Annotated in this window: 43 protein-coding genes; 21 read left to right on the top strand and 22 right to left on the bottom strand. The window is 48.5% G+C overall.

Annotated elements, in window-relative coordinates:
- Positions 1 to 65 precede the first annotated feature (65 nt).
- From DW947_RS18775 to rodA (DW947_RS18735), 9 genes are all read left to right on the top strand, one after another.
- Entirely contained in the window at positions 66 to 1559 is a 1494-nt protein-coding gene (locus DW947_RS18775; protein ID WP_044468188.1) for an ATP-binding protein, read from the top strand.
- A 104-nt stretch (positions 1560 to 1663) separates the two neighbouring features.
- Positions 1664 to 3625, top strand: coding sequence for a ribosomal protection-like ABC-F family protein (gene abc-f, locus DW947_RS18770; protein WP_035450317.1), 1962 nt, complete (start codon positions 1664 to 1666; stop codon positions 3623 to 3625).
- A gap of 20 nt (positions 3626 to 3645) precedes the next feature.
- Complete coding sequence (locus DW947_RS18765; protein ID WP_009037259.1) at positions 3646 to 5682, top strand: M13 family metallopeptidase; 2037 nt, start codon at positions 3646 to 3648, stop codon at positions 5680 to 5682.
- A gap of 160 nt (positions 5683 to 5842) precedes the next feature.
- Positions 5843 to 7366, top strand: a complete 1524-nt coding sequence (gene purH / locus DW947_RS18760; protein ID WP_009037258.1) for a bifunctional phosphoribosylaminoimidazolecarboxamide formyltransferase/IMP cyclohydrolase — start codon at positions 5843 to 5845, stop codon at positions 7364 to 7366.
- Positions 7367 to 7488: 122 nt separating this feature from the next.
- Entirely contained in the window at positions 7489 to 8511 is a 1023-nt protein-coding gene (locus DW947_RS18755; RefSeq protein ID WP_005828544.1) for a rod shape-determining protein, read from the top strand.
- Positions 8511 to 9356: a rod shape-determining protein MreC gene (gene mreC / locus DW947_RS18750; RefSeq protein WP_117878721.1), complete on the top strand. Its 846-nt coding sequence runs from the start codon at positions 8511 to 8513 to the stop codon at positions 9354 to 9356. Before DW947_RS18755 ends, mreC (DW947_RS18750) begins: the two co-directional genes overlap by 1 nt.
- Before the next feature lie 106 nt (positions 9357 to 9462).
- Positions 9463 to 9966, top strand: coding sequence for a rod shape-determining protein MreD (gene mreD / locus DW947_RS18745; RefSeq protein ID WP_005828540.1), 504 nt, complete (start codon positions 9463 to 9465; stop codon positions 9964 to 9966).
- A 19-nt stretch (positions 9967 to 9985) separates the two neighbouring features.
- Positions 9986 to 11854 (top strand): penicillin-binding protein 2, encoded by a 1869-nt coding sequence (mrdA, locus tag DW947_RS18740; protein ID WP_034523063.1) that lies wholly within the window; start codon positions 9986 to 9988, stop codon positions 11852 to 11854.
- Between the two features lie 84 nt (positions 11855 to 11938).
- Positions 11939 to 13396, top strand: coding sequence for a rod shape-determining protein RodA (rodA, locus tag DW947_RS18735; protein WP_005834947.1), 1458 nt, complete (start codon positions 11939 to 11941; stop codon positions 13394 to 13396).
- A gap of 317 nt (positions 13397 to 13713) precedes the next feature.
- Here the strand turns inward: rodA (DW947_RS18735) and DW947_RS18730 are convergent, their stop codons facing one another.
- From DW947_RS18730 to DW947_RS18710, 5 genes are all read right to left on the bottom strand, one after another.
- Positions 13714 to 14199 carry a gliding motility lipoprotein GldH gene (locus DW947_RS18730; RefSeq protein ID WP_117963526.1) on the bottom strand — a complete coding sequence of 162 codons (486 nt, stop codon included), beginning with the start codon at positions 14197 to 14199 and terminating at the stop codon, positions 13714 to 13716.
- Positions 14177 to 15553: a regulatory iron-sulfur-containing complex subunit RicT gene (gene ricT / locus DW947_RS18725; RefSeq protein WP_171029046.1), complete on the bottom strand. Its 1377-nt coding sequence runs from the start codon at positions 15551 to 15553 to the stop codon at positions 14177 to 14179. Before ricT (DW947_RS18725) ends, DW947_RS18730 begins: the two co-directional genes overlap by 23 nt.
- 73 nt (positions 15554 to 15626) lie before the next feature.
- A complete protein-coding gene (holB, locus tag DW947_RS18720) occupies positions 15627 to 16754 on the bottom strand; it encodes a DNA polymerase III subunit delta' (protein WP_117963524.1) in 1128 nt (375 codons plus the stop codon).
- Positions 16755 to 16826: 72 nt separating this feature from the next.
- The gene (metF, locus tag DW947_RS18715; protein ID WP_016274213.1) at positions 16827 to 17780 is read right to left on the bottom strand and encodes a methylenetetrahydrofolate reductase [NAD(P)H]; all 954 of its coding nucleotides are present in this window, start codon (positions 17778 to 17780) and stop codon (positions 16827 to 16829) included.
- Between the two features lie 91 nt (positions 17781 to 17871).
- Positions 17872 to 19779 carry a fimbrillin family protein gene (locus DW947_RS18710; RefSeq protein WP_117963523.1) on the bottom strand — a complete coding sequence of 636 codons (1908 nt, stop codon included), beginning with the start codon at positions 19777 to 19779 and terminating at the stop codon, positions 17872 to 17874.
- Between the two features lie 340 nt (positions 19780 to 20119).
- On the opposite strand from DW947_RS18710, the gene metA (DW947_RS18705) reads away from it, so the two are divergent.
- The 5 genes from metA (DW947_RS18705) (at position 20120) to DW947_RS18685 (ending at position 24782) form a co-directional block, all read left to right on the top strand.
- Positions 20120 to 21037 carry a homoserine O-succinyltransferase gene (gene metA / locus DW947_RS18705; protein ID WP_005828529.1) on the top strand — a complete coding sequence of 306 codons (918 nt, stop codon included), beginning with the start codon at positions 20120 to 20122 and terminating at the stop codon, positions 21035 to 21037.
- An 18-nt stretch (positions 21038 to 21055) separates the two neighbouring features.
- A complete protein-coding gene (locus tag DW947_RS18700; protein WP_118931137.1) occupies positions 21056 to 22921 on the top strand; it encodes a peptidase U32 family protein in 1866 nt (621 codons plus the stop codon).
- A 41-nt stretch (positions 22922 to 22962) separates the two neighbouring features.
- Positions 22963 to 24018 carry a hypothetical protein gene (locus DW947_RS18695; protein ID WP_005828525.1) on the top strand — a complete coding sequence of 352 codons (1056 nt, stop codon included), beginning with the start codon at positions 22963 to 22965 and terminating at the stop codon, positions 24016 to 24018.
- A 76-nt stretch (positions 24019 to 24094) separates the two neighbouring features.
- Entirely contained in the window at positions 24095 to 24382 is a 288-nt protein-coding gene (locus DW947_RS18690; RefSeq protein ID WP_005828523.1) for a hypothetical protein, read from the top strand.
- A 37-nt stretch (positions 24383 to 24419) separates the two neighbouring features.
- Entirely contained in the window at positions 24420 to 24782 is a 363-nt protein-coding gene (locus DW947_RS18685; protein WP_044468412.1) for a type II toxin-antitoxin system VapC family toxin, read from the top strand.
- Positions 24783 to 24894: 112 nt separating this feature from the next.
- On the opposite strand, the gene DW947_RS18680 is transcribed toward DW947_RS18685, so the two are convergent.
- Positions 24895 to 27351: a TonB-dependent receptor gene (locus DW947_RS18680; protein WP_117963742.1), complete on the bottom strand. Its 2457-nt coding sequence runs from the start codon at positions 27349 to 27351 to the stop codon at positions 24895 to 24897.
- Between the two features lie 302 nt (positions 27352 to 27653).
- On the opposite strand from DW947_RS18680, the gene DW947_RS18675 reads away from it, so the two are divergent.
- Positions 27654 to 30110, top strand: coding sequence for a TonB-dependent receptor (locus tag DW947_RS18675; RefSeq protein ID WP_117963742.1), 2457 nt, complete (start codon positions 27654 to 27656; stop codon positions 30108 to 30110).
- Positions 30111 to 30222: 112 nt separating this feature from the next.
- Here DW947_RS18675 and DW947_RS18670 read toward each other — a convergent pair whose 3' ends face one another.
- The 5 genes from DW947_RS18670 to metA (DW947_RS18650) all read right to left on the bottom strand — a co-directional run bounded on the left by DW947_RS18670 (position 30223) and on the right by metA (DW947_RS18650) (position 34885).
- Entirely contained in the window at positions 30223 to 30585 is a 363-nt protein-coding gene (locus DW947_RS18670; protein ID WP_044468412.1) for a type II toxin-antitoxin system VapC family toxin, read from the bottom strand.
- Positions 30586 to 30622: 37 nt separating this feature from the next.
- Positions 30623 to 30910, bottom strand: coding sequence for a hypothetical protein (locus tag DW947_RS18665; protein WP_005828523.1), 288 nt, complete (start codon positions 30908 to 30910; stop codon positions 30623 to 30625).
- A 76-nt stretch (positions 30911 to 30986) separates the two neighbouring features.
- On the bottom strand, positions 30987 to 32042 hold the full coding sequence (locus DW947_RS18660) for a hypothetical protein (RefSeq protein ID WP_005828525.1): 1056 nt from the start codon (positions 32040 to 32042) through the stop codon (positions 30987 to 30989).
- Positions 32043 to 32083: 41 nt separating this feature from the next.
- Positions 32084 to 33949 carry a peptidase U32 family protein gene (locus tag DW947_RS18655; RefSeq protein ID WP_118931137.1) on the bottom strand — a complete coding sequence of 622 codons (1866 nt, stop codon included), beginning with the start codon at positions 33947 to 33949 and terminating at the stop codon, positions 32084 to 32086.
- An 18-nt stretch (positions 33950 to 33967) separates the two neighbouring features.
- Entirely contained in the window at positions 33968 to 34885 is a 918-nt protein-coding gene (gene metA / locus DW947_RS18650; RefSeq protein ID WP_005828529.1) for a homoserine O-succinyltransferase, read from the bottom strand.
- A gap of 340 nt (positions 34886 to 35225) precedes the next feature.
- On the opposite strand from metA (DW947_RS18650), the gene DW947_RS18645 reads away from it, so the two are divergent.
- The 5 genes from DW947_RS18645 to DW947_RS18625 all read left to right on the top strand — a co-directional run bounded on the left by DW947_RS18645 (position 35226) and on the right by DW947_RS18625 (position 41291).
- Complete coding sequence (locus tag DW947_RS18645; protein ID WP_117963523.1) at positions 35226 to 37133, top strand: fimbrillin family protein; 1908 nt, start codon at positions 35226 to 35228, stop codon at positions 37131 to 37133.
- 91 nt (positions 37134 to 37224) lie between these two features.
- Positions 37225 to 38178, top strand: a complete 954-nt coding sequence (gene metF / locus DW947_RS18640; protein WP_016274213.1) for a methylenetetrahydrofolate reductase [NAD(P)H] — start codon at positions 37225 to 37227, stop codon at positions 38176 to 38178.
- A 72-nt stretch (positions 38179 to 38250) separates the two neighbouring features.
- Positions 38251 to 39378 carry a DNA polymerase III subunit delta' gene (gene holB / locus DW947_RS18635; protein ID WP_117963524.1) on the top strand — a complete coding sequence of 376 codons (1128 nt, stop codon included), beginning with the start codon at positions 38251 to 38253 and terminating at the stop codon, positions 39376 to 39378.
- A gap of 73 nt (positions 39379 to 39451) precedes the next feature.
- Positions 39452 to 40828 carry a regulatory iron-sulfur-containing complex subunit RicT gene (gene ricT, locus DW947_RS18630; RefSeq protein WP_171029046.1) on the top strand — a complete coding sequence of 459 codons (1377 nt, stop codon included), beginning with the start codon at positions 39452 to 39454 and terminating at the stop codon, positions 40826 to 40828.
- Complete coding sequence (locus DW947_RS18625) at positions 40806 to 41291, top strand: gliding motility lipoprotein GldH (RefSeq protein ID WP_117963526.1); 486 nt, start codon at positions 40806 to 40808, stop codon at positions 41289 to 41291. Before ricT (DW947_RS18630) ends, DW947_RS18625 begins: the two co-directional genes overlap by 23 nt.
- 317 nt (positions 41292 to 41608) lie before the next feature.
- On the opposite strand, the gene rodA (DW947_RS18620) is transcribed toward DW947_RS18625, so the two are convergent.
- The 9 genes from rodA (DW947_RS18620) to DW947_RS18580 all read right to left on the bottom strand — a co-directional run bounded on the left by rodA (DW947_RS18620) (position 41609) and on the right by DW947_RS18580 (position 54939).
- On the bottom strand, positions 41609 to 43066 hold the full coding sequence (gene rodA, locus DW947_RS18620; RefSeq protein ID WP_005834947.1) for a rod shape-determining protein RodA: 1458 nt from the start codon (positions 43064 to 43066) through the stop codon (positions 41609 to 41611).
- Positions 43067 to 43150: 84 nt separating this feature from the next.
- Positions 43151 to 45019 carry a penicillin-binding protein 2 gene (gene mrdA, locus DW947_RS18615; RefSeq protein WP_034523063.1) on the bottom strand — a complete coding sequence of 623 codons (1869 nt, stop codon included), beginning with the start codon at positions 45017 to 45019 and terminating at the stop codon, positions 43151 to 43153.
- 19 nt (positions 45020 to 45038) lie between these two features.
- Positions 45039 to 45542 (bottom strand): rod shape-determining protein MreD, encoded by a 504-nt coding sequence (gene mreD, locus DW947_RS18610; RefSeq protein WP_005828540.1) that lies wholly within the window; start codon positions 45540 to 45542, stop codon positions 45039 to 45041.
- A gap of 106 nt (positions 45543 to 45648) precedes the next feature.
- Complete coding sequence (gene mreC / locus DW947_RS18605) at positions 45649 to 46494, bottom strand: rod shape-determining protein MreC (protein ID WP_117878721.1); 846 nt, start codon at positions 46492 to 46494, stop codon at positions 45649 to 45651.
- Positions 46494 to 47516 carry a rod shape-determining protein gene (locus DW947_RS18600; RefSeq protein ID WP_005828544.1) on the bottom strand — a complete coding sequence of 341 codons (1023 nt, stop codon included), beginning with the start codon at positions 47514 to 47516 and terminating at the stop codon, positions 46494 to 46496. The genes mreC (DW947_RS18605) and DW947_RS18600 overlap by 1 nt, the downstream gene beginning before the upstream one ends.
- A 122-nt stretch (positions 47517 to 47638) precedes the next feature.
- Positions 47639 to 49162: a bifunctional phosphoribosylaminoimidazolecarboxamide formyltransferase/IMP cyclohydrolase gene (purH, locus tag DW947_RS18595; protein WP_009037258.1), complete on the bottom strand. Its 1524-nt coding sequence runs from the start codon at positions 49160 to 49162 to the stop codon at positions 47639 to 47641.
- Positions 49163 to 49322: 160 nt separating this feature from the next.
- Positions 49323 to 51359, bottom strand: coding sequence for a M13 family metallopeptidase (locus tag DW947_RS18590; RefSeq protein ID WP_009037259.1), 2037 nt, complete (start codon positions 51357 to 51359; stop codon positions 49323 to 49325).
- A 20-nt stretch (positions 51360 to 51379) separates the two neighbouring features.
- Positions 51380 to 53341: a ribosomal protection-like ABC-F family protein gene (gene abc-f, locus DW947_RS18585; protein WP_035450317.1), complete on the bottom strand. Its 1962-nt coding sequence runs from the start codon at positions 53339 to 53341 to the stop codon at positions 51380 to 51382.
- A gap of 104 nt (positions 53342 to 53445) precedes the next feature.
- The gene (locus tag DW947_RS18580) at positions 53446 to 54939 is read right to left on the bottom strand and encodes an ATP-binding protein (protein WP_044468188.1); all 1494 of its coding nucleotides are present in this window, start codon (positions 54937 to 54939) and stop codon (positions 53446 to 53448) included.
- A 220-nt stretch (positions 54940 to 55159) separates the two neighbouring features.
- On the opposite strand from DW947_RS18580, the gene DW947_RS18575 reads away from it, so the two are divergent.
- A complete protein-coding gene (locus tag DW947_RS18575) occupies positions 55160 to 56008 on the top strand; it encodes a helix-turn-helix domain-containing protein (RefSeq protein WP_117963527.1) in 849 nt (282 codons plus the stop codon).
- Positions 56009 to 56082: 74 nt separating this feature from the next.
- Here the strand turns inward: DW947_RS18575 and DW947_RS18570 are convergent, their stop codons facing one another.
- Both DW947_RS18570 and DW947_RS18565 read right to left on the bottom strand, forming a co-directional pair.
- Positions 56083 to 56859, bottom strand: a complete 777-nt coding sequence (locus DW947_RS18570; RefSeq protein ID WP_165859478.1) for a class I SAM-dependent methyltransferase — start codon at positions 56857 to 56859, stop codon at positions 56083 to 56085.
- Positions 56860 to 57092: 233 nt separating this feature from the next.
- Positions 57093 to 57425, bottom strand: a complete 333-nt coding sequence (locus DW947_RS18565) for a DUF3795 domain-containing protein (protein ID WP_117963528.1) — start codon at positions 57423 to 57425, stop codon at positions 57093 to 57095.
- Positions 57426 to 57671: the final 246 nt, after the last annotated feature.

The following is a 57671-nucleotide window of genomic DNA, read 5'->3' as shown; positions in this document are numbered from 1 at the left end:
AGGGTTTGTTTGTGGCATAAGCATTTTAGCCCGAACTTTGCTCCTTGTATGATAAACCAATTCTGATGAATCCGAATGTTCCTCAAGAAGTACGTATAATAAATGCCATCTCCGAGCAGTTGTTCAACTCATGGCCCGTCAGCATTATTATGATTGATTTGGAAGATTGTATCTGGCGTCTGAATCAGCAGGTGATGAATGAACTCCAATTGAATGAGCATGTGATAGGGCGGCATATCACTGACTTATTGGAAGTGGTATGTGATAAAAAGAATGTGTTGGAAGCCCTTTTGCTGCAACTTCGGGAGAGGGATGTACGGATTATTCCCTTGGATACCAATTGCTTTATACGTGAATTAAAGAGTGGTATCAGTTTTCTGATACAAGGTGCTATGGTGGGAATTCATGAAGATGGACAATTGGTGAGGATTGTACTCTATTTTAGGAATGTGTTGGAAGAACGGACACAGAAGCATTTGCTGAATATTGCGCTGAGCCGCACCCAGATATTTCAATGGTCTTTCGACATGGAACATAATCTGATGATTATAGAACCGCGTTATTTTGAATATTTGGGGATTCCTACGCGTGACTATACGCTGACGCCTGAGGAATTCGCATTTCTGATTCATCCGGACGACCGGAAGGGAGTGTTTGATGCTTTGGCTTTACAGTTGCGTGGTAATTTGTACGAACGCCCAGTGGAATACCGTCTACGGAGGGGAGACGGCAAGTGGGAGTGGTTTGAGGCGCAATCTACCTATGTGGGACAATTGACGGATTTGCCGTTCCGTATCATCGGTATTTGCATGAGTACGCAGAAATACAAGGATACGGAGAATAAATTGAACGAGGCTTTGCAGAAAGCGCAACGTAGCGATGAGTTGAAGAGCGTATTTCTTGCTAATATGAGCCACGAGATACGTACGCCACTAAATGCCATTGTGGGCTTCTCTACACTACTGGCTTGTGGGGATGCCGACTTGTCGCGGCAGGAGATTATGGAATTTACGTCTTTGATTGAAAAGAACAGCCAGTTGTTAATGGTGTTGATTTCAGATATTCTGGATTTGTCCAAGATAGAATCGAACACGATGGAATTCCATTTTGAGAAGGTTTCTTTAAATGGCATATTGGAAAGCATTTACAGTGCGCAGAAGATGAATCTTCGGAAAGGAGTGGAGCTACTGCTAGACCTTCCGGACCGGGCGGCAGTTATCTATACAGATCCTACGCGTTTGGGGCAAGTTGTCAACAATCTTATCAATAATGCGGTGAAGTTCACTGCTGAAGGACGCATAACCATAGGGTATAGGCTGAAGGACTTTGCTACATTGGAAGTCTTTGTGGAAGATACGGGAACTGGCATGTCGGAAGAAGTTCTGGCGCACATTTTTGAACGTTTCTATAAGGGAGATGCTTTTGTGCAGGGCACGGGATTGGGATTGGCCATTTGCAGGACTATCGTTGAAAGGTTTCATGGAAAAATAGAAGTGGCTTCAACTCTTGGCAAGGGGAGCCGCTTTGCAATTGTCCTTCCGCAGGAAATGCGGGAGTAGTGTTCTCTTTCTTGGATATTTGATGTAATTATGTGAGCGTATGATATTGTATAACGTTGAAAATCGCTACCTTTGCAGTCTTGAACGATAAATTCATTGACACTATGATATCTGTAGAAGGACTGAAGGTAGAATTTAATGCCACTCCTCTGTTCGAAGACGTCTCTTATGTTATCAATAAGAAAGACCGTATAGCTCTTGTCGGCAAGAATGGTGCCGGTAAGTCCACCATGCTCAAGATATTGGCTGGCATTCAGCAGCCCACTGCCGGCATTGTTGCCGTTCCTCGCGAATGTACTATCGGGTATTTGCCCCAAGTGATGATACTCAGTGACAAGCGCACCGTAATGCAGGAGGCTGAACTTGCCTTCGAGCATATTTTTGAGATGCAGGCGGGCATCGAACGCATGAATCGGCAACTTGCCGAACGTACCGATTACGACAGCGAGGATTACCAGAAACTGATTGACCGCTTCACTCACGAAAACGAACGTTTTCTGATGATGGGCGGCACCAACTACCGTGCCGAAATAGAGCGCACGCTCCAAGGGCTGGGCTTCAGCCGCGAGGACTTTGACCGCTCTACAAGCGAGTTTTCCGGTGGTTGGCGTATGCGTATAGAGCTTGCCAAGCTGTTGCTTCGCCGTCCGGATGTGTTGCTGCTCGACGAGCCTACCAACCACCTTGACATCGAGAGTATCCAGTGGTTGGAGAACTTCCTTTCCACCCGTGCCAATGCGGTGGTGCTTGTCAGCCACGACCGCGCCTTTTTGAACAATGTCACTACGCGTACCATCGAAATAACTTGTGGACGCATTTACGACTATAAAGTGAAATACGATGAGTTTGTGGTGCTTCGCAAGGAGCGCCGGGAGCAGCAACTACGTGCTTACGAGAATCAGCAGAAGCAGATACAAGATACGGAAGATTTCATCGAACGTTTCCGGTACAAAGCTACCAAGGCTGTGCAAGTGCAGAGCCGCATCAAGCAGCTCGAAAAGATAGAGCGCATCGAAGTGGATGAGGAAGACAACTCCTCTTTGCGCCTGAAGTTTGTTTGCAGTAGCCGTAGCGGTAATTATCCCGTTATCTGCGAGGATATGGAGAAATCCTACGGTGGGCACGTTGTTTTCCACGATGTAAATTTGACTATCAACCGAGGAGAGAAGGTTGCTTTTGTCGGTAAGAACGGCGAAGGTAAGTCTACGCTTGTAAAGTGTATTATGGGTGAGATTACGGATTATACCGGTAAGCTTACACTGGGACATAATGTGCAGATTGGATATTTTGCCCAGAACCAGGCACAGCTTTTGGATGAGAGCCTGACTGTATTCGATACGATTGACCGCGTGGCCGTAGGGGATATCCGCCTCAAAATCCGTGATATTCTAGGTGCTTTCATGTTCGGCGGTGAGGCTTCGGATAAAAAGGTGAAGGTGCTCAGCGGTGGAGAGCGTACCCGGCTTGCCATGATAAAACTGCTGTTGGAGCCGGTGAATTTCCTGATTCTCGACGAACCTACGAATCATCTTGACATGCGTTCCAAAGATGTGTTGAAGGAGGCTATCCGCGATTTTGACGGAACGGTGATAATAGTCAGCCATGACCGTGATTTTCTGGACGGACTTGCGACTAAAGTGTACGAGTTTGGTGGCGGACTGGTGAAGGAACATCTGGGAGGAATTTATGATTTCCTGCAAAAGAAGCAGATAGAGAGCCTGAATGAGTTACAGAAATCCCCTTCACTTTCCGCTTCGCCCACTGCCGGTAAGGCGGCATCGGGAAATGCTGGTGCAGAACCGGTTCAACCCTCGGCAGCCAAACTCTCTTATGAGGAGCAGAAGGAGCTTAATAAGAAGCTCAAGAAACTGGAACGTCGCGTTGCCGATTGTGAAGCGGAGATAGAGCAGACGGAGGCTGCCATTGCCATTCTTGAGGCCAGGATGGCCACACCGGAAGGTGCTTCGGACATGTCGCTTTATGAGCAGCACCAAAAACTGAAAGAGCAGCTTGACCGCGTGATGGAAGAGTGGGACGCGGCTACTGTAGAGTTGGAGAATCACTAACTATTATATTTTATATGTTTATGAAAGCAAATCATTTGTTACCCATTGCAGCATTCTGTCTGATGACGGCTTCCTGCAACACCGGCAAGCAGCAGGCTGAACTTACAGCAGGCATCCAGCTCGCCAATCTTGACACAACGGCTCTACCCGGAACTGACTTTTACCAATACGCATGTGGCGGTTGGATGAAGAACAATCCGATTCCTGCTGAATACTCACAGTACGGTTCTTTTACTATCCTTGCAGAAAACAACCGCAAGCAGATTCAAGGACTGATTGAAGAACTTGCCGCTACCCAGCACGAAGCCGGCAGCGTGGCACAAAAAATCGGTGACTTGTACAAAATCGTAATGGACAGCGTGAAGCTGAACAAAGATGGTGTAGCTCCCATCAAGGCTGAACTCGACCAGCTGGCTGCTTTGAAGGACAAGAAAGAGCTTTATGCCTTGCTGGGCGATATGCAGAAGAAAGGCATCATCGCCTACAACGTGCTGTATGTTGGCGCTGACGAAATGAACAGTAGCATGAATGCTGTACAGACCTATCAGACCGGGCTGAGCATGGGCGAACGTGAATACTATCTGGAGAATGATGAGGCTACTGCCAAAATTCGTGATGCTTTCCGTACACATGTACAGAAGATGTATCAGTTGGCTGGTTTCGACGAGGCTACTGCCAAGAAAGGTATGGAGGTGGTGATGGATGTGGAAACACGTCTTGCCAAGGCTTTCCGCTCTCGTACGGAGTTGCGTGACCCGCATGCCAATTATAACAAGATGAGCATGGAAGAGTTGAAGAAGAATTATCCTACTTTCGATTGGGATGCTTATTTGTCTGCCATGGGCTTGAAGGATGTGAAGGAAATCATCGTAGGCCAGCCCGCTTCACTGAAAGCTGCTGCCGATATTCTGGATACGCTGCCCATTGAACAGCAGAGCCTTTATCTGCAATGGAAATTGATTGATTCTGCCGCAAGCTTGTTGAACGATGCTATGGCAGAACAGAACTTCGACTTCTACAGCCGCACCATGAGCGGTACACAAGAAATGCAGCCTCGCTGGAAGAGAGCGGTAAGCACTGTAAGCGGCGCGCTGGGCGAAGCTGTAGGTCAGATGTACGTGGAAAAATATTTTCCTGCTGCTGCCAAGGAGCGTATGGTGACTTTGGTGAAGAACTTGCAGGAAAGCCTGGGCGAACGTATCCAGAATCTTGCCTGGATGGGTGATTCCACTAAGGTGAAAGCTCTGGAGAAACTGGCTACCTTCCATGTGAAGATTGGTTATCCTGACACTTGGAAAGACTACTCCACACTGGAAATCAAAAACGACTCTTACTGGGCAAACATGGAACGTGCCAACGAGTGGAGCCATGCCGAAATGATAGCCAAGGCCGGCAAGCCGGTGGATAAGGACGAATGGCTGATGACTCCGCAGACCGTCAACGCTTACTATAACCCGACTACGAACGAAATCTGTTTCCCCGCCGGTATCCTGCAATATCCTTTCTTCGATATGAATGCGGATGATGCCTTCAACTATGGTGCCATCGGTGTGGTAATCGGTCATGAGATGACTCACGGATTCGACGACCAGGGTCGCCAGTACGACAAGGACGGTAACCTGAAAGACTGGTGGACTGCTGAAGATGCCAAGAACTTTGACGAGCGTGCTCAGGTGATGGTGAACTTCTTCGATAGCATCGAGGTTGCTCCGGGCGTATATGCCAACGGACGCATGACATTGGGTGAGAATATTGCCGACCACGGTGGTCTGCAGGTTTCTTATCAGGCATTCAAGAAAGCTACGGCTGCCAATCCGCTGCCGGTGCTGGATGGTCTTACTCCCGAACAACGTTTCTTCCTGGCATACGCAGGTGTATGGGCCAATGATATCCGTCCCGAAGAAGTGTTGAACCGCACGAAGAGTGATGTGCACTCATTGGGCGAATGGCGCGTAAACGGTGCATTGCCGCAAATCGGTGCTTGGTATGAGGCATTCAACGTGACAGAAAAAGACCCGATGTTCTTGCCGGTAGAAAAACGTGTATCTATTTGGTAAACCAACAAAATAACCTTTAAAAAAAGGCGGCAGACTGGAAACAGATGCCGCCTTTTTTAATTATACCTAATTTATTGTGTATGAATGTATGTATGAATAAACAAAATTTGTAACTTTGCGCATCAAATACTAATATACGCATACTTTAATACGCAAATCCATGTCTGAAACAAAAAGAATCAAAACAGCTCTGGTATCTGTTTACCATAAGGAAGGTTTGGACGAAATCATTACCAAACTGCATGAAGAAGGTGTAGAGTTCCTCTCAACCGGTGGAACCCGTCAGTTTATAGAATCCCTGGGTTATCCCTGCAAGGCAGTGGAAGACCTCACTACATACCCTTCCATCCTGGGCGGACGCGTGAAGACTTTGCATCCGAAGGTTTTTGGAGGTATTCTTTGCCGCCGCGGATTGGAGCAAGACATGCAACAGATTGAAAAATATGAAATCCCCGAAATAGACCTCGTCATTGTTGACCTCTATCCGTTTGAGGCTACCGTTGCCAGTGGTGCCGAAGAACCTGCCATCATCGAAAAGATTGACATAGGCGGTATCTCTCTGATTCGTGCCGCAGCCAAGAACTATAACGACGTGGTTATCATCGCTTCGCAAGCACAATATCAGCCGTTCCGCGACATGCTGATGGAACACGGAGCCACTACTACCATCGAAGAACGCCGTTGGTTTGCCAAAGAGGCGTTCGGAGTGTCTTCACACTATGATTCTGCCATCTTCAACTATTTCGATGGCGAGGAAGGTTCCGCTTTCCGTTGCTCTGCCAACAGCCAGAAGACTTTACGCTATGGCGAGAATCCGCATCAGAAAGGTTATTTCTATGGCAATATTGATGCTATGTTCGACCAGATTCACGGTAAGGAAATCTCTTATAACAACCTGCTCGACATCAATGCTGCCGTTGACTTGATTGACGAATTCAAGGATACGACTTTCGCTATCCTGAAGCATAATAATGCTTGTGGACTGGCTTCACGTCCCACTGTGCTCGAAGCATGGAACGATGCGCTTGCCGGTGACCCGGTATCCGCTTTTGGTGGTGTGCTCATCACTAATGCCGTGATTGACAAGGCTGCTGCCGAAGAAATCAATAAAATTTTCTTTGAGGTGATTATCGCTCCCGATTATGATGTGGATGCGTTGGAAATCCTCGGTCAGAAGAAGAACCGTATTATCCTGGTCCGCAAGCCGGCAGCTCTGCCTAAGAAGCAGTTCCGTTCTTTGCTGAATGGCGTATTGGTTCAGGACCGCGACCTTAAGGTGGAAACTCCTGAAGAATTGAAGACTGTAACTACGAAGGCTCCCACTGCACAGGAAATTGAGGATATGCTCTTTGCAAACAAGATTGTGAAGAACAGTAAGTCGAATGCCATTGTGCTGGCAAAAGGAAAGCAGTTGTTGGCAAGTGGTGTAGGTCAGACCAGCCGTGTGGATGCTTTGAAGCAGGCTATCGAGAAAGCCAAAAACTTCGGTTTCGACTTGAATGGCGCTGTAATGGCAAGTGACGCATTCTTCCCTTTCCCCGACTGCGTGGAAATTGCCGGCAATGAAGGCGTAACAGCCGTCATCCAGCCGGGTGGAAGTATCAAGGATGAACTCTCGTTTGAATATTGCAACGAGCATGGCATTGCCATGGTAACTACTGGGTTCCGTCACTTTAAACACTAATTCGGATTTACGATTTGACGATTTACGATTTACGATTGAAGTTACATCGTAAGTCTGAATCTCAAATTGTAAACAAGAGGAATATCAATCGTAAATCGTAAATAGTTAAATCGTAAATATTAATGGGATTATTCTCCTTTACACAAGAAATAGCGATGGACCTTGGCACAGCCAATACCATCATCACCACGAATGGCAAGATTGTGGTGGATGAGCCTTCGGTGGTGGCTTTGGACCGTCGTACCGATAAGATGATTGCCGTGGGTGACAAGGCAAAGATGATGCACGAAAAGACCCACGAAAACATACGAACCATCCGTCCGTTGCGCGATGGTGTGATTGCCGACTTCTATGCCTGCGAGCAGATGATACGCGGACTTATCAAGATGGTGAACAACCGTAACCGTCTTTTCTCTCCGTCACTCCGCATGGTGATTGGTGTTCCTTCGGGCAGTACCGAAGTGGAGCTGCGTGCCGTGCGCGACTCTGCCGAGCATGCCGGCGGGCGCGACGTTTATCTGATTTTCGAGCCGATGGCTGCTGCCATCGGTATCGGTATCGATGTAGAGGCTCCCGAAGGCAACATGATTGTTGACATAGGTGGTGGTTCTACGGAAATTGCCGTTATCTCTTTGGGAGGTATCGTAAGCAACAACTCCATCCGTATTGCCGGTGACGACCTGACTGCCGATATTCAGGAATATATGAGCCGCCAGCACAACGTGAAGGTCAGCGAGCGTATGGCTGAGCGTATTAAGATTAATGTGGGTGCTGCCTTGACGGAACTTGGTGAGGATGCTCCCGAAGATTATATCGTTCATGGTCCGAACCGCATTACGGCATTGCCTATGGAAGTGCCGGTATGCTATCAAGAAGTGGCGCACTGTCTGGAGAAGTCTATCTCTAAGATTGAGACAGCCATCTTGAGCGCATTGGAAAATACGCCTCCCGAATTGTATGCCGACATCGTTCACAACGGTATCTACCTTGCCGGTGGCGGTGCATTGCTTCGTGGACTGGATAAGCGTCTGACTGATAAAATAAACATACCGTTCCACATTGCGGAAGACCCCTTGCATGCCGTTGCCAAAGGTACGGGCGTGGCATTGAAGAACGTTGACCGCTTCTCATTCTTGATGCGGTAATGCGGAATTTATTAAACTTTCTCATTAAATATAATTACTGGTTCCTCTTTCTTCTGTTAGAGGTTGCCAGTTTTATTTTATTATTTCGCTTTAATCATTACCAGCAGAGTGTGTATTTCACCTCTGCCAATGGCGTGGCGGGGAAGGTTTATGAAATATCGGGTGGCATCACTTCTTATTTCCATCTGAAGACGGCCAATGAGGACCTGCTCGACCGTAATATGTGGTTGGAGCAGCGGCTTTCCTTTCTGGAAAATGTCTTGAAGGAGAAAGGATTGGACTCCGCCAGGTTGTACAGCATGGAACGGCTTGCTCCTACGGAGTATCAGATATTCAAGGCGAATGTCATAAAGAACAGCTTGAACAAGGCTGACAATTATATCACTTTAGACCGTGGAACAACAGAAGGTATCCGTCCTGAGATGGGAGTTGTAGATGCCAATGGCGTGGTGGGTATTGTGTATAAGACCTCTCCCCATTACTCGTTGGTCATTCCGTTGCTGAACAGCAAGTCAAGCATCAGCTGTAAGATTGTGGGCAGTGATTATTTCGGTTATCTGAAGTGGGAGGGAGGTGACTCCCGTTTTGCCTATCTGAAGGATTTGCCCCGGCATGCCGAATTCAATCTGGGAGATACAGTAGTGACCAGCGGCTATTCCACCGTGTTTCCCGAAGGTGTCATGGTGGGGACAGTGGATGACATGTCTGACTCGCACGACGGACTTTCGTATCTGTTGAAGATAAAGCTGGCTACGGACTTTGGAAAGGTGAGCAATGTGCGCGTCATTTCCCGCAACGGGCAGGATGAACAAAAGGCATTGGAGTCGAGGGCGGACGAGAAGTGACTAAGAAATTAGGGATTAGGGGTTAAGGATTAGGGATTAATCATCTTTATATCTTATAACTTATACACTCAATAACTTGTAACTCGTAACTTATAACTCATTAGCGTTGTTAATTAATTATCTGCATAAAATAGGATGGTTCATAGGCTTGGTACTGTTGCAGGTGCTGATATTGAACAATGTGCATATTGCAGGATATGCCACTCCATTTCTGTATATCTACTTGATACTGAAGTTTGAGTCGGACACTCCCCGCAATGCGTTGATGTTGTGGGCATTCTTTTTAGGGCTGGCTGTCGACGTCTTTTCCGACACACCGGGGATGAACGCTGCCGCTACGGTGTTGCTGGCTTTCTTGCGCCCCACTTTCCTGCGGCTGTTCGTGCCTCGTGACACGCTGGATACACTGGTTCCGGCCATCCGTACAATGGGGATTCTTCCTTTCCTGAAATATCTGGTTGTGAGTGTGCTGATACATCACGGCTTGTTGCTTACCCTCGAATTCTTCTCTTTTGCCCATATTGGTACGCTGTTGTTGAGAATTGCGGCAAGTACCCTGCTTACTGTGACCTGCATTATGGCTGTTGAGGGAATAAGAAAGAAAGGATAAAGGGATTAAGGATTAGGAATTGATGAAAGACTATACACTGGAAAAGCGGAAATATGTAATTGGAGCGGCGGCTATTGTCATCGTTCTTATTTACGTGTTCCGGCTGTTCGACCTGCAAATCATGACTGATGACTACAAGAAGAACGCGGACAGTAACGCTTTTCTGAACAAGATACAATATCCATCACGGGGGGCTATCTACGACCGTAACGGTAAGTTGCTCGTGTTTAACCAGCCTGCCTATGATATTACGTTTGTGCCTCGGGAGGTGACGCAGCTGGATACACTCGACCTTTGCAGCGCCTTGAACATTACCCGTGAACAGTTTGACAAACGGATGAAGGACGTCAAGAACCGCTGGATGAACCCCGGTTATTCCAAATACACCCATCAGGTGTTCATGACGCAGCTTTCTGCCGAAGAGTGCGGTGTGTTTCAGGAGAAGCTGTTCAAATTTCCAGGTTTCTATATTCAGCGGCGTACTATCCGCCAATATACCTATAACTCTGCCGGCCATTTGCTGGGAGACATCGGCGAAGTGTCCAAGAAAGACATTGAGAACGATGACTATTATATTCGCGGAGACTATATAGGCAAGCAAGGCATCGAGAAATCCTATGAAAAGTATCTGCGTGGAGAGAAGGGGGTGGAGATTCTGCTTCGTGACGCTCACGGGCGTATCCAGGGACACTACATGGACGGACAGTTGGACCGTTCCTCCGTACCCGGCAAGAACCTGACGTTGGGCATCGACATTGACCTTCAGATGTTGGGAGAACGACTGCTTCAACACAAAATCGGTGCCATTGTGGCCATCGAACCGGCTACGGGTGAGATTCTATGTATGGTTTCCTCGCCTACCTTTGACCCTCATCTGATGATAGGGCGCCAGCGGGGAAAGAACCACCGCCTGTTGCAGATGGACAAGCGGAAGCCTTTGTTGAACCGTGCCATCATGGGAGCTTATCCGCCGGGCTCCACCTTCAAGACGGCGCAGGCACTGACTTTCCTTCAAGAAGAGATTATCCACGAAGATTATCCGACTTTCCCTTGTGCGCATGGTTTCAATCATAAAGGCCTTCATGTGGGATGTCACGGACATGGTTCGCCTCTGTCGCTGATTCCTGCCATCGCGACCTCTTGTAATTCCTATTTCTGTTGGGGATTGTATCGCATGTTCGGTGATAAAAAATACGGTTCGCCGCAGAATGCCATTACCGTATGGAAAGACCACATGGTATCGCAGGGCTTCGGCTATCGGCTCGGTACCGACCTCCCCGGCGAACAGCGTGGACTGATACCGAATGCCAAGTTCTACGACAAGCCCTATCGGGGTTCGTGGAATGGTCTGACGGTGATTAGTATCTCCATCGGGCAGGGAGAGATTCTTGCCACCCCGTTGCAGATAGCCAATCTGGGTGCCACCATTGCCAACCGGGGGCATTTCATTACTCCGCACATCGTGAAGGAGATAGAAGACAATGAACTGGACAGCATCTATCGCAATCCCCGTTATCCCACCATCGACCGCGAATATTATGAAATGGTGGTGAAAGGTATGCGTGCCGCCGTAGACGGAAGTACGGGTAGCGCCACTTGCCGCATGGCGGGAGCCATCCTGCCGGGTGTGGAGGTCTGCGGAAAGACGGGCACGGCACAGAACCGCGGCAAGGACCATTCTGTCTTTATGGGCTTTGCTCCGATGGACAACCCTAAGATAGCCATTGCCGTCTATGTGGAGAACGGTGGTTTCGGTGCCACGTATGGCGTACCTATCGGTGCCATGATGATGGACCAGTACCTGCATGGAAAGCTGTCGCCCGAGAATGAGATACGGGCGGAAGAATTCAGTAACCGGGTGATACTTTACGGAGATGAGGAGAGATGATGATTAGGGATTAAGGATTAGGGGTTAGGGATGAACGGTGAGTGACTTCAATAGTAAATAGTAAATCGTAAAATCGTAAATAAATTGGTGACAAGGAGAGATAGCATATGGAAATCATTGGACTGGGTGACGATTGTCGTTTACCTGCTGCTGATTGTATTCGGCTGGTTCAGTGTCTGTGGGGCGAGTTATGATTATGGTGACCGTGACTTTCTGGACTTCTCTACGCGTGCCGGCAAGCAGTTTGTCTGGATTATATGTTCCTTCGGGCTGGGGTTTGTGCTGCTGATGCTGGACGATTCCCTCTATGACATGTTCTCCTACCTTATATATATAGGGCTGATGCTGTTGCTGATTGTCACGATATTCATTGCGCCCGACACAAAAGGGTCGCGGTCGTGGCTCATTCTGGGGCCGGTCAGTTTGCAGCCGGCGGAGTTTGCCAAGTTTGCCACGGCGCTGGCGCTTGCCAAGTATATGAGCGCCTACTCGTTTACGATGAAGAATTGGAAAAGCTCCCTTATGCTGGCTTTCTTGATTCTTTTCCCCATGTTGCTGATTATCCTACAGCGGGAGACGGGTTCGGCATTGGTGTACTCTGCATTTTTCCTGATGCTTTATCGGGAGGGAATGCCGGGCGTGGTACTGTTCTCGGGTATATGTGCAGTGGCCTACTTTGTGGTGGGCATCCGTTTTGATGCGGTGATGATTGCCGATACACCGACGCCTATCGGAGAATTTGCCGTGCTGCTGATGGTACTGCTCTTTGCCGGAGGCATGGTGTGGGTCTATAAAAAGCGCTGGGAGCCCACGCGGAATATTATCGGCGGTTCGCTGGGAGTGCTGCTCGTGGCTTATCTGATTTCGGAATACGTAGTACCCTTCAACTTGGTGTGGGTGCAGTGGGGGCTTTGTGCACTTGTTATCGGGTATCTTGTCTTTCTTTCTTTAAGCGAGCGCCATTTATCTTATTTTCTGATTGGGCTGTTTGCTTTGGGTTCGATAGGTTTCCTCTACTCCAGCGACTACTTCTTCAATAAAGTGCTGGAGCCCCATCAACAGATACGTATCAAGGTGGTGCTCGGTATGGAAGAGGACCTTGCTGGTGCCGGCTATAACGTGAACCAGTCGAAGATAGCCATCGGCTCCGGGGGGCTGACCGGCAAAGGTTTCTTGAATGGTACGCAGACAAAGCTGAAGTATGTGCCGGAGCAAGATACGGACTTCATTTTTTGCACCGTGGGTGAGGAGGAAGGATTCGTAGGGTCTACGGCTGTACTGTTACTGTTCCTTATTCTTATTTTACGGCTGATTGTCGTGGCCGAGCGGCAGCAATCTCCCTTTGGCCGGGTGTATGGTTATTCTGTGCTTAGTATATTCTTGTTCCATCTATTCATCAATATAGGCATGGTGCTGGGGCTGACCCCCGTCATCGGTATCCCGTTGCCTTTCTTCAGTTACGGAGGTTCTTCTCTCTGGGGATTCACAATCTTGCTGTTTATCTTTCTGCGGATTGATGCGGGACGTAATCGTCGAATTTAGTTATGACCGTTTCCTTGTGGGACATACGAATGGACTTGATTATCATTACATTGCATTTACACATTGTTTACATCGTAATGTAACGGCCATTACACCGCATTGTAACGTCCTTTACGCTGTATCGTAACGACTTTTACGCTATATTGTAACGCCCTTTACATGCTGGTGTAACGGTCGTTACATCCTGGCGTAAAAGACGTAACGCTACGAGGTAAGAGGGCAAGTTATGATACCCCGCCCGTTTCCGCTTCAAGGAGACGTGAGTGGGAGACTGAGGTGGTTGTTAGAAGAAGGTGATAAAGAACAATAGGGAGTTCCTATCTCTTCAGTTTGATGCCGATGTCATTGATTCCTTGCAGCCTTTCGTCCGGTAGCGTATAGGCCACTTTAAAGAGGTAGGTGCCGGGTTTGCCGATTCGAACGCTTCCTGCGGAGACGGCAGTCTGATAGAGACCTCCCCAGCCGTCACCTTTCCAGATTCCTTCTTTGTCCGCCAGGATTAGCTGTATGGTGTCTGCGGGTGAAGGGATGGAATCTGCGGTGGTGTAGCAGATGGATAGAGGTAGATTCTGATAGGGGTAGTTGCTTCGGTTACGAACTTCCAAAGACAGTTTGTAGTAGGTCAGTGAGTCGGTGACCTTCACGTCGAAAGAGAGCGTGTCTTCGCGCAGCCAGCCTTCGGTGGGAAGGGATTGGAAGGAATGGTATACAGTCTGTTTGTCGCAAGCGCTCAGCAGGCTTGCGACAAACAGTAGTATGATACCTTTCAGGCAGAGATTCCTATTCTTGAGCCGGTTTGTCATTTTGGGCAGGTCTTTCACCTTGAGGTTTGGGCTTATTGTTACGGGGCGGACGACGGTTGTTATTGTTCCGTTGTTGACGTTCGCCTTGTTGCTGTTCACCTTGTTTGGGTGCTTGCCGGTCTTGTTTCTGTCTCGGTTGCCGGTCTTGCCTGGATTGTTCTCTCTGGTTGTTGGATTGCGGAGCACCCTGCTGCTCACCTCCTTGCGGACGACCGTTTCCACTCTTTTTCTTTCTCTTGTTACGGCTGTTGTTGCTGTTCTCGCCACCGTTGCCGTCACTGCCACTCTTGCCTTTCCGGCTGCGGTCAAAGCGGGTGAGGCTCTCTTGTTCCAGCAAGTCCACCGGCTTTTTGGGTTCGGAACGATGGGTTTCTTCTATCAGGCTGTCGGGCTTGATGCCACGTCTGTTCAAACCGATAATCTCGAAGGCGCGTCTGCCGCTGATGGTCACCAGGTTGGCAGGGATGTTCTTGTCGCTCGAGTAGGTTATCTGGTTGCTCAGAATGTCGGCTTTGAAGAAGAAGAACTCGCCGTCTTTGGTTTCCAGGGTAATCTCGCGCGAGGGCAGGCGTTTCTGTGCTTCCACGTAGCAGTCCACTTCGTAGTTGAGGCAGCACTTCAGCTTGGCGCATTGTCCGGCAAGTTTCTGCGGATTCAGTGATATGTCCTGGAAGCGTGCAGCGCTGGTAGATACCGACACGAAGGAGGTCATCCAGGTGGCGCAGCAGAGTTCGCGTCCGCAGGGACCGATGCCACCGATGCGTCCGGCTTCCTGGCGGGCGCCAATCTGTTTCATCTCGATGCGCACGCGGAAGGCGTCGGCAAGGACCTTGATGAGCTGGCGGAAGTCCACACGCTCGTCGGCGATGTAGTAGAAGATGGCTTTGTTGCCGTCTCCCTGGTATTCCACGTCACCAATCTTCATGTTGAGGTTGAGGTCCAGGGCAATCTGGCGCGAGCGTATCATGGTGGCGTGCTCGCGGGCTTTTGCTTCGTTGTACTTCTCCATATCTACGGGCTTCGCCTTGCGGTAGATGCGTTTGATGTCTGCCTCGGACTTGATATTGGCTTTCTTCATTTGCAGCGGCACGAGGCGTCCGGTTAGGGTCACCACGCCGATGTCATGTCCGGGGGTGGCTTCTACGGCTACGATGTCGCCTTTCTCCAGGGGTATCTTGTTGCTGTTGCGGAAATATCCCTTGCGGGTGTTCTTGAACTGAACTTCCACCAGCTCGCTCTCATCGGCATTGCCCGGTATGTCGGCCAGCCAGTCGTAGGTGTTCAGTTGCTTGTCCTGCCTGCCGCAACTCTTGCAGCACAGGCCTCCGCTTCCATTATGTAGTTTAAATTCCATCATCTGTTTATTTACGATTTGACTATTTACTATTTACGATTTGATACTTTGCATTTCATTGTCTTGCCACTTTTCATTGTTTCAATAAAACAATCATTTTGAGGGAGAAGTCGAAGAACACCATGCGGGCGTTCACGTTCTGCTCGATGTGGCGCTGCGCTTCACTCAGTTCGTCCATGATACCCACGACGTTACGCTCGTTGACAAAGGGGGCGAAGCGGGTGGCGAAGTTCTGTTCGGGCAGCGTCATGTAGTTCATCTCCTTGCGGTACAAGTTGTAGATGAAGTTCTCGCGGGTCATACGCTGGCAGTAGTCCAGGAAGTTCTTCTGCCGTTCGCGTCCCATGGCGGCAAGCTGCTCGCTCCATTGTTTCATTTCCCGTATCTTGCGCTGGTAGGAGAGTCGCATCAGGCTGACAAAGAGGTTGAAGAACAGTTCGTTCTCTTCGTTCAGATGGATGGTCTCCAATGCTTTGATAAAGTCTCCGTTTGCCAGGTGGGCTATGGTCTCGCTGTCGCGGGGCTGCACTCCGTACTTCTGCTGCAGGGCTTCGGCTATGTCGGCTTCTTCAATCTTAGGAATGTTGAAGCGCTGCGTGCGGCTGAGGATGGTGGGCAGTATCATTTCCGGAGCTTCGGAGATGAGGAGGAATATCGTTTTCTCGGGTGGCTCTTCCAGCAGTTTCAGCAGCTTGTTGGCGCATACTTCATGCAGCTTTTCGGGTAGCCATACGATGGTGACTTTGTAACCTCCTTCACTGGATTTCAGACTCAGCTTGCGGGTTATCTCGTCGCTTTCTTTGGCATAGATAATAGCTTGTCCGTTTTCGGCATCCATCTCGTTCAGCCAGTGGTTCAGCCCGAAGTAGGGGCTGTTCAGCAACAGGTGCCGCCAGTTGGCGATATAGTCGTCGCAGACTTCCTTTTTCCCTTTGGCGCTCTTGACGATAGGGTATACGAAGTGTACGTCCGGGTGCACCAGCTTATTCCATTTTACGCAGGAGGGACAAGTACCGCAGGCATCGGTTTCCGTCCGGTTGGGACAGCAGATGTAGCGGGCATAGGCAAGTGCCAATGGGAGTTTTCCTACTCCGGCAGGGCCACAGAAGAGTTGTGCGTGGGGGATACGTCCTTCCTGCACTTCTTGTATCAGCCTTTGCTTGGCTGCCTCTTGGCCTATTATGTCCTTGAAACTGAACACGGGTTAATTAGTTATAAGTTATTACTTGTGACACTGCCTATTGTCAATTGTCAACTGTTGATTGTCCATTGTTTAGTAGATTTGTTTGGCTACTTCCTTGATGCTGTCTGTAGCTCCTACCGAGTAGAAGTGGAGGCTTGGGACGCCATGGGCTATCAGCTCTTTGCACTGCTGCACGCACCATTCGATACCCACTTGCTGAGCTTCCGCATCGGTGTTGCACTTCAGAACCTCTTGGGTCAGTTCCTCGGGCAAATCTACTTTGAACGTCTTGGGTATCATGCTGAGTTGTGACAACTTCTTGAAGGGCTTGATGCCCGGGATAATCGGGATGGTGACACCGGCTTGACGGGCACGTTCCACGAAGTCGAAATATTTCCGGTTGTCGTAGAAGAGCTGGGTCACGGCATACTCTGCACCCATTTCCATTTTCTTCTTTAGCCAGTAGATGTCTGTATCCATGTTGGGGGCTTCTTCATGCTTTTCCGGATAGCACGCCACACCGTATGAAAACGGGGTATTGGTAACTTTCATCTCGGAGCCGTCCACAAAAATACCTTTATTGAAGTTGTTGATTTGCTCTTGTAGTTCGACGGCGTGGTGGTAACCGTTGCCCACGGGGATAAAAGAGGATTCGTGCTTTGCCTTGTCGCCACGAAGCACCAGCAGGTCGGTGATGCCGAGGAATTGCAGGTCGAGCAGCACGTACTCCGTCTCTTCGCGGGTGAAGCCGCTGCAAAGGATGTGCGGCACCATGGTGATGTTGTACTTGTTCTGGATGGCAGCAGCTACGGCTACGGTGCCGGGGCGGCGGCGCAGGCGGTTTCGCTGGAACAATCCGTTACCGAGGTCTTTGTACACGTACTCGCTGCGGTGCGTGGTGATGTTGATGTATTTGGGGTCGAATTCCCGTAACGTATCTATGGTTTGATACAGCTTTTCGATGCCCGTACCTTTCAGTGGTGGCAATATTTCAAAGGAAAAAGCTGTTTTTTCGTTACTGTTTATCAAGTCGATTACTCTCATTTCTCTTTCGTTATCTTTGTCCGATTGGCAAAAATCTTGCACATTGGGAACAAAAATACAAAAAAGAAATGAGAAATGTCGAAATTGCCGGCTATTCTTTTATACAACGGATGGAAAGAGCTTTATAGTAGGGCTTGCCGGTGACATGGGCGGCGCTTGATACAAACTCGTCGCTTTCGCCGAGAAAATAAATGGTGCTTTCCGAAAGGGTATGCTTTGTGTAGTCCCAACTCCAGAAGGCGGTCATTTTGTTTGGGCTGTTGTGCCCCTTGTTGTACCACATTCCTACGGGAAAAGCATTGAACCGGGTATAGTTGTTCACGGGAGATACTTCACCGGATACCATTGTCTGCCATTCTCCGGCTTTTAGTATGGAGCTGTCGTTGCCGGTATAACTTTTCAGCTGTTCCCAGTCTGCATCCGATGGTATTTTCCAGCCTTCGGGTGCCAGCTCTCCTGCCAGTATGGCTTCTCCATTGTAAAAATAAATATCATACTTATCCGGCTTGTAATATCCGGCTTTGTCTGTTCCCAAATCAATCTGTTTTTTCAAGGGAGTTCCGTTGCGGTAGGTGGTGGCATGGAGCTCTCCACCCATCCAGTATTGGGCTCCAATCTTGACAATGGGGTATTCGGTAGACACTCCTTTTCTGATGTCTCGAAGGGTGTAGCATGCTACATTCACTTTGATGGCGTTTTCCGGTTTATCCAGAAGTAGCTTATGGTTATTGTCTATATAGAGCTTGTCTATGCCGGTATATTCCCCTTTAGTGTAGGTAAATCCATAGTCGTCTGTATTCCAGCTTATTCTTCCTCCGCAGATGGTGTCTTTACGGTCTGCAAGCTGTAGGATGACTCCATTGCTCAGGTCGGTCTTTTCATTTTCGCCTATGGGATAGGCTATAACGGCTCTGGAAGTCAATGACGCTGATTTGAGATATTCCTTGCAGACTTCTGCAATGGGTATCCCTTCGTGATAAATTCTGTACACATTTGAAAGAGAAAAGGAGAGAGCGGAGATATGTATGGCAGTGTAATCTTCCATATTGTCGGTGTCGATGGGAGGGAGGCTGCTCCATTCCTTGATTTTTCCGGCAAAACTGCTCAGTACGTTGCTGTTGCTCTGCATGGCTGATATGTTAATGATACATTGCGTGCTGCTACTCATTTCCACTTCGGGTATTGCACAACTGTATATACGTCCGCTCCACTCCATAATGAAGGATTGCTTGCCATCATTTATCGTTTGGGGTATGATGATGAATTCCTTGCCGGTAAGTTTGTTGTCTTTGACGCTCCATTCGCCGGAGGCTATGATGTCTTGTGTCCCCGTAAGATTACTGAAAGTCCCGTCTTCCAGATTATAATCGGCCGAGGTCTTGAGCCCGGTTGCGATGATACGCGGATTGGCTTTCAGCAAATCATTGGCAGAGTTGCTTGCGTCGGGTGTCAGAGAGATTGCCAGTTTGGACAGCTTGTGTTGGAACTCCAGGGTTACAGATTTGGTTTTACTGGTGATTCCTTGCGCTTTAGCTACCAAGAAGTCACTTTGTGCGCGGTTTTTCTCATTGCTCTGGTCTATCTGCACAGATACGGGAAGAACGGGTGTACCGGCAGCTACCCCTTCGGTTTGGTAAGGGTGGTAACTGATAAAGTCCAGTGACACATCTCCTTCCGGATAGAATACTGTCTTTTTGGGAACCAGTGTGGAGCCTTCCGTATATTCCAGGGCCAGATTGTCAATATACCGTTTTCCCTTGATGGAGCCGGAGGAAGTGGTTGCAAACAAGCCCATTCTGTCTCCTTTTTCAAAGGCGGTGTTTGTGACCTTGGTACTGGCTTTTTCCATTTTGATAGAGAACGTGATAGGTGTCGTCCCTTCCTCGATTTCCGCTTCTGATTCTTCGTCAATCCGGTTCACACAAGCTGTATTCCCTAAGGACATGCAGCAGAATAAAGAGGCAGCCAAGACTCCTCTTGCAAGAATAAGTTTCTTCATTGTATTATTATTGTGGGGCAACGGTTTTTCCGCTTTCCCAATTATACTCAATGAACCTTGTCTTAAAAATATGGATTTAGCAGAGCTATAACCGGTATGGAAAAGTCTTTTACGCTTTTGGATGCTAATTATCAGTATCACGCTTGATGCCGCAGTGCTTTTTAATCTTATTTTTTAATAACTTTTAATAGGTTTCGGGTACAAATGTAATTAAACGTGTTAAATGAAGAGGGATAAATCGATAAAACTTTTATAATTTATTTATCACACTCTGATTTTTTGCCTAACTTTACACGCTAAAATCGTAGACAGTAATAAGTTAAACCATAGATATAAACTCATGCCTTTAAATTTACCCGATAAACTACCCGCTATCGAGTTGCTGAAAGAGGAGAATATATTTGTCATTGACAATTCCCGGGCAACCCAGCAGGATATCCGTCCGCTGCGTATCGTGATTCTGAACTTGATGCCGCTAAAGATTACAACGGAAACGGACCTGGTGCGTCTGCTTTCCAATACTCCGCTTCAGGTGGAAATCTCGTTCATGAAGATAAAAAGCCATACTTCCAAGAACACTCCGATAGAACACATGAAAACATTTTATACGGATTTCGACAAGATGCGCGGTGAAAAGTACGATGGCATGATTATCACCGGTGCTCCGGTAGAGCAGATGGATTTTGAGGAGGTGACTTATTGGGATGAGATTACTGAAATCTTCGACTGGGCGCGTACGCATGTCACCTCTACGCTCTACATCTGCTGGGCGGCGCAGGCAGGGCTCTATCATCATTATGGAGTGCCGAAGTATGCACTGGATAAGAAGATGTTCGGTATCTTTGAACATCGTACCTTGCAACCGTTGCATCCCATTTTCCGTGGATTTGATGATATGTTCTATGTGCCGCATAGCCGCCACACGGAAGTGCGCCGGGAAGATATACAGAAGGTTCCGGAATTGACGCTGCTTTCCGAGTCGGAGGATGCTGGTGTATATATGGCGGTGGCCCGTGGAGGGCGTGAGTTCTTCGTGACCGGCCATTCGGAATACTCCCCGCTGACATTGGATACAGAGTATCGCCGTGACTTGAATAAGGGCCTGCCCATTGAGATACCCCGTAACTACTATGTGGACGATGACCCGGACAAAGGAGTGCTGGTGCGTTGGCGTGCCCATGCCAATCTGTTGTTCTCCAATTGGCTGAATTATTTTGTATATCAGGAGACGCCGTATAATATTAATGAAATAGGGTGAGTTACTCGTAACTAAACGATGATAAAGCAACGTAAAATAGAGCTGCTGGCTCCTGCCAAGAATTTGGAGTGTGGCATAGAAGCAGTGAATCATGGGGCAGATGCGGTATACATCGGTGCACCCAAGTTCGGTGCGCGTGCGGCTGCTGTCAACTCTTTGGAGGATATTGCCGCTTTGGTGGAGCATGCCCATCTGTATAATGCCCGTATCTATGTGACGGTCAATACCATTCTGAAAGAAGAAGAGCTGAAAGAGACGGAGAGGATGATTTGGGAGCTGTACCGCATCGGTGTGGATGCACTGATTGTACAGGATATGGGGATTACGCGGTTGAATTTGCCGCCCATTCCGTTGCATGGCAGTACGCAGATGGATAACCGTACGCCGGAGAAAGTACGTTTCCTTGCCGATGCCGGTTTCCGTCAGGTGGTGTTGGCACGCGAACTTTCTTTGCAGGAGATACGCGGTATCCATGAGGCGTGTCCCGACGTGCCGCTCGAAGTCTTTGTACACGGGGCTCTTTGCGTCAGTTATAGCGGGCAGTGCTATGTCAGCCAGGCTTGTTTCGGACGGAGTGCCAACCGGGGGGAATGTGCGCAATTCTGCCGTTTACCCTTCAGTCTGGTAGATGCCGATGGCAAGACCATTGTGCGTAATAAGCATCTGCTTTCTTTGAAGGACCTCAACCAAAGCGAGGTGTTGGAAGAACTGCTGGATGCCGGAGCCACTTCGCTGAAGATAGAAGGCCGCTTGAAGGATGTGAACTATGTGAAGAATGTGACGGCGGCTTACCGTAGGAAGCTCGATGCCATTTTTGCCCGTCGCAAGGAATATGCCCGTGCTTCTTCGGGCACCTGCCGTTTCGATTTCCAGCCACAGTTGGACAAGAGTTTCAGCCGCGGTTTCACCCATTATTTCCTGCAAGGAAGGGGAGGGGAGATCACTTCGTTCGATACGCCCAAATCTTTGGGAGAGGAGATGGGCACTTTGAAGGAACAGCGCGGGGGATATCTCACGGTGGCAGGCGTAAAGCCTTTCCACAACGGAGACGGTGTCTGTTTTCTTGATGAGCAGGGACGTTTGCAAGGTTTCCGCATCAACCGGGTGGATGGTAACAAACTCTATCCGGCAGGGGAAGTGCCTCGTATCAAACCCCGTACCCGACTTTATCGTAACTTCGACCAGGAGTTTGAACGTATTCTTACCCGCAAATCCTCCGAACGTAAAATCGGTGTTTGTTGGGAGTTGTCAGATACTTCTTTCGGGTTTAGCCTGACGGCTGCGGACGAGGATGATAACCGCGTGACGCTCTCTTTCCCTTATCCGAAAGAGTTGGCACGTACACCGCAGGTGGATAATCTGCGTAATCAGCTGGGTAAGTTGGGGAATACTCCTTTTGAGATAGCAGGATATTTGTCTGAAGATGCTTCGGGCATCAGGCTCAATCTTTCTGCTAACTGGTTCCTTCCTGCTTCTGCGGTGGCGGACTGGCGCCGGCAGGTGATAGATAAGCTGATTGCGGCTCGGCGTGTTACTTATCGTCGTGAGCTGGCTGTTTGGAAACCGACCAGCCATGCTTTCCCGGCTACTTCGCTGACCTATCTGGGTAATGTGATGAACGGTGCTGCCCGGAGTTTCTACCGTGAGCACGGGTTGTCGTCCATAGCACCTGCTTACGAGGCACAAGCGGTTCCGGATGCTGTACTCATGTTCTGCAAACATTGCCTGCGTTTCAGTATGGGATGGTGTCCCACCTATCAGAAAGGACATTCTCCTTATAGGGAACCTTATTATTTGGTTGGGACGGACGGCAAGCGTTTCCGCTTGTCTTTTGATTGCAAGAATTGCCAGATGAAAGTCATTGCTCATGAAGAGCCGCTTTAATGAAGGATGAAGAATGAGGAATTACTAATAAAGACTTGAAAATGAGGAGTGAGGAACGGGCACATAATGAAAGGCTGGCAAATGACCGGTACCGGGAAGCGGGCAGGGACAAACATCCTTTGCGTTCACTGCGTTCCCTCCTATTCTGCATTCTTTATTTTTCATGCTTCATTGCTTTAGTTTCCTGCCATTATTCCCGTCCTAATCTTGAAGATGAACATCTGTCTAAGGAGACGCGTGATTCGCTGGCCTATCTTTTTGAGCGGCATTATACTTGGAATACCAATCTGGAAGTGCTGGCAGATTCTGTGAATTTGGCTTGTCTGCCCGTGAAGGACTGCTATAATATGCTTTATCGGGGAGACCGCGTGGTGGTTGCCGAGTTCGCCATCCATCCTGCCGACAGTGTGGATAGTGTATGGGTGAAGCTTGCCCATTCGCAGGAAGTGCAGGGTTGGTTGCGGGAGTCCGAAATGATGCATGCCTTTGTTCCTACAGACAGCATTTCGCAGGCCATCTACTTGTTCAGTGATACCCATGCCTCTTATTTTATCATTATTTTTGCCTTGTTTGTGGCAGTCTGGCTGTTCCGGGCTTTTCGACGCAAGCAGTTGAGGATGGTGTACTTTAATGATATAGACAGTCTCTATCCGTTGTTGCTATGTCTGCTGATGGCGTTCTGTGCCACTATTTACGAATCTATACAAGTGTTTGCACCGGAGACGTGGCAACACTTCTATTTTAATCCTACCTTGTCGCCGTTCAAGGTACCGCTTGTGCTTTCTGCTTTTCTGATGGGTATCTGGCTGTTTATAGTGGTGTTGCTGGCGGTACTCGACGATTTGTTTCGCCAGTTAAGTCCGGCGGCGGCCGTATTCTATCTGTTGGGGCTGGCCTCCTGCTGCATCTTCTGTTATTTCTTCTTTATCCTGACTACATCTATCTACGTCGGATACTTGTTTTTGACCGCTTTTGTATGGGTATTCCTCAAAAGGCTTCGCATTTCGCTGCTGGCTTCACGCTATCGTTGCGGCAGATGCGGGCAGAAACTGAGGGAGAAGGGAGTCTGCCCACATTGCGGAGCTATCAATGAATAAAAAAGCTTTGTAACTTTTCCATATTCAGTAGGAAAATGTAACTTTGTAGTTGAACTTTTAAAAGGAGGAATTGATTATGAGTAGTTTGGAGTTGGAAGCCGGAAAATTGGAGTTGATTCGTGAGATAGTCAATATCAATAGCAGTACTGCATTGGAGAGCCTCAGAAAATATATGAAGGAGGTTTTGAATAAGAATAGTCATTCCATTCCGACAGCGGCAGATAGCAAATTGCTGACTAAGCGTATGCTTGCAAAGTATGCCGGTAGTTGGAAGGACAATCGTGATTCTGATGAAATCAATGATGATATATATGCATCACGCCTTTCTCGAAAAGAAGAAAACTTTAGCCCCTTTGACGAATGAAACGATATTTGCTTGATCTAATATTTGTGTTCACTTCATGCGTCAGAAATTTGGAGTAGACGAACATATTGAAAAGGTGGGCTGGGAACATTGTTGCATTTCGGAGGTTACGGTAGCAGAGTTGTTGTTCGGTGCAGAGCGAAGTAATAATGTGGAGAGAAACTTGCAGCTTGTTACTGATTTCTGCCAAGATATCAAGGTAATACCTTTGTCCTCGGCTTTATGTTGTTATGCCCGGAGTAAGGCTGCCTTATATAGTCAAGAAACTCCCATTGAGGATTTGGACTTATTTATAGGATGTACAGCGGTGGCTAACCAAATGATAATGGTTACTGAAAACAAGAAACATCTGGAAAGAATACCTAATATTGAAATTGAAAACTGGGTACATAGAGGATAACTTCTCCTCTGTCAGATAGAAACATAGAAACGGTCGTTCGGGTATGCAATGTGTAAGTACCCGAACGACCGTTTCTATTTTCCTTTACTTTCGGAGGGACAAAGCTCTCCAATCAGAACCTGCACCTCAACTCTATTCCCGCCTGCACAGGCCGTCCTTTCTGCATAAATCCGTTCCCCATACTCTCAAAATAGAACGAAGCATACTCTTTGTCCAGTGCATTGCGCACCCAGAAATCAATCTGTCCATGTCCTTTCTGGAAGCTGATACGTCCGTTCAGCGTGCCGTAGAAGGCTTGGCTCACGGTATTCTTCTCGGTCCAGTAGATGCGCCCGGCACCGGTGTAGTTAGCGTTCAGCTGGATGCGGTCCAGCCAGTGCCCCGGACGGATGCGGAAGATGTACTGACCGCCCACGTTCATGGTATGCTTGGGAACAAAGGGTACGTACTTGCCGTTGTAGCTGATTTCCTGAAGCTCCCCATTCACTTTCTCGTTGGTGATGTAATCCTTAAAGGTGGCATAGGTATAACCATAACTTGCATTCAGCGTGAAGTCCGTAGCAACGGCAGCCGTTAAGGCAACCTCTGCCCCCTGGCTGCGGCTTTTGCCGGCATTTGCCGTTTCGCGTCCCAGTCCGCTTGGGGCGAAGCGTGAAATCTGCTGGTCGCGGGTTTCCAGCCAGAAGATGGCGGCGTCGGCATGCAGACGTCCGTCCAGCAGATTCAAGTGTGTTCCTATTTCGTAGTTCCAGGTCTGTTCGGGCTTGTAGACGGTGGCGGATTTTGCATCCGGATTCTCTCCCGCATCGGGGAAGTATTTGCCCACCAGCTCTTTGTAGGCATCCGGCACGTTGGGCATAATCGCCTCTTTGCTTTGCCGCATCATGTCATTCTTCAAACTGGATTGCAGCAAGTCGGAGAACATCTGCACGTTGTAGCCTCCCGAACGGTAACCTTTGCTGACCGTAGCGTAAACATTTCCTCTGTTTCGCGCAAAGTCATACTGCAAAGCAAACTTGGGCAACAGCTGAAGATAATCCTTATCAATGTTTCCTTGGTAGCGCGACTCTACGGTCAGTGCCGTCTCCGGCATCATCTCCATTTCGCGGATGACGACGTCGCCCCGCTTCATTTCTCCCTTGATGCCCACCTTGTAGTCCAGGCTGGTGCCGGAGTTGTAATCCATCTTCATACGCTCATAATCCAGGCGTAACCCGGCAGTGAACGACACTCCTTTCAGCCCGAATAAATCTCTGAAGGTGGATTGATGAAAGAGTGCCCCATTCAGCAGCGGAGTGTCGAAACTGCCCCCGATGGGCATGGTCTGGCTGCTGATGCCCAGTGAGGGCAGGATATTCATGCTCATGGATGGTCCCATCTCTACTTGTATTTGCGATGGGATGACACTGCCCAACATCTGGTTCAGCATCCCCATTCCGGCTTCCCTGAAAGTGACGGGAGCTTCCGTATTCAGCCATTGGTAGAAGCCGAAGGCGCCGGTGGTCCATTGCCAGCGGCTGCCGCTTTTACTCTTCAAGATGATTTCCTCGCTCAGTGCGTGGGAGCGTTGTTTCTGTTGCAGGGTATAGATGTCGTTGGCGGTGAAGTCCTGGTCTATGTCCATGCAGTCCTTTAGAAACTGGTAGCCGGTGACCATGCTCAACGTGAAGTGCTGTGCCTGGTATTCCAGGTTCAGACCCGTGTTCAGCAGGTTGCGGTAGTAGTTGCTACGGGCGTTATTGGAGATTTTTCCGATGTAGGGCTTCAGCGGCTCGCTCTGTGCTTCGGGAGCCAGGCTGCCTTGATAGAAGTATGGGTAGCCACCCTGGTCGCTGTATTCGTAGTTGATGTTTAGGTCCACCTTCCAGTTGTCCGAGGGGAGGTAGATGGCGCGGATGCGTCCGCCTGCCGATTGCCCCTTGTCCGCTTTCTCGTCCCTCACCGTGTTGCGGAAGAATCCTCCTTGATAATCGTAAAAACCTCCGGTGGAAAAGGCGAACCGTTCCGAAAGGCGGTGATAGTGGGTCAGCGAGGTATTATAGGCATTGTACGTACCTGCCCCCATGCGGAAGTCCGTCCCCTGGTAGGAGAAGGGCGATTTGGTGTGCACCTTAATCAATCCGCCCATGGCATTGCGCCCGTAGAGCGTGCCCTGCGGACCGCGTAGCACGTCGATGCGCTCTACGTCGGCATAGCTGAAGTCGAAGGCTGACTTGTCTATATAAGGTATATTGTCTACATAAAGTCCTACGGAGGGAGTGTTGATGCGCGAGCCGATGCCGCGGATATAGACTGCCGAAGTCAGTCGCGAGCCGTAGTCGGGGATAAACATATTGGGCACTACGGATGTCAGATTCTTGATGGAGTTCACCTGTGCGTTCTGCATGTCCTGCTGCGAAAGCAGGGTGACGGCGGCGGGCTGCTCGCGCAGTTTCCGGTTTTCTTTGGGGGCGGCGATGACGGTTATTTCCTCTACATCCACCACTTTCAAGGTGTCTGCCTCTTCGGCAAGTACGTTGCCGGTTGCCAGGAGGCAGAAGATACCGGCTAAGATTCTATATCTGTTCATAAACTGTTTTTTTAAGCACCTGCAAAGTAAAGGGATTCTTGCGGAAGGGACAATCCTCATTTATTAGGATTTCGTTCCTGGAGTGCTAATCTTAAATCGTTCCATCATGCGAAAAATATCGTTCCTCCGTGGGGTAAAAATCGTTCCACCATGGTGGAACGATTTTTACCCCACGGAGGAACGATATTTTTCGCATGATGGAACGATTTAAGATTAGCACTCCAGGAACGAAATCCTAATAAATGAGGATTGTCCCTTCCGCAAGAATCCCTTTACTTTGCAGGTGCTTAAAAAAACAGTTTATGAACAGATATAGAATCTTAGCCGGTATCTTCTGCCTCCTGGCAACCGGCAACGTACTTGCCGAAGAGGCAGACACCTTGAAAGTGGTGGATGTAGAGGAAATAACCGTCATCGCCGCCCCCAAAGAAAACCGGAAACTGCGCGAGCAGCCCGCCGCCGTCACCCTGCTTTCGCAGCAGGACATGCAGAACGCACAGGTGAACTCCATCAAGAATCTGACATCCGTAGTGCCCAATATGTTTATCCCCGACTACGGCTCGCGACTGACTTCGGCAGTCTATATCCGCGGCATCGGCTCGCGCATCAACACTCCCTCCGTAGGACTTTATGTAGACAATATACCTTATATAGACAAGTCAGCCTTCGACTTCAGCTATGCCGACGTAGAGCGCATCGACGTGCTACGCGGTCCGCAGGGCACGCTCTACGGGCGCAATGCCATGGGCGGATTGATTAAGGTGCACACCAAATCGCCCTTCTCCTACCAGGGGACGGACTTCCGCATGGGGGCAGGTACGTACAATGCCTATAATACCTCGCTGACCCACTATCACCGCCTTTCGGAACGGTTCGCCTTTTCCACCGGAGGTTTTTACGATTATCAAGGAGGATTCTTCCGCAACACGGTGAGGGACGAGAAAGCGGACAAGGGGCAATCGGCAGGCGGACGCATCCGCGCCATCTACCTCCCCTCGGACAACTGGAAGGTGGACCTAAACATCAACTACGAATACAGCGACCAGGGTGGCTACCCATACTTCTATCAAGGCAGCCTGGCTCCCGAAGCACAGAGCGAGCCGCTGAAGCCCTACATCGGAAAAATCTCCAATAACGCCCGTAGCAACTACTACCGCAACCTGCTGAACACGGGTCTGAACCTGGAATACCAGGCACAGCACTTCACGTTGAGCATGGTCACCGGCTACCAGTTTCTAAAGGACTGCATGGACATAGACCAGGACTTCACCGCCAACGACATCTATACCCTGCAACAGAAACAACGCTCCCACGCACTGAGCGAGGAAATCATCTTGAAGAGTAAAAGCGGCAGCCGCTGGCAATGGACCACCGGCGCCTTCGGCTTCTACCAATGGCTGAATACGGAAGCTCCCGTCACTTTCAGGGAAGCCGGAATGGGGATGCTGAACCAGATGTTGGGCAGTGTCATCCCATCGCAAATACAAGTAGAGATGGGACCATCCATGAGCATGAATATCCTGCCCTCACTGGGCATCAGCAGCCAGACCATGCCCATCGGGGGCAGTTTCGACACTCCGCTGCTGAATGGGGCACTCTTTCATCAATCCACCTTCAGAGATTTATTCGGGCTGAAAGGAGTGTCGTTCACTGCCGGGTTACGCCTGGATTATGAGCGTATGAAGATGGATTACAACTCCGGCACCAGCCTGGACTACAAGGTGGGCATCAAGGGAGAAATGAAGCGGGGCGACGTCGTCATCCGCGAAATGGAGATGATGCCGGAGACGGCACTGACCGTAGAGTCGCGCTACCAAGGAAACATTGATAAGGATTATCTTCAGCTGTTGCCCAAGTTTGCTTTGCAGTATGACTTTGCGCGAAACAGAGGAAATGTTTACGCTACGGTCAGCAAAGGTTACCGTTCGGGAGGCTACAACGTGCAGATGTTCTCCGACTTGCTGCAATCCAGTTTGAAGAATGACATGATGCGGCAAAGCAAAGAGGCGATTATGCCCAACGTGCCGGATGCCTACAAAGAGCTGGTGGGCAAATACTTCCCCGATGCGGGAGAGAATCCGGATGCAAAATCCGCCACCGTCTACAAGCCCGAACAGACCTGGAACTACGAAATAGGAACACACTTGAATCTGCTGGACGGACGTCTGCATGCCGACGCCGCCATCTTCTGGCTGGAAACCCGCGACCAGCAGATTTCACGCTTCGCCCCAAGCGGACTGGGACGCGAAACGGCAAATGCCGGCAAAAGCCGCAGCCAGGGGGCAGAGGTTGCCTTAACGGCTGCCGTTGCTACGGACTTCACGCTGAATGCAAGTTATGGTTATACCTATGCCACCTTTAAGGATTACATCACCAACGAGAAAGTGAATGGGGAGCTTCAGGAAATCAGCTACAACGGCAAGTACGTACCCTTTGTTCCCAAGCATACCATGAACGTGGGCGGTCAGTACATCTTCCGCATCCGTCCGGGGCACTGGCTGGACCGCATCCAGCTGAACGCTAACTACACCGGTGCCGGGCGCATCTACTGGACCGAGAAGAATACCGTGAGCCAAGCCTTCTACGGCACGCTGAACGGACGTATCAGCTTCCAGAAAGGACATGGACAGATTGATTTCTGGGTGCGCAATGCACTGGACAAAGAGTATGCTTCGTTCTATTTTGAGAGTATGGGGAACGGATTTATGCAGAAAGGACGGCCTGTGCAGGCGGGAATAGAGTTGAGGTGCAGGTTCTGATTGGAGAGCTTTGTCCCTCCGAAAGTAAAGGAAAATAGAAACGGTCGTTCGGGTACTTACACATTGCATACCCGAACGACCGTTTCTATGTTTCTATCTGACAGAGGAGAAGTTATCCTCTATGTACCCAGTTTTCAATTTCAATATTAGGTATTCTTTCCAGATGTTTCTTGTTTTCAGTAACCATTATCATTTGGTTAGCCACCGCTGTACATCCTATAAATAAGTCCAAATCCTCAATGGGAGTTTCTTGACTATATAAGGCAGCCTTACTCCGGGCATAACAACATAAAGCCGAGGACAAAGGTATTACCTTGATATCTTGGCAGAAATCAGTAACAAGCTGCAAGTTTCTCTCCACATTATTACTTCGCTCTGCACCGAACAACAACTCTGCTACCGTAACCTCCGAAATGCAACAATGTTCCCAGCCCACCTTTTCAATATGTTCGTCTACTCCAAATTTCTGACGCATGAAGTGAACACAAATATTAGATCAAGCAAATATCGTTTCATTCGTCAAAGGGGCTAAAGTTTTCTTCTTTTCGAGAAAGGCGTGATGCATATATATCATCATTGATTTCATCAGAATCACGATTGTCCTTCCAACTACCGGCATACTTTGCAAGCATACGCTTAGTCAGCAATTTGCTATCTGCCGCTGTCGGAATGGAATGACTATTCTTATTCAAAACCTCCTTCATATATTTTCTGAGGCTCTCCAATGCAGTACTGCTATTGATATTGACTATCTCACGAATCAACTCCAATTTTCCGGCTTCCAACTCCAAACTACTCATAATCAATTCCTCCTTTTAAAAGTTCAACTACAAAGTTACATTTTCCTACTGAATATGGAAAAGTTACAAAGCTTTTTTATTCATTGATAGCTCCGCAATGTGGGCAGACTCCCTTCTCCCTCAGTTTCTGCCCGCATCTGCCGCAACGATAGCGTGAAGCCAGCAGCGAAATGCGAAGCCTTTTGAGGAATACCCATACAAAAGCGGTCAAAAACAAGTATCCGACGTAGATAGATGTAGTCAGGATAAAGAAGAAATAACAGAAGATGCAGCAGGAGGCCAGCCCCAACAGATAGAATACGGCCGCCGCCGGACTTAACTGGCGAAACAAATCGTCGAGTACCGCCAGCAACACCACTATAAACAGCCAGATACCCATCAGAAAAGCAGAAAGCACAAGCGGTACCTTGAACGGCGACAAGGTAGGATTAAAATAGAAGTGTTGCCACGTCTCCGGTGCAAACACTTGTATAGATTCGTAAATAGTGGCACAGAACGCCATCAGCAGACATAGCAACAACGGATAGAGACTGTCTATATCATTAAAGTACACCATCCTCAACTGCTTGCGTCGAAAAGCCCGGAACAGCCAGACTGCCACAAACAAGGCAAAAATAATGATAAAATAAGAGGCATGGGTATCACTGAACAAGTAGATGGCCTGCGAAATGCTGTCTGTAGGAACAAAGGCATGCATCATTTCGGACTCCCGCAACCAACCCTGCACTTCCTGCGAATGGGCAAGCTTCACCCATACACTATCCACACTGTCGGCAGGATGGATGGCGAACTCGGCAACCACCACGCGGTCTCCCCGATAAAGCATATTATAGCAGTCCTTCACGGGCAGACAAGCCAAATTCACAGAATCTGCCAGCACTTCCAGATTGGTATTCCAAGTATAATGCCGCTCAAAAAGATAGGCCAGCGAATCACGCGTCTCCTTAGACAGATGTTCATCTTCAAGATTAGGACGGGAATAATGGCAGGAAACTAAAGCAATGAAGCATGAAAAATAAAGAATGCAGAATAGGAGGGAACGCAGTGAACGCAAAGGATGTTTGTCCCTGCCCGCTTCCCGGTACCGGTCATTTGCCAGCCTTTCATTATGTGCCCGTTCCTCACTCCTCATTTTCAAGTCTTTATTAGTAATTCCTCATTCTTCATCCTTCATTAAAGCGGCTCTTCATGAGCAATGACTTTCATCTGGCAATTCTTGCAATCAAAAGACAAGCGGAAACGCTTGCCGTCCGTCCCAACCAAATAATAAGGTTCCCTATAAGGAGAATGTCCTTTCTGATAGGTGGGACACCATCCCATACTGAAACGCAGGCAATGTTTGCAGAACATGAGTACAGCATCCGGAACCGCTTGTGCCTCGTAAGCAGGTGCTATGGACGACAACCCGTGCTCACGGTAGAAACTCCGGGCAGCACCGTTCATCACATTACCCAGATAGGTCAGCGAAGTAGCCGGGAAAGCATGGCTGGTCGGTTTCCAAACAGCCAGCTCACGACGATAAGTAACACGCCGAGCCGCAATCAGCTTATCTATCACCTGCCGGCGCCAGTCCGCCACCGCAGAAGCAGGAAGGAACCAGTTAGCAGAAAGATTGAGCCTGATGCCCGAAGCATCTTCAGACAAATATCCTGCTATCTCAAAAGGAGTATTCCCCAACTTACCCAGCTGATTACGCAGATTATCCACCTGCGGTGTACGTGCCAACTCTTTCGGATAAGGGAAAGAGAGCGTCACGCGGTTATCATCCTCGTCCGCAGCCGTCAGGCTAAACCCGAAAGAAGTATCTGACAACTCCCAACAAACACCGATTTTACGTTCGGAGGATTTGCGGGTAAGAATACGTTCAAACTCCTGGTCGAAGTTACGATAAAGTCGGGTACGGGGTTTGATACGAGGCACTTCCCCTGCCGGATAGAGTTTGTTACCATCCACCCGGTTGATGCGGAAACCTTGCAAACGTCCCTGCTCATCAAGAAAACAGACACCGTCTCCGTTGTGGAAAGGCTTTACGCCTGCCACCGTGAGATATCCCCCGCGCTGTTCCTTCAAAGTGCCCATCTCCTCTCCCAAAGATTTGGGCGTATCGAACGAAGTGATCTCCCCTCCCCTTCCTTGCAGGAAATAATGGGTGAAACCGCGGCTGAAACTCTTGTCCAACTGTGGCTGGAAATCGAAACGGCAGGTGCCCGAAGAAGCACGGGCATATTCCTTGCGACGGGCAAAAATGGCATCGAGCTTCCTACGGTAAGCCGCCGTCACATTCTTCACATAGTTCACATCCTTCAAGCGGCCTTCTATCTTCAGCGAAGTGGCTCCGGCATCCAGCAGTTCTTCCAACACCTCGCTTTGGTTGAGGTCCTTCAAAGAAAGCAGATGCTTATTACGCACAATGGTCTTGCCATCGGCATCTACCAGACTGAAGGGTAAACGGCAGAATTGCGCACATTCCCCCCGGTTGGCACTCCGTCCGAAACAAGCCTGGCTGACATAGCACTGCCCGCTATAACTGACGCAAAGAGCCCCGTGTACAAAGACTTCGAGCGGCACGTCGGGACACGCCTCATGGATACCGCGTATCTCCTGCAAAGAAAGTTCGCGTGCCAACACCACCTGACGGAAACCGGCATCGGCAAGGAAACGTACTTTCTCCGGCGTACGGTTATCCATCTGCGTACTGCCATGCAACGGAATGGGCGGCAAATTCAACCGCGTAATCCCCATATCCTGTACAATCAGTGCATCCACACCGATGCGGTACAGCTCCCAAATCATCCTCTCCGTCTCTTTCAGCTCTTCTTCTTTCAGAATGGTATTGACCGTCACATAGATACGGGCATTATACAGATGGGCATGCTCCACCAAAGCGGCAATATCCTCCAAAGAGTTGACAGCAGCCGCACGCGCACCGAACTTGGGTGCACCGATGTATACCGCATCTGCCCCATGATTCACTGCTTCTATGCCACACTCCAAATTCTTGGCAGGAGCCAGCAGCTCTATTTTACGTTGCTTTATCATCGTTTAGTTACGAGTAACTCACCCTATTTCATTAATATTATACGGCGTCTCCTGATATACAAAATAATTCAGCCAATTGGAGAACAACAGATTGGCATGGGCACGCCAACGCACCAGCACTCCTTTGTCCGGGTCATCGTCCACATAGTAGTTACGGGGTATCTCAATGGGCAGGCCCTTATTCAAGTCACGGCGATACTCTGTATCCAATGTCAGCGGGGAGTATTCCGAATGGCCGGTCACGAAGAACTCACGCCCTCCACGGGCCACCGCCATATATACACCAGCATCCTCCGACTCGGAAAGCAGCGTCAATTCCGGAACCTTCTGTATATCTTCCCGGCGCACTTCCGTGTGGCGGCTATGCGGCACATAGAACATATCATCAAATCCACGGAAAATGGGATGCAACGGTTGCAAGGTACGATGTTCAAAGATACCGAACATCTTCTTATCCAGTGCATACTTCGGCACTCCATAATGATGATAGAGCCCTGCCTGCGCCGCCCAGCAGATGTAGAGCGTAGAGGTGACATGCGTACGCGCCCAGTCGAAGATTTCAGTAATCTCATCCCAATAAGTCACCTCCTCAAAATCCATCTGCTCTACCGGAGCACCGGTGATAATCATGCCATCGTACTTTTCACCGCGCATCTTGTCGAAATCCGTATAAAATGTTTTCATGTGTTCTATCGGAGTGTTCTTGGAAGTATGGCTTTTTATCTTCATGAACGAGATTTCCACCTGAAGCGGAGTATTGGAAAGCAGACGCACCAGGTCCGTTTCCGTTGTAATCTTTAGCGGCATCAAGTTCAGAATCACGATACGCAGCGGACGGATATCCTGCTGGGTTGCCCGGGAATTGTCAATGACAAATATATTCTCCTCTTTCAGCAACTCGATAGCGGGTAGTTTATCGGGTAAATTTAAAGGCATGAGTTTATATCTATGGTTTAACTTATTACTGTCTACGATTTTAGCGTGTAAAGTTAGGCAAAAAATCAGAGTGTGATAAATAAATTATAAAAGTTTTATCGATTTATCCCTCTTCATTTAACACGTTTAATTACATTTGTACCCGAAACCTATTAAAAGTTATTAAAAAATAAGATTAAAAAGCACTGCGGCATCAAGCGTGATACTGATAATTAGCATCCAAAAGCGTAAAAGACTTTTCCATACCGGTTATAGCTCTGCTAAATCCATATTTTTAAGACAAGGTTCATTGAGTATAATTGGGAAAGCGGAAAAACCGTTGCCCCACAATAATAATACAATGAAGAAACTTATTCTTGCAAGAGGAGTCTTGGCTGCCTCTTTATTCTGCTGCATGTCCTTAGGGAATACAGCTTGTGTGAACCGGATTGACGAAGAATCAGAAGCGGAAATCGAGGAAGGGACGACACCTATCACGTTCTCTATCAAAATGGAAAAAGCCAGTACCAAGGTCACAAACACCGCCTTTGAAAAAGGAGACAGAATGGGCTTGTTTGCAACCACTTCCTCCGGCTCCATCAAGGGAAAACGGTATATTGACAATCTGGCCCTGGAATATACGGAAGGCTCCACACTGGTTCCCAAAAAGACAGTATTCTATCCGGAAGGAGATGTGTCACTGGACTTTATCAGTTACCACCCTTACCAAACCGAAGGGGTAGCTGCCGGTACACCCGTTCTTCCCGTATCTGTGCAGATAGACCAGAGCAATGAGAAAAACCGCGCACAAAGTGACTTCTTGGTAGCTAAAGCGCAAGGAATCACCAGTAAAACCAAATCTGTAACCCTGGAGTTCCAACACAAGCTGTCCAAACTGGCAATCTCTCTGACACCCGACGCAAGCAACTCTGCCAATGATTTGCTGAAAGCCAATCCGCGTATCATCGCAACCGGGCTCAAGACCTCGGCCGATTATAATCTGGAAGACGGGACTTTCAGTAATCTTACGGGGACACAAGACATCATAGCCTCCGGCGAATGGAGCGTCAAAGACAACAAACTTACCGGCAAGGAATTCATCATCATACCCCAAACGATAAATGATGGCAAGCAATCCTTCATTATGGAGTGGAGCGGACGTATATACAGTTGTGCAATACCCGAAGTGGAAATGAGTAGCAGCACGCAATGTATCATTAACATATCAGCCATGCAGAGCAACAGCAACGTACTGAGCAGTTTTGCCGGAAAAATCAAGGAATGGAGCAGCCTCCCTCCCATCGACACCGACAATATGGAAGATTACACTGCCATACATATCTCCGCTCTCTCCTTTTCTCTTTCAAATGTGTACAGAATTTATCACGAAGGGATACCCATTGCAGAAGTCTGCAAGGAATATCTCAAATCAGCGTCATTGACTTCCAGAGCCGTTATAGCCTATCCCATAGGCGAAAATGAAAAGACCGACCTGAGCAATGGAGTCATCCTACAGCTTGCAGACCGTAAAGACACCATCTGCGGAGGAAGAATAAGCTGGAATACAGACGACTATGGATTTACCTACACTAAAGGGGAATATACCGGCATAGACAAGCTCTATATAGACAATAACCATAAGCTACTTCTGGATAAACCGGAAAACGCCATCAAAGTGAATGTAGCATGCTACACCCTTCGAGACATCAGAAAAGGAGTGTCTACCGAATACCCCATTGTCAAGATTGGAGCCCAATACTGGATGGGTGGAGAGCTCCATGCCACCACCTACCGCAACGGAACTCCCTTGAAAAAACAGATTGATTTGGGAACAGACAAAGCCGGATATTACAAGCCGGATAAGTATGATATTTATTTTTACAATGGAGAAGCCATACTGGCAGGAGAGCTGGCACCCGAAGGCTGGAAAATACCATCGGATGCAGACTGGGAACAGCTGAAAAGTTATACCGGCAACGACAGCTCCATACTAAAAGCCGGAGAATGGCAGACAATGGTATCCGGTGAAGTATCTCCCGTGAACAACTATACCCGGTTCAATGCTTTTCCCGTAGGAATGTGGTACAACAAGGGGCACAACAGCCCAAACAAAATGACCGCCTTCTGGAGTTGGGACTACACAAAGCATACCCTTTCGGAAAGCACCATTTATTTTCTCGGCGAAAGCGACGAGTTTGTATCAAGCGCCGCCCATGTCACCGGCAAGCCCTACTATAAAGCTCTTTCCATCCGTTGTATAAAAGAATAGCCGGCAATTTCGACATTTCTCATTTCTTTTTTGTATTTTTGTTCCCAATGTGCAAGATTTTTGCCAATCGGACAAAGATAACGAAAGAGAAATGAGAGTAATCGACTTGATAAACAGTAACGAAAAAACAGCTTTTTCCTTTGAAATATTGCCACCACTGAAAGGTACGGGCATCGAAAAGCTGTATCAAACCATAGATACGTTACGGGAATTCGACCCCAAATACATCAACATCACCACGCACCGCAGCGAGTACGTGTACAAAGACCTCGGTAACGGATTGTTCCAGCGAAACCGCCTGCGCCGCCGCCCCGGCACCGTAGCCGTAGCTGCTGCCATCCAGAACAAGTACAACATCACCATGGTGCCGCACATCCTTTGCAGCGGCTTCACCCGCGAAGAGACGGAGTACGTGCTGCTCGACCTGCAATTCCTCGGCATCACCGACCTGCTGGTGCTTCGTGGCGACAAGGCAAAGCACGAATCCTCTTTTATCCCCGTGGGCAACGGTTACCACCACGCCGTCGAACTACAAGAGCAAATCAACAACTTCAATAAAGGTATTTTTGTGGACGGCTCCGAGATGAAAGTTACCAATACCCCGTTTTCATACGGTGTGGCGTGCTATCCGGAAAAGCATGAAGAAGCCCCCAACATGGATACAGACATCTACTGGCTAAAGAAGAAAATGGAAATGGGTGCAGAGTATGCCGTGACCCAGCTCTTCTACGACAACCGGAAATATTTCGACTTCGTGGAACGTGCCCGTCAAGCCGGTGTCACCATCCCGATTATCCCGGGCATCAAGCCCTTCAAGAAGTTGTCACAACTCAGCATGATACCCAAGACGTTCAAAGTAGATTTGCCCGAGGAACTGACCCAAGAGGTTCTGAAGTGCAACACCGATGCGGAAGCTCAGCAAGTGGGTATCGAATGGTGCGTGCAGCAGTGCAAAGAGCTGATAGCCCATGGCGTCCCAAGCCTCCACTTCTACTCGGTAGGAGCTACAGACAGCATCAAGGAAGTAGCCAAACAAATCTACTAAACAATGGACAATCAACAGTTGACAATTGACAATAGGCAGTGTCACAAGTAATAACTTATAACTAATTAACCCGTGTTCAGTTTCAAGGACATAATAGGCCAAGAGGCAGCCAAGCAAAGGCTGATACAAGAAGTGCAGGAAGGACGTATCCCCCACGCACAACTCTTCTGTGGCCCTGCCGGAGTAGGAAAACTCCCATTGGCACTTGCCTATGCCCGCTACATCTGCTGTCCCAACCGGACGGAAACCGATGCCTGCGGTACTTGTCCCTCCTGCGTAAAATGGAATAAGCTGGTGCACCCGGACGTACACTTCGTATACCCTATCGTCAAGAGCGCCAAAGGGAAAAAGGAAGTCTGCGACGACTATATCGCCAACTGGCGGCACCTGTTGCTGAACAGCCCCTACTTCGGGCTGAACCACTGGCTGAACGAGATGGATGCCGAAAACGGACAAGCTATTATCTATGCCAAAGAAAGCGACGAGATAACCCGCAAGCTGAGTCTGAAATCCAGTGAAGGAGGTTACAAAGTCACCATCGTATGGCTACCCGAAAAGCTGCATGAAGTATGCGCCAACAAGCTGCTGAAACTGCTGGAAGAGCCACCCGAGAAAACGATATTCCTCCTCATCTCCGAAGCTCCGGAAATGATACTGCCCACCATCCTCAGCCGCACGCAGCGCTTCAACATTCCTAAGATTGAAGAAGCCGACATAGCCGAAGCCCTGCAGCAGAAGTACGGAGTGCAGCCCCGCGACAGCGAGACCATAGCCCACCTGGCAAACGGAGACTTTATCAAAGCATTGGAGACCATCCATCTGAACGAAGAGAACGAACTGTTCTTCAACCTCTTTGTCAGCCTGATGCGACTCTCCTACCAGCGCAAGATACGGGAAATGAAACAATGGAGCGAGCAGCTTGCCGCCATGGGACGCGAACGGCAGAAGAACTTCCTGGACTACTGCCAGCGTATGACCCGCGAGAACTTCATCTACAACTTGTACCGCAAGGAGATGAACTACATGACGCTGCCCGAACAGAACTTCGCCACCCGCTTCGCCCCCTTTGTCAACGAGCGTAACGTCGTGGGTATCATGGACGAACTGAGTGAAGCGCAGCGCCACATCGAGCAGAACGTGAACGCCCGCATGGTGTTCTTCGACTTCTCCCTCAAAATGATTGTTTTATTGAAACAATGAAAAGTGGCAAGACAATGAAATGCAAAGTATCAAATCGTAAATAGTAAATAGTCAAATCGTAAATAAACAGATGATGGAATTTAAACTACATAATGGAAGCGGAGGCCTGTGCTGCAAGAGTTGCGGCAGGCAGGACAAGCAACTGAACACCTACGACTGGCTGGCCGACATACCGGGCAATGCCGATGAGAGCGAGCTGGTGGAAGTTCAGTTCAAGAACACCCGCAAGGGATATTTCCGCAACAGCAACAAGATACCCCTGGAGAAAGGCGACATCGTAGCCGTAGAAGCCACCCCCGGACATGACATCGGCGTGGTGACCCTAACCGGACGCCTCGTGCCGCTGCAAATGAAGAAAGCCAATATCAAGTCCGAGGCAGACATCAAACGCATCTACCGCAAGGCGAAGCCCGTAGATATGGAGAAGTACAACGAAGCAAAAGCCCGCGAGCACGCCACCATGATACGCTCGCGCCAGATTGCCCTGGACCTCAACCTCAACATGAAGATTGGTGACGTGGAATACCAGGGAGACGGCAACAAAGCCATCTTCTACTACATCGCCGACGAGCGTGTGGACTTCCGCCAGCTCATCAAGGTCCTTGCCGACGCCTTCCGCGTGCGCATCGAGATGAAACAGATTGGCGCCCGCCAGGAAGCCGGACGCATCGGTGGCATCGGTCCCTGCGGACGCGAACTCTGCTGCGCCACCTGGATGACCTCCTTCGTGTCGGTATCTACCAGCGCTGCACGCTTCCAGGACATATCACTGAATCCGCAGAAACTTGCCGGACAATGCGCCAAGCTGAAGTGCTGCCTCAACTACGAAGTGGACTGCTACGTGGAAGCACAGAAACGCCTGCCCTCGCGCGAGATTACCCTGGAAACCAAAGACGGCGAGTTCTTCTTCTTCAAAGCCGACATTCTGAGCAACCAGATAACCTACTCGAGCGACAAGAACATCCCTGCCAACCTGGTGACCATCAGCGGCAGACGCGCCTTCGAGATTATCGGTTTGAACAGACGTGGCATCAAGCCCGACAGCCTGATAGAAGAAACCCATCGTTCCGAACCCAAAAAGCCGGTGGACTTGCTGGAACAAGAGAGCCTCACCCGCTTTGACCGCAGCCGGAAAGGCAAGAGTGGCAGTGACGGCAACGGTGGCGAGAACAGCAACAACAGCCGTAACAAGAGAAAGAAAAAGAGTGGAAACGGTCGTCCGCAAGGAGGTGAGCAGCAGGGTGCTCCGCAATCCAACAACCAGAGAGAACAATCCAGGCAAGACCGGCAACCGAGACAGAAACAAGACCGGCAAGCACCCAAACAAGGTGAACAGCAACAAGGCGAACGTCAACAACGGAACAATAACAACCGTCGTCCGCCCCGTAACAATAAGCCCAAACCTCAAGGTGAAAGACCTGCCCAAAATGACAAACCGGCTCAAGAATAGGAATCTCTGCCTGAAAGGTATCATACTACTGTTTGTCGCAAGCCTGCTGAGCGCTTGCGACAAACAGACTGTATACCATTCCTTCCAATCCCTTCCCACCGAAGGCTGGCTGCGCGAAGACACGCTCTCTTTCGACGTGAAGGTCACCGACTCACTGACCTACTACAAACTGTCTTTGGAAGTTCGTAACCGAAGCAACTACCCCTATCAGAATCTACCTCTATCCATCTGCTACACCACCGCAGATTCCATCCCTTCACCCGCAGACACCATACAGCTAATCCTGGCGGACAAAGAAGGAATCTGGAAAGGTGACGGCTGGGGAGGTCTCTATCAGACTGCCGTCTCCGCAGGAAGCGTTCGAATCGGCAAACCCGGCACCTACCTCTTTAAAGTGGCCTATACGCTACCGGACGAAAGGCTGCAAGGAATCAATGACATCGGCATCAAACTGAAGAGATAGGAACTCCCTATTGTTCTTTATCACCTTCTTCTAACAACCACCTCAGTCTCCCACTCACGTCTCCTTGAAGCGGAAACGGGCGGGGTATCATAACTTGCCCTCTTACCTCGTAGCGTTACGTCTTTTACGCCAGGATGTAACGACCGTTACACCAGCATGTAAAGGGCGTTACAATATAGCGTAAAAGTCGTTACGATACAGCGTAAAGGACGTTACAATGCGGTGTAATGGCCGTTACATTACGATGTAAACAATGTGTAAATGCAATGTAATGATAATCAAGTCCATTCGTATGTCCCACAAGGAAACGGTCATAACTAAATTCGACGATTACGTCCCGCATCAATCCGCAGAAAGATAAACAGCAAGATTGTGAATCCCCAGAGAGAAGAACCTCCGTAACTGAAGAAAGGCAACGGGATACCGATGACGGGGGTCAGCCCCAGCACCATGCCTATATTGATGAATAGATGGAACAAGAATATACTAAGCACAGAATAACCATACACCCGGCCAAAGGGAGATTGCTGCCGCTCGGCCACGACAATCAGCCGTAAAATAAGAATAAGGAACAGTAACAGTACAGCCGTAGACCCTACGAATCCTTCCTCCTCACCCACGGTGCAAAAAATGAAGTCCGTATCTTGCTCCGGCACATACTTCAGCTTTGTCTGCGTACCATTCAAGAAACCTTTGCCGGTCAGCCCCCCGGAGCCGATGGCTATCTTCGACTGGTTCACGTTATAGCCGGCACCAGCAAGGTCCTCTTCCATACCGAGCACCACCTTGATACGTATCTGTTGATGGGGCTCCAGCACTTTATTGAAGAAGTAGTCGCTGGAGTAGAGGAAACCTATCGAACCCAAAGCAAACAGCCCAATCAGAAAATAAGATAAATGGCGCTCGCTTAAAGAAAGAAAGACAAGATACCCGATAACAAGTGCACAAAGCCCCCACTGCACCCACACCAAGTTGAAGGGTACTACGTATTCCGAAATCAGATAAGCCACGAGCAGCACTCCCAGCGAACCGCCGATAATATTCCGCGTGGGCTCCCAGCGCTTTTTATAGACCCACACCATGCCTCCGGCAAAGAGCAGTACCATCAGCAGCACGGCAAATTCTCCGATAGGCGTCGGTGTATCGGCAATCATCACCGCATCAAAACGGATGCCCACCACAAAGTAGGCCACTGCACATATACCCGAGAACAGTACCACGCCCGGCATTCCCTCCCGATAAAGCATCAGGAAAAATGCAGAGTACACCAATGCCGAACCCGTCTCCCGCTGTAGGATAATCAGCAACATGGGGAAAAGAATCAAGAAAGCCAGCATAAGGGAGCTTTTCCAATTCTTCATCGTAAACGAGTAGGCGCTCATATACTTGGCAAGCGCCAGCGCCGTGGCAAACTTGGCAAACTCCGCCGGCTGCAAACTGACCGGCCCCAGAATGAGCCACGACCGCGACCCTTTTGTGTCGGGCGCAATGAATATCGTGACAATCAGCAACAGCATCAGCCCTATATATATAAGGTAGGAGAACATGTCATAGAGGGAATCGTCCAGCATCAGCAGCACAAACCCCAGCCCGAAGGAACATATAATCCAGACAAACTGCTTGCCGGCACGCGTAGAGAAGTCCAGAAAGTCACGGTCACCATAATCATAACTCGCCCCACAGACACTGAACCAGCCGAATACAATCAGCAGCAGGTAAACGACAATCGTCACCCAGTCCAATGATTTCCATATGCTATCTCTCCTTGTCACCAATTTATTTACGATTTTACGATTTACTATTTACTATTGAAGTCACTCACCGTTCATCCCTAACCCCTAATCCTTAATCCCTAATCATCATCTCTCCTCATCTCCGTAAAGTATCACCCGGTTACTGAATTCTTCCGCCCGTATCTCATTCTCGGGCGACAGCTTTCCATGCAGGTACTGGTCCATCATCATGGCACCGATAGGTACGCCATACGTGGCACCGAAACCACCGTTCTCCACATAGACGGCAATGGCTATCTTAGGGTTGTCCATCGGAGCAAAGCCCATAAAGACAGAATGGTCCTTGCCGCGGTTCTGTGCCGTGCCCGTCTTTCCGCAGACCTCCACACCCGGCAGGATGGCTCCCGCCATGCGGCAAGTGGCGCTACCCGTACTTCCGTCTACGGCGGCACGCATACCTTTCACCACCATTTCATAATATTCGCGGTCGATGGTGGGATAACGGGGATTGCGATAGATGCTGTCCAGTTCATTGTCTTCTATCTCCTTCACGATGTGCGGAGTAATGAAATGCCCCCGGTTGGCAATGGTGGCACCCAGATTGGCTATCTGCAACGGGGTGGCAAGAATCTCTCCCTGCCCGATGGAGATACTAATCACCGTCAGACCATTCCACGAACCCCGATAGGGCTTGTCGTAGAACTTGGCATTCGGTATCAGTCCACGCTGTTCGCCGGGGAGGTCGGTACCGAGCCGATAGCCGAAGCCCTGCGATACCATGTGGTCTTTCCATACGGTAATGGCATTCTGCGGCGAACCGTATTTTTTATCACCGAACATGCGATACAATCCCCAACAGAAATAGGAATTACAAGAGGTCGCGATGGCAGGAATCAGCGACAGAGGCGAACCATGTCCGTGACATCCCACATGAAGGCCTTTATGATTGAAACCATGCGCACAAGGGAAAGTCGGATAATCTTCGTGGATAATCTCTTCTTGAAGGAAAGTCAGTGCCTGCGCCGTCTTGAAGGTGGAGCCCGGCGGATAAGCTCCCATGATGGCACGGTTCAACAAAGGCTTCCGCTTGTCCATCTGCAACAGGCGGTGGTTCTTTCCCCGCTGGCGCCCTATCATCAGATGAGGGTCAAAGGTAGGCGAGGAAACCATACATAGAATCTCACCCGTAGCCGGTTCGATGGCCACAATGGCACCGATTTTGTGTTGAAGCAGTCGTTCTCCCAACATCTGAAGGTCAATGTCGATGCCCAACGTCAGGTTCTTGCCGGGTACGGAGGAACGGTCCAACTGTCCGTCCATGTAGTGTCCCTGGATACGCCCGTGAGCGTCACGAAGCAGAATCTCCACCCCCTTCTCTCCACGCAGATACTTTTCATAGGATTTCTCGATGCCTTGCTTGCCTATATAGTCTCCGCGAATATAATAGTCATCGTTCTCAATGTCTTTCTTGGACACTTCGCCGATGTCTCCCAGCAAATGGCCGGCAGAGTTATAGGTATATTGGCGGATAGTACGCCGCTGAATATAGAAACCTGGAAATTTGAACAGCTTCTCCTGAAACACACCGCACTCTTCGGCAGAAAGCTGCGTCATGAACACCTGATGGGTGTATTTGGAATAACCGGGGTTCATCCAGCGGTTCTTGACGTCCTTCATCCGTTTGTCAAACTGTTCACGGGTAATGTTCAAGGCGCTGCAAAGGTCGAGTGTATCCAGCTGCGTCACCTCCCGAGGCACAAACGTAATATCATAGGCAGGCTGGTTAAACACGAGCAACTTACCGTTACGGTCGTAGATAGCCCCCCGTGATGGATATTGTATCTTGTTCAGAAAAGCGTTACTGTCCGCGTTCTTCTTGTAGTCATCAGTCATGATTTGCAGGTCGAACAGCCGGAACACGTAAATAAGAACGATGACAATAGCCGCCGCTCCAATTACATATTTCCGCTTTTCCAGTGTATAGTCTTTCATCAATTCCTAATCCTTAATCCCTTTATCCTTTCTTTCTTATTCCCTCAACAGCCATAATGCAGGTCACAGTAAGCAGGGTACTTGCCGCAATTCTCAACAACAGCGTACCAATATGGGCAAAAGAGAAGAATTCGAGGGTAAGCAACAAGCCGTGATGTATCAGCACACTCACAACCAGATATTTCAGGAAAGGAAGAATCCCCATTGTACGGATGGCCGGAACCAGTGTATCCAGCGTGTCACGAGGCACGAACAGCCGCAGGAAAGTGGGGCGCAAGAAAGCCAGCAACACCGTAGCGGCAGCGTTCATCCCCGGTGTGTCGGAAAAGACGTCGACAGCCAGCCCTAAAAAGAATGCCCACAACATCAACGCATTGCGGGGAGTGTCCGACTCAAACTTCAGTATCAAGTAGATATACAGAAATGGAGTGGCATATCCTGCAATATGCACATTGTTCAATATCAGCACCTGCAACAGTACCAAGCCTATGAACCATCCTATTTTATGCAGATAATTAATTAACAACGCTAATGAGTTATAAGTTACGAGTTACAAGTTATTGAGTGTATAAGTTATAAGATATAAAGATGATTAATCCCTAATCCTTAACCCCTAATCCCTAATTTCTTAGTCACTTCTCGTCCGCCCTCGACTCCAATGCCTTTTGTTCATCCTGCCCGTTGCGGGAAATGACGCGCACATTGCTCACCTTTCCAAAGTCCGTAGCCAGCTTTATCTTCAACAGATACGAAAGTCCGTCGTGCGAGTCAGACATGTCATCCACTGTCCCCACCATGACACCTTCGGGAAACACGGTGGAATAGCCGCTGGTCACTACTGTATCTCCCAGATTGAATTCGGCATGCCGGGGCAAATCCTTCAGATAGGCAAAACGGGAGTCACCTCCCTCCCACTTCAGATAACCGAAATAATCACTGCCCACAATCTTACAGCTGATGCTTGACTTGCTGTTCAGCAACGGAATGACCAACGAGTAATGGGGAGAGGTCTTATACACAATACCCACCACGCCATTGGCATCTACAACTCCCATCTCAGGACGGATACCTTCTGTTGTTCCACGGTCTAAAGTGATATAATTGTCAGCCTTGTTCAAGCTGTTCTTTATGACATTCGCCTTGAATATCTGATACTCCGTAGGAGCAAGCCGTTCCATGCTGTACAACCTGGCGGAGTCCAATCCTTTCTCCTTCAAGACATTTTCCAGAAAGGAAAGCCGCTGCTCCAACCACATATTACGGTCGAGCAGGTCCTCATTGGCCGTCTTCAGATGGAAATAAGAAGTGATGCCACCCGATATTTCATAAACCTTCCCCGCCACGCCATTGGCAGAGGTGAAATACACACTCTGCTGGTAATGATTAAAGCGAAATAATAAAATAAAACTGGCAACCTCTAACAGAAGAAAGAGGAACCAGTAATTATATTTAATGAGAAAGTTTAATAAATTCCGCATTACCGCATCAAGAATGAGAAGCGGTCAACGTTCTTCAATGCCACGCCCGTACCTTTGGCAACGGCATGCAAGGGGTCTTCCGCAATGTGGAACGGTATGTTTATTTTATCAGTCAGACGCTTATCCAGTCCACGAAGCAATGCACCGCCACCGGCAAGGTAGATACCGTTGTGAACGATGTCGGCATACAATTCGGGAGGCGTATTTTCCAATGCGCTCAAGATGGCTGTCTCAATCTTAGAGATAGACTTCTCCAGACAGTGCGCCACTTCTTGATAGCATACCGGCACTTCCATAGGCAATGCCGTAATGCGGTTCGGACCATGAACGATATAATCTTCGGGAGCATCCTCACCAAGTTCCGTCAAGGCAGCACCCACATTAATCTTAATACGCTCAGCCATACGCTCGCTGACCTTCACGTTGTGCTGGCGGCTCATATATTCCTGAATATCGGCAGTCAGGTCGTCACCGGCAATACGGATGGAGTTGTTGCTTACGATACCTCCCAAAGAGATAACGGCAATTTCCGTAGAACCACCACCTATGTCAACAATCATGTTGCCTTCGGGAGCCTCTACATCGATACCGATACCGATGGCAGCAGCCATCGGCTCGAAAATCAGATAAACGTCGCGCCCGCCGGCATGCTCGGCAGAGTCGCGCACGGCACGCAGCTCCACTTCGGTACTGCCCGAAGGAACACCAATCACCATGCGGAGTGACGGAGAGAAAAGACGGTTACGGTTGTTCACCATCTTGATAAGTCCGCGTATCATCTGCTCGCAGGCATAGAAGTCGGCAATCACACCATCGCGCAACGGACGGATGGTTCGTATGTTTTCGTGGGTCTTTTCGTGCATCATCTTTGCCTTGTCACCCACGGCAATCATCTTATCGGTACGACGGTCCAAAGCCACCACCGAAGGCTCATCCACCACAATCTTGCCATTCGTGGTGATGATGGTATTGGCTGTGCCAAGGTCCATCGCTATTTCTTGTGTAAAGGAGAATAATCCCATTAATATTTACGATTTAACTATTTACGATTTACGATTGATATTCCTCTTGTTTACAATTTGAGATTCAGACTTACGATGTAACTTCAATCGTAAATCGTAAATCGTCAAATCGTAAATCCGAATTAGTGTTTAAAGTGACGGAACCCAGTAGTTACCATGGCAATGCCATGCTCGTTGCAATATTCAAACGAGAGTTCATCCTTGATACTTCCACCCGGCTGGATGACGGCTGTTACGCCTTCATTGCCGGCAATTTCCACGCAGTCGGGGAAAGGGAAGAATGCGTCACTTGCCATTACAGCGCCATTCAAGTCGAAACCGAAGTTTTTGGCTTTCTCGATAGCCTGCTTCAAAGCATCCACACGGCTGGTCTGACCTACACCACTTGCCAACAACTGCTTTCCTTTTGCCAGCACAATGGCATTCGACTTACTGTTCTTCACAATCTTGTTTGCAAAGAGCATATCCTCAATTTCCTGTGCAGTGGGAGCCTTCGTAGTTACAGTCTTCAATTCTTCAGGAGTTTCCACCTTAAGGTCGCGGTCCTGAACCAATACGCCATTCAGCAAAGAACGGAACTGCTTCTTAGGCAGAGCTGCCGGCTTGCGGACCAGGATAATACGGTTCTTCTTCTGACCGAGGATTTCCAACGCATCCACATCATAATCGGGAGCGATAATCACCTCAAAGAAAATTTTATTGATTTCTTCGGCAGCAGCCTTGTCAATCACGGCATTAGTGATGAGCACACCACCAAAAGCGGATACCGGGTCACCGGCAAGCGCATCGTTCCATGCTTCGAGCACAGTGGGACGTGAAGCCAGTCCACAAGCATTATTATGCTTCAGGATAGCGAAAGTCGTATCCTTGAATTCGTCAATCAAGTCAACGGCAGCATTGATGTCGAGCAGGTTGTTATAAGAGATTTCCTTACCGTGAATCTGGTCGAACATAGCATCAATATTGCCATAGAAATAACCTTTCTGATGCGGATTCTCGCCATAGCGTAAAGTCTTCTGGCTGTTGGCAGAGCAACGGAAAGCGGAACCTTCCTCGCCATCGAAATAGTTGAAGATGGCAGAATCATAGTGTGAAGACACTCCGAACGCCTCTTTGGCAAACCAACGGCGTTCTTCGATGGTAGTAGTGGCTCCGTGTTCCATCAGCATGTCGCGGAACGGCTGATATTGTGCTTGCGAAGCGATGATAACCACGTCGTTATAGTTCTTGGCTGCGGCACGAATCAGAGAGATACCGCCTATGTCAATCTTTTCGATGATGGCAGGTTCTTCGGCACCACTGGCAACGGTAGCCTCAAACGGATAGAGGTCAACAATGACGAGGTCTATTTCGGGGATTTCATATTTTTCAATCTGTTGCATGTCTTGCTCCAATCCGCGGCGGCAAAGAATACCTCCAAAAACCTTCGGATGCAAAGTCTTCACGCGTCCGCCCAGGATGGAAGGGTATGTAGTGAGGTCTTCCACTGCCTTGCAGGGATAACCCAGGGATTCTATAAACTGACGGGTTCCACCGGTTGAGAGGAACTCTACACCTTCTTCATGCAGTTTGGTAATGATTTCGTCCAAACCTTCCTTATGGTAAACAGATACCAGAGCTGTTTTGATTCTTTTTGTTTCAGACATGGATTTGCGTATTAAAGTATGCGTATATTAGTATTTGATGCGCAAAGTTACAAATTTTGTTTATTCATACATACATTCATACACAATAAATTAGGTATAATTAAAAAAGGCGGCATCTGTTTCCAGTCTGCCGCCTTTTTTTAAAGGTTATTTTGTTGGTTTACCAAATAGATACACGTTTTTCTACCGGCAAGAACATCGGGTCTTTTTCTGTCACGTTGAATGCCTCATACCAAGCACCGATTTGCGGCAATGCACCGTTTACGCGCCATTCGCCCAATGAGTGCACATCACTCTTCGTGCGGTTCAACACTTCTTCGGGACGGATATCATTGGCCCATACACCTGCGTATGCCAGGAAGAAACGTTGTTCGGGAGTAAGACCATCCAGCACCGGCAGCGGATTGGCAGCCGTAGCTTTCTTGAATGCCTGATAAGAAACCTGCAGACCACCGTGGTCGGCAATATTCTCACCCAATGTCATGCGTCCGTTGGCATATACGCCCGGAGCAACCTCGATGCTATCGAAGAAGTTCACCATCACCTGAGCACGCTCGTCAAAGTTCTTGGCATCTTCAGCAGTCCACCAGTCTTTCAGGTTACCGTCCTTGTCGTACTGGCGACCCTGGTCGTCGAATCCGTGAGTCATCTCATGACCGATTACCACACCGATGGCACCATAGTTGAAGGCATCATCCGCATTCATATCGAAGAAAGGATATTGCAGGATACCGGCGGGGAAACAGATTTCGTTCGTAGTCGGGTTATAGTAAGCGTTGACGGTCTGCGGAGTCATCAGCCATTCGTCCTTATCCACCGGCTTGCCGGCCTTGGCTATCATTTCGGCATGGCTCCACTCGTTGGCACGTTCCATGTTTGCCCAGTAAGAGTCGTTTTTGATTTCCAGTGTGGAGTAGTCTTTCCAAGTGTCAGGATAACCAATCTTCACATGGAAGGTAGCCAGTTTCTCCAGAGCTTTCACCTTAGTGGAATCACCCATCCAGGCAAGATTCTGGATACGTTCGCCCAGGCTTTCCTGCAAGTTCTTCACCAAAGTCACCATACGCTCCTTGGCAGCAGCAGGAAAATATTTTTCCACGTACATCTGACCTACAGCTTCGCCCAGCGCGCCGCTTACAGTGCTTACCGCTCTCTTCCAGCGAGGCTGCATTTCTTGTGTACCGCTCATGGTGCGGCTGTAGAAGTCGAAGTTCTGTTCTGCCATAGCATCGTTCAACAAGCTTGCGGCAGAATCAATCAATTTCCATTGCAGATAAAGGCTCTGCTGTTCAATGGGCAGCGTATCCAGAATATCGGCAGCAGCTTTCAGTGAAGCGGGCTGGCCTACGATGATTTCCTTCACATCCTTCAAGCCCATGGCAGACAAATAAGCATCCCAATCGAAAGTAGGATAATTCTTCTTCAACTCTTCCATGCTCATCTTGTTATAATTGGCATGCGGGTCACGCAACTCCGTACGAGAGCGGAAAGCCTTGGCAAGACGTGTTTCCACATCCATCACCACCTCCATACCTTTCTTGGCAGTAGCCTCGTCGAAACCAGCCAACTGATACATCTTCTGTACATGTGTACGGAAAGCATCACGAATTTTGGCAGTAGCCTCATCATTCTCCAGATAGTATTCACGTTCGCCCATGCTCAGCCCGGTCTGATAGGTCTGTACAGCATTCATGCTACTGTTCATTTCGTCAGCGCCAACATACAGCACGTTGTAGGCGATGATGCCTTTCTTCTGCATATCGCCCAGCAAGGCATAAAGCTCTTTCTTGTCCTTCAAAGCAGCCAGCTGGTCGAGTTCAGCCTTGATGGGAGCTACACCATCTTTGTTCAGCTTCACGCTGTCCATTACGATTTTGTACAAGTCACCGATTTTTTGTGCCACGCTGCCGGCTTCGTGCTGGGTAGCGGCAAGTTCTTCAATCAGTCCTTGAATCTGCTTGCGGTTGTTTTCTGCAAGGATAGTAAAAGAACCGTACTGTGAGTATTCAGCAGGAATCGGATTGTTCTTCATCCAACCGCCACATGCGTATTGGTAAAAGTCAGTTCCGGGTAGAGCCGTTGTGTCAAGATTGGCGAGCTGGATGCCTGCTGTAAGTTCAGCCTGCTGCTTGCCGGTGTTGCAGGAAGCCGTCATCAGACAGAATGCTGCAATGGGTAACAAATGATTTGCTTTCATAAACATATAAAATATAATAGTTAGTGATTCTCCAACTCTACAGTAGCCGCGTCCCACTCTTCCATCACGCGGTCAAGCTGCTCTTTCAGTTTTTGGTGCTGCTCATAAAGCGACATGTCCGAAGCACCTTCCGGTGTGGCCATCCTGGCCTCAAGAATGGCAATGGCAGCCTCCGTCTGCTCTATCTCCGCTTCACAATCGGCAACGCGACGTTCCAGTTTCTTGAGCTTCTTATTAAGCTCCTTCTGCTCCTCATAAGAGAGTTTGGCTGCCGAGGGTTGAACCGGTTCTGCACCAGCATTTCCCGATGCCGCCTTACCGGCAGTGGGCGAAGCGGAAAGTGAAGGGGATTTCTGTAACTCATTCAGGCTCTCTATCTGCTTCTTTTGCAGGAAATCATAAATTCCTCCCAGATGTTCCTTCACCAGTCCGCCACCAAACTCGTACACTTTAGTCGCAAGTCCGTCCAGAAAATCACGGTCATGGCTGACTATTATCACCGTTCCGTCAAAATCGCGGATAGCCTCCTTCAACACATCTTTGGAACGCATGTCAAGATGATTCGTAGGTTCGTCGAGAATCAGGAAATTCACCGGCTCCAACAGCAGTTTTATCATGGCAAGCCGGGTACGCTCTCCACCGCTGAGCACCTTCACCTTTTTATCCGAAGCCTCACCGCCGAACATGAAAGCACCTAGAATATCACGGATTTTGAGGCGGATATCCCCTACGGCCACGCGGTCAATCGTATCGAATACAGTCAGGCTCTCATCCAAAAGCTGTGCCTGGTTCTGGGCAAAATATCCAATCTGCACATTATGTCCCAGTGTAAGCTTACCGGTATAATCCGTAATCTCACCCATAATACACTTTACAAGCGTAGACTTACCTTCGCCGTTCTTACCGACAAAAGCAACCTTCTCTCCTCGGTTGATAGTCAAATTTACATCGTGGAAAACAACGTGCCCACCGTAGGATTTCTCCATATCCTCGCAGATAACGGGATAATTACCGCTACGGCTACTGCAAACAAACTTCAGGCGCAAAGAGGAGTTGTCTTCCTCATCCACTTCGATGCGCTCTATCTTTTCGAGCTGCTTGATGCGGCTCTGCACTTGCACAGCCTTGGTAGCTTTGTACCGGAAACGTTCGATGAAATCTTCCGTATCTTGTATCTGCTTCTGCTGATTCTCGTAAGCACGTAGTTGCTGCTCCCGGCGCTCCTTGCGAAGCACCACAAACTCATCGTATTTCACTTTATAGTCGTAAATGCGTCCACAAGTTATTTCGATGGTACGCGTAGTGACATTGTTCAAAAAGGCGCGGTCGTGGCTGACAAGCACCACCGCATTGGCACGGGTGGAAAGGAAGTTCTCCAACCACTGGATACTCTCGATGTCAAGGTGGTTGGTAGGCTCGTCGAGCAGCAACACATCCGGACGGCGAAGCAACAGCTTGGCAAGCTCTATACGCATACGCCAACCACCGGAAAACTCGCTTGTAGAGCGGTCAAAGTCCTCGCGGCTGAAGCCCAGCCCTTGGAGCGTGCGCTCTATTTCGGCACGGTAGTTGGTGCCGCCCATCATCAGAAAACGTTCGTTTTCGTGAGTGAAGCGGTCAATCAGTTTCTGGTAATCCTCGCTGTCGTAATCGGTACGTTCGGCAAGTTGCCGATTCATGCGTTCGATGCCCGCCTGCATCTCAAAAATATGCTCGAAGGCAAGTTCAGCCTCCTGCATTACGGTGCGCTTGTCACTGAGTATCATCACTTGGGGCAAATACCCGATAGTACATTCGCGAGGAACGGCAACAATGCCGGCAGTGGGCTGCTGAATGCCAGCCAATATCTTGAGCATGGTGGACTTACCGGCACCATTCTTGCCGACAAGAGCTATACGGTCTTTCTTATTGATAACATAAGAGACGTCTTCGAACAGAGGAGTGGCATTAAATTCTACCTTCAGTCCTTCTACAGATATCATAGTGTCAATGAATTTATCGTTCAAGACTGCAAAGGTAGCGATTTTCAACGTTATACAATATCATACGCTCACATAATTACATCAAATATCCAAGAAAGAGAACACTACTCCCGCATTTCCTGCGGAAGGACAATTGCAAAGCGGCTCCCCTTGCCAAGAGTTGAAGCCACTTCTATTTTTCCATGAAACCTTTCAACGATAGTCCTGCAAATGGCCAATCCCAATCCCGTGCCCTGCACAAAAGCATCTCCCTTATAGAAACGTTCAAAAATGTGCGCCAGAACTTCTTCCGACATGCCAGTTCCCGTATCTTCCACAAAGACTTCCAATGTAGCAAAGTCCTTCAGCCTATACCCTATGGTTATGCGTCCTTCAGCAGTGAACTTCACCGCATTATTGATAAGATTGTTGACAACTTGCCCCAAACGCGTAGGATCTGTATAGATAACTGCCGCCCGGTCCGGAAGGTCTAGCAGTAGCTCCACTCCTTTCCGAAGATTCATCTTCTGCGCACTGTAAATGCTTTCCAATATGCCATTTAAAGAAACCTTCTCAAAATGGAATTCCATCGTGTTCGATTCTATCTTGGACAAATCCAGAATATCTGAAATCAACACCATTAACAACTGGCTGTTCTTTTCAATCAAAGACGTAAATTCCATAATCTCCTGCCGCGACAAGTCGGCATCCCCACAAGCCAGTAGTGTAGAGAAGCCCACAATGGCATTTAGTGGCGTACGTATCTCGTGGCTCATATTAGCAAGAAATACGCTCTTCAACTCATCGCTACGTTGCGCTTTCTGCAAAGCCTCGTTCAATTTATTCTCCGTATCCTTGTATTTCTGCGTACTCATGCAAATACCGATGATACGGAACGGCAAATCCGTCAATTGTCCCACATAGGTAGATTGCGCCTCAAACCACTCCCACTTGCCGTCTCCCCTCCGTAGACGGTATTCCACTGGGCGTTCGTACAAATTACCACGCAACTGTAAAGCCAAAGCATCAAACACTCCCTTCCGGTCGTCCGGATGAATCAGAAATGCGAATTCCTCAGGCGTCAGCGTATAGTCACGCGTAGGAATCCCCAAATATTCAAAATAACGCGGTTCTATAATCATCAGATTATGTTCCATGTCGAAAGACCATTGAAATATCTGGGTGCGGCTCAGCGCAATATTCAGCAAATGCTTCTGTGTCCGTTCTTCCAACACATTCCTAAAATAGAGTACAATCCTCACCAATTGTCCATCTTCATGAATTCCCACCATAGCACCTTGTATCAGAAAACTGATACCACTCTTTAATTCACGTATAAAGCAATTGGTATCCAAGGGAATAATCCGTACATCCCTCTCCCGAAGTTGCAGCAAAAGGGCTTCCAACACATTCTTTTTATCACATACCACTTCCAATAAGTCAGTGATATGCCGCCCTATCACATGCTCATTCAATTGGAGTTCATTCATCACCTGCTGATTCAGACGCCAGATACAATCTTCCAAATCAATCATAATAATGCTGACGGGCCATGAGTTGAACAACTGCTCGGAGATGGCATTTATTATACGTACTTCTTGAGGAACATTCGGATTCATCAGAATTGGTTTATCATACAAGGAGCAAAGTTCGGGCTAAAATGCTTATGCCACAAACAAACCCTTATAAATCAATATTCCATTTTAATATGTATATATTCTATTATTCACAACTTTACCTTATTTAACAGAGATAAGTTGAGCGTAATATTGATTTTAACTGTTACCTCTGTCATTTATACATTATTATCCCCCATTTTTGCGTCTTAAAATCTCCAACATGAATATATCCGAATTCAATATAAATGACGAGTTCATTGCCTGCAATCATATCACAACCAATGAACTGAATCCGCTAGTGGAAAAGCCATACCACACCAAGGCCAGTATCTTCGCTCTATGCACCAAAGGAGTTCTGAAAACTATCATAAACCATACTCAATTCAGGGTTGAAGCTAACGCCCTCCTAGTTATTCCTCCCGAGACCTTCGTACAATTGCTACACACGTCAGACGATGCTGAAATATATGTCGTCATATTTTCCCAACAACTTATCCAGAGTTCAGGGGCCGGCAAGGTCATGATGGATAAGTTTCACATTATAGGCAAACACTATATTTTTCCTCTATCGAAAACGGACTTCCAGCTTTATGCCGAGTTCATGACCTATTTGTCACACCTCTACCAAAGAACAGAAAGCCCCTCAAGTCTAGTTTCATTGCAAACTCTACTGACCTATCTGTTACAAGGTATATCCGAACTCTGTCCGGAACGCCCTAGAATAAAAGAGACTCCGGGCAGCAGGCATTTCAACCAATACCGCATTTTTATCCGATTGGTACACACAGACTATGTCCGGGAGCATCAAGTGTCCTATTATGCATTGAAAATGAATATGAGACCGGCAGCTCTTTGCCGCCTTGTCAAAAAGGAATCAGGATATACAGCCATGGAAATCATCAACAATACTATCATCATGGATGCCAAAGCACAACTTTGTACCGCCAACACTCCGATAAAGGATATAGCCGTGAGTCTAGGTTTTAATAATGCGGCCTTCTTCAACAAATTCTTTAAACGTCATACGGGAATACCTCCTCAGAAGTTCCGTACATCCTCAAAACAATAAAATCTACTCAAAACCCAAAATGCGGATATTCTGTCCTGAGAATACCCGCATTCCTCAATAAGAGAAGTCCGTCATCAGCCTACCTTCTTGGCAATAAAGAACACATAACCGTAAAATTCCTTATACTTGCCGTACAGTTCATCCTCAATCATTTGGAGTAAGCTGAACTCTTCGGCAATTTTATTACCGGCATATTTCTTACGGAAAATCTCCTGAGCCGCAACCTTTGAAGCAAAGTAATGCTCTGTCCAGCAATTCTCCGGCAGAATGAATGTAGCAACAGGGAGATAACCCGCCTTGTACAACTTGGCTACCAGATTGGGAAGTGTATCCATTTCAGAATAGGCGTCCATCCAGAAGTCATTGATTTCCGCAGGACGTTCGTCCGTAAACCATGAACTCTCGGATACGGCAATATACCCTCCCGGTTTCAGATATTTACGCCACTCCTTCAAGCCACGTTCAAAGCCGATGTTATAGATAGCACCTTCACACCAAATCATATCCAGCTCCTCCTCACCGAAAGGGAGGGCATCCATTGAACCGACAATTCCTTTTACTCTGTCCTGCAAGCCCAACTGCCTTGCATTACGGTTGAAGATGTCAATAAAGCCGGGGAAAAGGTCAATTCCGGTAATCTGTCCCGGAACATGGCCAGCCAATACCATTGTCTGACCACCCGTTCCACAACCGATATCGGCAATAAGGGATTCATCGGTAAGACCGTCTACAAAGCTCAATGCCTTCAACGTCACTTCAGGACTGCCAGGGCCTTGCCGTTCCATATTGGAGAAAAAGTCACAGATTAAATTAAATTCGAAATCGTGGATAGTTTTATTTTCGTTACTCATTTTCTTACTATATTTTGCATATACGGAAAGTATCACAACACCTTCAGCATAATATGCGGATTAAACTTGAATTATAACAATAGAAAAACACTCTCGAAAGAAGTTATCCGAGAGTAAACGAAAGGGACAATCTGTGCATGGAACACAGATTGTTTACAAAACCAAATCCGATTTAAATGTCTTTGTCATACTGCAAAGATAAGCAATATTTTATTTAATCAAAGATTTTACGGTTAATAAAGATTTTCCCTTGCACCGGGCGCATGCTGAAGAACCGCACCTACCACCTGGCAAGTATCCAGTTCCTTACAGTCGCCACAAGTATTGAAACCTTTTTCGTACACACATTTGCGGATAGCACAATAATCGCTGCAATAGGTAAACTTCACCCCGTCTGCACGGCACCCCATACAATGGATGGTTTCCGGCGTAATTTCCGGCGTATTGTTCAGCACACTCCACTCTTTGGCGGTTTTCTCTCTCAGCTCATCGTCATTATTGACAGTGGCTATACGGGCGGCGCAATTTTCGCAATCCAACCCGCAACATGCAATTAATTGTTTCATCACTTGGTTATAACCATTTATGTGTTTCTCATAGCAAGCATTTGTCTACCTCCTCTTTATCTGAATTTAAGAGGAGGCAGACAGCCATGCTACAAATATACGGTTATTATTGTGTGAATGCCAAATTAATTTTCCATCACTTTGCTTCCACACTTCCACCCACCTCCTGCATCCCCCTGTCCATCGGCATTTGCCCTGCGGTGGAAGCAACCTGAAAAGGTGGAAGCAAAATTTGCTTCCACCTGC

It is taken from the genome of Bacteroides sp. AM44-19, from assembly GCF_003603395.1.
Taxonomy (GTDB): Bacteria; Bacteroidota; Bacteroidia; order Bacteroidales; family Bacteroidaceae; genus Bacteroides; species Bacteroides uniformis.
Note: the sequence above shows the minus strand (reverse complement) of the source record. Positions and strands in the feature narration are given on the sequence as shown.

Excerpts from the sequence above, each read along its gene's own strand:
- DW947_RS18670 (WP_044468412.1), bottom strand. The coding sequence starts at position 30,585 with ATGCGTCAGAAATTTGGAGTAGACGAACATATTGAAAAGGTGGGCTGG.
- DW947_RS18570 (WP_165859478.1), bottom strand. The coding sequence starts at position 56,859 with ATGAGTAACGAAAATAAAACTATCCACGATTTCGAATTTAATTTAATC.
- DW947_RS18680 (WP_117963742.1), bottom strand. The coding sequence starts at position 27,351 with ATGAACAGATATAGAATCTTAGCCGGTATCTTCTGCCTCCTGGCAACC.
- ricT (WP_171029046.1), bottom strand. The coding sequence starts at position 15,553 with ATGGAATTTAAACTACATAATGGAAGCGGAGGCCTGTGCTGCAAGAGT.
- DW947_RS18660 (WP_005828525.1), bottom strand. The coding sequence starts at position 32,042 with ATGAGGAGTGAGGAACGGGCACATAATGAAAGGCTGGCAAATGACCGG.
- DW947_RS18730 (WP_117963526.1), bottom strand. The coding sequence starts at position 14,199 with ATGACAAACCGGCTCAAGAATAGGAATCTCTGCCTGAAAGGTATCATA.
- DW947_RS18625 (WP_117963526.1), top strand. The coding sequence starts at position 40,806 with ATGACAAACCGGCTCAAGAATAGGAATCTCTGCCTGAAAGGTATCATA.
- abc-f (WP_035450317.1), bottom strand. The coding sequence starts at position 53,341 with ATGATATCTGTAGAAGGACTGAAGGTAGAATTTAATGCCACTCCTCTG.
- metA (WP_005828529.1), bottom strand. The coding sequence starts at position 34,885 with ATGCCTTTAAATTTACCCGATAAACTACCCGCTATCGAGTTGCTGAAA.
- purH (WP_009037258.1), top strand. The coding sequence starts at position 5,843 with ATGTCTGAAACAAAAAGAATCAAAACAGCTCTGGTATCTGTTTACCAT.
- mreC (WP_117878721.1), top strand. The coding sequence starts at position 8,511 with ATGCGGAATTTATTAAACTTTCTCATTAAATATAATTACTGGTTCCTC.
- DW947_RS18775 (WP_044468188.1), top strand. The coding sequence starts at position 66 with ATGAATCCGAATGTTCCTCAAGAAGTACGTATAATAAATGCCATCTCC.
- DW947_RS18655 (WP_118931137.1), bottom strand. The coding sequence starts at position 33,949 with ATGATAAAGCAACGTAAAATAGAGCTGCTGGCTCCTGCCAAGAATTTG.
- DW947_RS18685 (WP_044468412.1), top strand. The coding sequence starts at position 24,420 with ATGCGTCAGAAATTTGGAGTAGACGAACATATTGAAAAGGTGGGCTGG.
- DW947_RS18675 (WP_117963742.1), top strand. The coding sequence starts at position 27,654 with ATGAACAGATATAGAATCTTAGCCGGTATCTTCTGCCTCCTGGCAACC.
- purH (WP_009037258.1), bottom strand. The coding sequence starts at position 49,162 with ATGTCTGAAACAAAAAGAATCAAAACAGCTCTGGTATCTGTTTACCAT.
- DW947_RS18665 (WP_005828523.1), bottom strand. The coding sequence starts at position 30,910 with ATGAGTAGTTTGGAGTTGGAAGCCGGAAAATTGGAGTTGATTCGTGAG.
- DW947_RS18600 (WP_005828544.1), bottom strand. The coding sequence starts at position 47,516 with ATGGGATTATTCTCCTTTACACAAGAAATAGCGATGGACCTTGGCACA.
- DW947_RS18700 (WP_118931137.1), top strand. The coding sequence starts at position 21,056 with ATGATAAAGCAACGTAAAATAGAGCTGCTGGCTCCTGCCAAGAATTTG.
- mreC (WP_117878721.1), bottom strand. The coding sequence starts at position 46,494 with ATGCGGAATTTATTAAACTTTCTCATTAAATATAATTACTGGTTCCTC.
- ricT (WP_171029046.1), top strand. The coding sequence starts at position 39,452 with ATGGAATTTAAACTACATAATGGAAGCGGAGGCCTGTGCTGCAAGAGT.
- metF (WP_016274213.1), bottom strand. The coding sequence starts at position 17,780 with ATGAGAGTAATCGACTTGATAAACAGTAACGAAAAAACAGCTTTTTCC.
- DW947_RS18695 (WP_005828525.1), top strand. The coding sequence starts at position 22,963 with ATGAGGAGTGAGGAACGGGCACATAATGAAAGGCTGGCAAATGACCGG.
- DW947_RS18590 (WP_009037259.1), bottom strand. The coding sequence starts at position 51,359 with ATGAAAGCAAATCATTTGTTACCCATTGCAGCATTCTGTCTGATGACG.
- DW947_RS18645 (WP_117963523.1), top strand. The coding sequence starts at position 35,226 with ATGAAGAAACTTATTCTTGCAAGAGGAGTCTTGGCTGCCTCTTTATTC.
- DW947_RS18690 (WP_005828523.1), top strand. The coding sequence starts at position 24,095 with ATGAGTAGTTTGGAGTTGGAAGCCGGAAAATTGGAGTTGATTCGTGAG.
- DW947_RS18575 (WP_117963527.1), top strand. The coding sequence starts at position 55,160 with ATGAATATATCCGAATTCAATATAAATGACGAGTTCATTGCCTGCAAT.
- metF (WP_016274213.1), top strand. The coding sequence starts at position 37,225 with ATGAGAGTAATCGACTTGATAAACAGTAACGAAAAAACAGCTTTTTCC.
- abc-f (WP_035450317.1), top strand. The coding sequence starts at position 1,664 with ATGATATCTGTAGAAGGACTGAAGGTAGAATTTAATGCCACTCCTCTG.
- DW947_RS18580 (WP_044468188.1), bottom strand. The coding sequence starts at position 54,939 with ATGAATCCGAATGTTCCTCAAGAAGTACGTATAATAAATGCCATCTCC.
- metA (WP_005828529.1), top strand. The coding sequence starts at position 20,120 with ATGCCTTTAAATTTACCCGATAAACTACCCGCTATCGAGTTGCTGAAA.
- DW947_RS18710 (WP_117963523.1), bottom strand. The coding sequence starts at position 19,779 with ATGAAGAAACTTATTCTTGCAAGAGGAGTCTTGGCTGCCTCTTTATTC.
- DW947_RS18765 (WP_009037259.1), top strand. The coding sequence starts at position 3,646 with ATGAAAGCAAATCATTTGTTACCCATTGCAGCATTCTGTCTGATGACG.
- DW947_RS18565 (WP_117963528.1), bottom strand. The coding sequence starts at position 57,425 with ATGAAACAATTAATTGCATGTTGCGGGTTGGATTGCGAAAATTGCGCC.
- DW947_RS18755 (WP_005828544.1), top strand. The coding sequence starts at position 7,489 with ATGGGATTATTCTCCTTTACACAAGAAATAGCGATGGACCTTGGCACA.